The sequence below is a fragment of the Leifsonia sp. 21MFCrub1.1 genome, assembly GCF_900107895.1.
GTDB lineage: Bacteria > Actinomycetota > Actinomycetes > Actinomycetales > Microbacteriaceae > Leifsonia > Leifsonia soli.
The window spans coordinates 904,554-958,810 of sequence record NZ_LT629867.1 but is presented as its reverse complement, the minus strand read 5'-3'; the positions used below and the strand labels follow the sequence as shown (position 1 = coordinate 958,810).

Genomic DNA, 54,257 nt, shown 5'->3' with positions numbered 1-54,257 from the left:
CGGCCGGCGGCGTCTCGAGCGGGCGAGCGCGGCCGTACGGTCCGTCGAGCTCCGCATGCTGTCCGGTCTCACGGAGCCGGACCAGGCCGCCGCTCGCCGCATCCTGCGGAGCATGATCGGCTCGCTCCGGGGCGATGTCCCCACCGAGAGCGCTGGCGAGGTCAGCTGACGCGGGTCGCCAGCAGCCGCTGCACCGCGGAGAGCGGGATCGGGATCCACGACGGGCGGTGCCGGGCCTCGTACGCGATCTCGTAGACCGCCTTGTCGAGCTCGAACGCGTCCAGCAGCAGCCGGAAGTCATCGACCTCGGAGCCCGCGACGGACGCGTAGCCCTCGAGGTACGCCTGCCGCGCGTTCGCGGCCCATGCCGTCGCATCCACCGGCGTCTCCCGGCGCGCGAGGGAACCCGCGACGTAGTCGAACGAGCGCAGCATCCCGGCGACATCGCGCATGGTCGCGTCGGGCAGTGCGCGCTCGGCGAGCGGCCGCAGCGGCTCCCCTTCGAAGTCGATGAACTGCCAGCCGCGGTCGGGTGCGTAGAGCACCTGGCCCAGGTGGAGGTCGCCGTGGATGCGCTGCAGCAGCGGAAGAGGCGCCGCGGCGGCGTCCTCGTAGACGGCCGCGATCCCGGCCCGCAGCTCCTCGACCTCGGGGACCTCGGTCGTGGTGACCGTGAGGCGCCGGAACATCCCGTCGAGGGCGAGCGCGACATCCTCCTTCGCCGCGCGCTTCGTCGGCAGCGAGCGCGCCAGGAGCGTGTGCAGCTCGGCGGTGCCCGCCCCCAGCCGGTACGCGCGATCGGTGAAGTCCTCGCCGCGCTCCGCGGCGCTGACCGCCAGCTCCCAGCCGTCCTCGGCTCCCGGGACGAAGTCCTGCATGAGGGCGAGCTCGCCGGATGCGGTCCCGCCGACCGGGGTGGGCCAGCGGCCGGTGAGCCAGCCGAGCAGCGCGGGCGTCCGCCGCGACCCGGCCGCGGTGAGCGCGGCCAGGGTGGAGACGTCGGGGTTCTCGCCGTCCTGGACGACGCGGAACACCTTGATGAGGGCGAGGCGGTCGTCCTCCAGCTCCCCGACGATCGACGTATTGGACTGCTCGCCGGTCAGTCGCCGCGACGACCGCACGGCGAGGCGGCCGCCGAGCGTGTGGCCCTGCGCGTGCGCGTCACGGCCCTCGGCATGCTCCTGACCGGTCATCAGCTGGACGAGGGACGCGACGTACGCCTCCTCCGTGGGACCGTCGTACAGGTACCGTCCGCCCGCCTCGCCGATCAGCGCGGCCTCGTCGCCGTCGCGGCCGGCCCGCGCGACGACGGGCACCTGGTACACGCGGGGCGTGCGCGGTGCGTCATCGCAGAAGAAGTGGGTGACGACGCGGACGTCGGCGTCCGCGGGTTCGGCGTCGAACGACGCGAGAAGCCGCAGGCGCGGCTCGACGTTCTTCGTCGAATACCAGCGCTGGCGTCGCATCCACGTGCCGACCAGCTCCGTGAGTTCGGTCATGCCAGAACCGTACGCCCGCTCCGCCGTTTGTGGGCGGGGTCCAGCGAATCCTGAGGATCAGTGCCGGCCGAGCACGACACCGCGGGCGGCCAGGAAGGGCTGCGGGTCGATCTGCAGACCGTTCACCCGCACCTCGAAGTGCAGGTGGCAGCCCGTCGACAGCCCGGTCGAGCCCACCTGCGCGATCGGCTGGCCCGCGGCGACCTGCTGGCCGACGGTCACGCCGATGCCTCCGTCGCGGATGTGGCCGTAGGCCGTCTGCACGCCGCCTCCGTGATCGATGAGGACGAAGTTGCCGTAGCCGCTGAACGGCCCGGCGCGCACCACCGTCCCGGCTGCCGCCGCGAAGATCGTCGTCCCGCAGGCCGCACCGAGGTCGTCACCCGGGTGGAAGGGGTCCGTGCCGAGGGGACGCGACGGCCGCGGTCCGAAGACATCGGTCAGCGAGCCCTGCACCGGGAGCGCCCACCCGCTCGCGACGAGTGTCGGATCGGAGGTGAGCACCTGCCAGCTGGAACCGGCCTGGATCACCGTCGGCGCCGCAGCGAGGGCGGCCGACGCCGCATCGACCTGCGCCTGCGCGGTCGCGACCGCCTGCCGGCTGCTTTCGACGTCGACCGCCGAGACGGCATCCGCCGCCTTCTGCGCCTTCTCGGCCCAGCCCTCCGCAGCCTTCTTCTGGGTGGAGGCTTCGCGGATGGCGGCGTCGCGGTCCTTCGAGAGGACGGCGAGCCGGTCGGCGGCGCCGAGCTGCTCGAGCAGGTCGCCCGAGCCCTCCAGGGCCGCGCTGAGCGGGTCCTGGGTCAGGAAGCGGGCGCCGGACGAGCGGAGCAGCGCGGTCGCCAAGGCGGCGCTCTTGCGGGCCTGCTCGGCGGCGGCGTCCGCCTGCTTGCGCACGGCGTCGGCCGCGGCCTGCGCTTGATCGTGCTCGCGCTGGGCCGTCTCCGACTCCTGGGTCGCCGTCGCGAGCTGCTCCTGCGCCGAGGCGAGATCGCTGGCCAGCTGGACGGCGCGCTCGAGGTCGGCGGGGTCGACCGTGGGGAACTGCGGGAGGTCCGGCACGCTGAGAGTGATCTCATCCGTGGGCGGCGGCCCCGGTTCGGACGCGGGCGGGCTCACCGGCGGCGTCGACGGGTCGGGGGTCGGGGTCGGCGTCGGGGTCGGAGTGGGGTCGGGCGTCGGTGTCGGGTCGGGAGTGGGAGTCGGGTCCGGCGTCGGAGTCGGGTCCGGCGTCGGAGTCGGGGACGGGTCCTCGGACGGCGTCGGATCCGAGGTCGCCGACCCGTCGCCACCGGTCTTGTCCGCCATGTGGCCGCTCGATCCATCCGTTCCGGCCGGCGCGCACGCGGTGGTGCACTCCTCGGCAGAGGCGGGCGAGGAGATGCCCAGCAGACTTCCGGCGACCAAAGCGAGCACCGCCCAGGTGGAAGTCAGGCGCGGCCCCCCGAGTCGCGTCGCTCTCCTGTGTCGTCCGAGCGAACTGTGCATGATCAGAACGGCCCGGCGGCTGACGCCGTTAGGCCGATAGTGAGATGCTCTCACCGCTCGGGGTCGCGAACAAGACACCCATTCGAGGTCGGATGCGGCTCACAGCATCGGCACGTTACGGTGAGAGATTGTGACCGACAGTACTGCCACCGCGCGCCCGCGACGTTCCGCCCGGCGCACGTCCAGCTGGAAGACGTTGCTGCGCGATGTGGTGATCATCTTCGTGGTCGCGGTGCTGGTGTCGTTCCTGATCAAGACGTTCGTCGCCCGCTCCTTCTACATCCCGTCGGGGTCGATGGAGAACACGCTCCAGATCAACGACCGCATCATCGTCAACGAGCTCCAGCCCAAGGTGTTCGGGCTGCAGCGCGGCGATGTGGTCGTATTCAAGGATCCGGGCGGATGGCTGCCGCCGGCGCCGCCGAAGACCGGCAACGCGTTCCAGCAGGGCGTCGGCGCTGTCCTCGACTTCGTCGGCCTGGGAGCGTCGGACTCCGACCAGCACCTGGTCAAGCGCCTCATCGGCCTGCCGGGCGACCACATCAGCTGCTGCAACGCCCTCGGTCAGATGAGCGTCAACGGCGTCCCGCTCAAGGAGCCGTACGTGCTCCTCCCCGCGGGCGTGCAGGCGGTCTCCGAGAAGTCGTTCGACGTGACGGTGCCGGAGGGCTCGGTCTGGGTGATGGGCGACAACCGCTACAACTCCGCCGACTCCCGCTACCACATGGACGATCCGGGCAAGGGCTTCGTGCCGCTCTCCGACGTCGTCGGCAAGGCTTTCGTCATCAGCTGGCCGGTCAGCCACTGGTCCTGGCTCGACGACTACCCGGACACCTTCCGCGGCGTCGAACGCGAGGACAAGTAAGCGGTCACTCCACACCGTCGAGTCCGCAAAAACTGCACGCCTGAGCGGCGTGTCGCGTGCAGTTTGTGCGGACTCGACGGGCGGCGGGTCAGTTCTCGGAGCGGCCGAGGCGCCAGTAGCCCATGAAGGCCACGCGCGAACGGTCGATGCCGTGGTCGCGCACGAGCAGGCGGCGCAGCGTCTTGACCGCCGCCGACTCGCCCGCGATCCAGGCGTAGAAGCCGGGATGCGTCCCCTCGGGCGTCTCCCAGAGGATGTCGCGGTCCACATCCACTTCGTCGAGCTGCTGGGACGCGGTGGCCGACGCCGAAGCGACCACGTGCGGGTTCTCGGCGAGCCAGCGCCGGACGGCGGGCAGGAGTGCCGTACCGGTCACCGACTCTCCGCGCGGCAGCCAGGTGACCGACGCGTTGGCGGGAAGGCGGAGTTCGAGCTCGTCATCGGCCGAGGGCACCTCGACGAACGCCCGCGCCCGGCAGCCGCCCGGCAGGGACTCCAGGATGGAGGCGATCGCGGGTGCGGCGGTCTCGTCGCCGACGAGGAGGAGCTCGCGCGCCTCACCGGGGCGCCAGTCGATCCCGACGCCGCGGTGCTCGCTGCGCGCGTCCGGTCCGATCACGACGATACGGTCGCCGGGCGCCGCACCGAGCAGCCAGCGGGCGGCCGGGCCGCCGTCGCCGTGCATCACGAAGTCGACATCGAGCCGGCAGCCGTCCGTGTCGATCGCCCGAACGGTGTAGGTGCGGAAGGGGTTGCGGCGGTGCTCGGGCAGCGCGCGCCAGCGCTCGTACCAGTCCCCCGCGGCGAGCGCCTCCTCGTCGCCGATGCCGAGGTCGGAGAAGGAACCGTCCGCCAGCGGGAACAGCAGCTTGATCCGCTGATCCAGACACTCCGTCCCGAAATGCGTGAAGTCGTCGCACCGGAAGCTCACGCGGGTGAAGTGCGGGCTGAGGCGCTCGATCCGATCGACGGCTGCCCGGTAGGGCCGGTACGCGGGCCGGGGGCGCTCGGTGCGGGTGGGGGCGAGAACGGTCACGGCGGCCTTCCGAAGCAGGGGGACGGGACTTAGGTAAGGCTACACTAACCTCGCCTCCGGCCGCCTGGCGATCCGCGGAGCCTTCTGCTCCCGGCGCCTTCGCGAACGGCATCTCCCGGGCCAGAATGTCGAGCAGGGGCCGTCTCGTTCGACGTCCGGAATGAAAGCGTTCGCGATCGAGAGGAAGAACGATGAAGTACATGATGTTCGTGGTCACCGACTCACAGCGGGACACCGTGTCGGACGAGTCCGACGTCGACGTCTGGGTGGACGAGCTGGACGCCAACGGCAAGCGCCTGATCGGCGAAGTGCTGCAGGCTCCGTCCGAATCGCGCGTCGTCCGCGTCCGCGACGGCAAGCGCTACGTGACCGACGGGCCCTTCGCCGAGACCAAGGAGTGGATCTGCGGCTTCGACATCCTCGAGGTGGAGGACCTGGATGAGGCGATCGAGATCGCGTCCCGGCACCCGATGGCGCGCAACGGCCAACTCGAGCTGCGTCCCTTCATGCAGTGGGAGGAGACCGCCGGGGCGTGAACGGTCGGCCGGTCGTCGTCACGTCCGCGGGCGCTGTCCGCGGACGCGACGACGGCCGCGTGTCCACCTGGCGCGGCATCCGCTACGGGGAGCCGCCGACCGGCCGCCTCCGCTGGCGTGCGCCCGTCCCCGCCGCACCCTGGAGCGGCGTCGCCGACGCGGTCGCCTTCGGACCAGCAGCCCCGCAGAGACCGAACCCGGCCGTGCCGCTCGGACCTCCGGGCGAGACCCGGATGGACGAGGACTGCCTGTTCCTCTCCGTCACGCGGCCGTCCGGGGAGCCGGCGTCCGACGGTCTGCGCCCGGTGATGTTCTGGCTGCAGGGCGGCGCGTACGCGATGGGCGCATCCAGCCAGCTCCTCTACCGCGGCGACCGTCTCGTCACGGGAGGCGACGTCGTCCTCGTCACGCTGAATCACCGGCTCGGCGCGCTCGGCTTCCTCGACGTCCGCAGCGTCGGGGTGGACGACGCCGAGACGAACGTCGCCCTGCGGGATGTGCTGCTCGCCCTGCGCTGGGTGCGCGAGAACATCCACGCGTTCGGCGGCGACCCGGATGCGGTCACGGTCTTCGGCCAGAGTGCCGGCGCCGGACTGGTCACCGCTCTGCTCGCCTCCCCCGCCGCGACGGGGCTGTTCCACCGCGCCATCGCCCAGAGCCCTCCGGCCGGTTCGATGTACGGACCGGAGCGCGCGGGCACAGTCGCCCGGGCGTTCGTCGAGCGACTGGGGGCGGGTGCGGCCGGCGACCTGCGCCGCGTCCCGGTCGAGACGATCGTGGATGCGGGTGCGGCCGTCTACACCGCGATCCCGCGCGAGCACCCCGGGATGCTCGCCTTCGCCCCGCTCGTCGGCGACGACCTGCTCCCCGAGGCGCCGATCCGCGTGCTGAGCGACGGGCGCGGGATGCCGATCCCGCTGATCGTCGGAAGCACGCACGACGAGGCGACGCTGTTCCGCCTCATGCGGTCGCCGCTGCTCCCGATCCGGCGGACCGCCCTTCGCCGAATGCTGGACGCCATGCGCTCCGAGCAGCAGCGCGCCGGAGTGACCTTCCCGGAGCGCGAGCAGGTGCTGTCGGCTTACGGCCGCCGCCGGCCGGCACGCGGCGTCCGCGTCGCCACCGACATCGCCTTCCGGATGCCCGCGCTCTGGGTCGCCGCCGGTCACAGCGCCGTCGCGCCCACCCACCTCTACCGGTTCGACTTCGCCCCTCCGCTGCTCCGGCTCACCGGGGTCGGTGCGGCGCATGCCACGGACCTCCCGTATGTCTGGGGCGAGTTCGACGCCCTCCCGCGCGACCCGTCGTTCCTGCTCGGGGGTCGCGGGGTCGCCGAGCGGGTGTCCGAGCGGATGCGCGGCCGCTGGACGGAGTTCGCGCACGGCCGGGGGCCCGGCGCGGACTGGCCGGCGTACGAGTCGCGGCGCCGGGCGACGCTCGTCATCGGTGCGGACGACCGAGTGGTGCCCGACCTCGATGCGGGCCTGCGGGCCGGGTGGGGCGAGCAGGTCCTGACGTTCGGGTGACGGCTCCCTCTAGACTCGGCGCCATGCTCGTCATCCCGCTGCTCGTCATGACGCTGTTCGTGTTCGCTCTGGTGGACATCATCCTGCGACCGAGCGACCAGGTGCGGCACCTGCCCAAGCTGGCGTGGGTGTTCATCGTCATCCTGCTTCCGCTGATCGGCAGCGTCCTGTGGTTCGCGATCGGCCGCGAGTACGGACCGTCCTCCGCGCGGCCGCGCACCCTGCGGATGCCGGCCGTTCGCACGGAGCCTGCCGCTGCATCCACCAGGGACGACAGCGCTCCGAGCAGCACGGAGGCGCAGCTCGCAGCCCTCGAACGCGAGATCGCGGAGGCCGAGCGCGACCAGCGCATCAAGCGGCTCGAGGAGGAGCTGCGGCGGCGCACCGACGCGGGTGGGACGGCCTGACACTCCCCCCGGCCGCCGCGGCATGCTGAGCGGGTTCTGAGGGCCGCGTCATGCGCGCGCGCCACACCTCGTCCCTTATGGGTAAGGACGGCAACGTCGAGACGCCCACGGACGGGGGAAACAGAATGGCCGACAACACCACAGCGGACCACGCGTCCGGTCGCATCGCGCGGCGCGAGGCGGCGAGGATCCAGCTCCGCGGAGCCATCGCGGAGGAGTACGCGGCCAAGCTTCCCGATCTGTTGACGGTGGCCGAGTTCGCCCGGTTCGCGGGCATGACCATCGCGCAGGTCCGGCACGCGACGACGATCGGCGAACTCGTGATGTCGATCCGCGACGGCCGGCGTGGCATCGCGCCCGCCGACAACGTCGCGTTCCTGCTGCGGGAGCGTCTTCTCCGGCTGCCGGTGCACCAGCCGTCGTGGGAGCGCAGGGACCCGCGGTCGCTCGCCGTCAGCGAGGCGGTCTACGAGCGCGTCTGGGATGTGGCGGTCCGCTACGACACCACGCCGACCGACGCGCTCGACCGGCTGCTTCTGGCGGCCACGCACGCGGTGCGCTCTCCGCGCCCGAGCGTGTCGGTGAGGCCCGGACGCCCCGGAGCACATGACGCGACGGAGCCGGCTGCGGGACTCGAACCCGCGACCGCTCGCTTACAAGGCGAGTGCTCTACCAACTGAGCTAAGCCGGCGGCGGCGGTCACCCGCCGAGCCCATCCTAGGGCAGCGGGCGCTGGCACCGGATCAGGGGGACGGGGTGGGCGTCGGAGTGCCGGTCGACGAGTACTCGTCGCCCTGCGCCTGCAGCACGAACGCCTTGAAGTCCTCCGCGCTCGTCAGCGACCCGGTGTACGGCTTCCCGTTCACGAGCACCAGGAGGGCGTTCGTCATCTTCTTGACGTCCGAGTTCGGGATGGGCCCGCTCAGAGCACGGTCGCTAGCCGATGTCACCCACGTCTTGAAGCGTCCTTCGTCGATGCAGGAGTCGATCTCGCTCGTCCGGGTCGCACCGGCCGCATCCACCCGCTTCTTGAGCACATCGTCGCTCAGTCCGGGGCCGCCCTCCGCGGGCTGCTTCTCGAAGAGCGCCGCGTTGAACTTCCAGAACGCATTGGGGTCGTAGTTGGCGACGCAGGCGGCCGCATTGGCCGCACGCAGGGAGTACTTGGTGCCCGCGGAGTGGCTGGTGTAGATCGCGACGGGATGCATCTCGACCGTCACCGCGCCGTTCTTCACGAGCGGCTCCAGCTGCTTCAGGTTGGTGCGCTGGAAGTCGCCGCACAGCTTGCACAGGTAGTCGGCGTAGATGCGGATGTCGACCGTGCTGCCCGCCGGGTCCGGCGAACTGGCGACCGGCTTCGCATCCGCGGCCAGTGCGGTGGTCGTCTTGACCTTCAGGCCCGATCCGACGACGACGCCGTCACTGGCCATGTTCTTCGGACCGGGGACGGTGGGGCGGATGGCGCTCACGATCACGACGGCGACGATGGCCACGACGGCGAGCACTCCCACGACGATTCCGCCGGACAGCAGCAGTCGGTTCCTGCGGTCCTTGCGCTGCTGCGTCGTGCGGAGCTGTCGTGCCTTCTCGCGCGCAGCCGCGCGGACATCGCTGTTGCGACTGTCGTCGGGATCGGTCATAGGGCTCATATCTTCCGGATACTGCTCTCGGGTCGAACGGGCCGCGCGGGGGGACGCAGCGGATGGTGCACCGCCGGCGCACACAACCGGGAAAGCGTAAACCGCCAGTCTGGGAATCGACCAGACGGGGGCTGGACGCGCGGGTACAGCGGAAGCGCGCGGCTCCGGGCGCTCCCGGCGGGTATCCGCACGTCCGGGTGGGGCTCCGGTCGTGAGCATGTCCGCCGATGCCATATTATGGCCACGTGGCACCGACGCCCATCGGACGTCGACGCCACGTTCATCCATTCACAACGGATCGTCCGGCACGTACCTGCCGGTGAAGGAGACACAGAAGAAAATGGCGACAGTCACCTACGACAAGGCGACCCGGCTCTACCCGGGATCGACCCGCCCCGCCGTGGACGCACTGGACCTGGAGATCGCAGACGGGGAATTCCTCGTTCTCGTCGGTCCCTCCGGTTGCGGCAAGTCCACGTCCCTCCGCATGCTCGCGGGCCTCGAAGAGGTCAACGACGGCAACATCTTCATCGGCGAGCGCAACGTCACCGACGTGCCGCCGAAGGACCGCGACATCGCGATGGTGTTCCAGAACTACGCGCTGTACCCGCACATGACCGTCGCCGAGAACATGGGCTTCGCGCTCAAGATCGCCGGTGTCGGCAAGGAGGAGCGCGCCCAGCGCGTCCTCGAGGCCGCCAAGCTGCTCGACCTGGAGCCGTACCTCGGCCGCAAGCCGAAGGCCCTCTCCGGTGGTCAGCGTCAGCGCGTCGCCATGGGCCGCGCGATCGTGCGTTCGCCCCAGGTGTTCCTCATGGACGAGCCGCTGTCGAACCTCGACGCGAAGCTCCGTGTGCAGACCCGTACGCAGATCGCGTCGCTGACCCGCCGTCTCGGCGTCACCACCGTCTACGTCACGCACGACCAGACCGAGGCTCTGACCATGGGCGACCGCATCGCGGTGCTCAAGGACGGCGTCCTGCAGCAGGTCGGCACCCCGCGCGACCTGTACGCGCAGCCGAACAACGTCTTCGTCGCCGGCTTCATCGGCAGCCCGGCCATGAACCTGTTCACGGCAGACGTCACCGACGGCGGCGTGAAGTTCGGTTCGGCCGTCGTGCCGGTCGAGCGCGACACCCTCGCCGGCGCCGGCCAGTCGGTCACCATCGGTGTCCGCCCGGAGGACGTCGTCGTGTCGAACACCGAGGGCAGCGGCCTGAAGGTCACGGTCGACCTCGTCGAGGAGCTCGGCGCGGACGGCTACCTGTACGGCCACTCCGAGGTCGACGGCAAGCGCACCGACATCGTCGGCCGCGTCGACGGCCGTGTCCACCCGAACGCGGGCGACACGGTGTTCATCACCCCGAAGCCGGGCCACGTCCACGTGTTCAACGCGGAGTCGGGCGAGCGCCTCGGCGGAGCTGTCGTCGACTAAGGTCCAAGAAGCGATTCCTCACTCTGCCGCAGTCCGGATCGGGCTGCGGCAGAGTGCTTTGCGCCAGAGAACACCGCCCCACCACCGACCGGAGGACCACCGTGGCCGGATCCGTCAACATCACCGCAGCGACCGTCGACCCGGCGCTTCTCGACCTCCCGTGGAACGTGCCGCTCGATGAGTGGTCGAACGAGCACATCGCGGTGCTTCCGAAGGGCATCAGCCGTCACCTGGTGCGGTTCGCGAACCTCTCCGGCTACGTCATCGCCATCAAGGAGACGACGGCGGAGATGGCGCAGCGCGAGTACGACATGCTGCGGACGCTGCAGCGCCTCGACGTGCCCTGCGTCGATCCCGTCGCGGTGATCAAGAACCGGACCGACGACAACGGGACTCCTCTGAACGCGGCCCTGGTCACCCGGCATCTGAAGTTCTCGCTCCCCTACCGGGCACTGTTCTCGCAGACGCTGCGGCCGGACACCGCGACCCGCCTGGTCGACGCCCTGGCCGTCCTGCTGGTGCGCCTGCACATCGTCGGCTTCTTCTGGGGTGACGTGTCGCTCTCGAACACCCTGTTCCGTCGCGACGCGGGCGCTTTCGCCGCCTACCTGGTGGATGCGGAGACCGGTCAGCTCTACGAGGGCGGTCTCTCGAACGGCCAGCGCGAGAACGACCTCGAGATCGCGCGCGTCAACATCGCCGGCGAGCTGATGGACCTGGAGGCCGGCGGCCGGGTGGATGAGGAGCTCGACCCGATCAGCCTCTCCGACGGGATCGTGGCGGCCTACCGCAAGCTCTGGAAGGAGCTGACGGGCAGCGAGTCGTTCTCGTCGTCGGAGCGGTGGCGCATCAGCGAGCGTGTCGAGCGCCTGAACGAGCTGGGCTTCGACATCGAGGAGCTGGCGATCAAGACCTCGGAGGAGGGCACGAAGGTGCGCATCCAGCCGAAGGTCGTGGATGCCGGTCACCACCAGCGCCGCCTGCTGCGCCTCACCGGCCTCGACACCGGCGAGAACCAGGCTCGTCGCCTGCTGAACGACCTGGACTCGTACGCGGCGACCCTCGGCAAGGAGGGGCTGGACGAGGAGGCGATGGCCCACGAGTGGCTCATGCGCGTGTTCGAGCCCGTCGTCCGCTCGATCCCCGCCGACCTCAAGGGCAAGCTGGAGCCGGCGGAGGTCTTCCACCAGTTGCTCGAGCACCGCTGGTTCATGTCGCAGAAGGAGGGACGCGATGTTCCTCTGGCGGAGGCGCTGACCTCTTACATCAACGACATCCTGCGCCATCGACGGGACGAGGCGACCGTGATCGCCCCGCCGACGGAGACCATCAGCATCCCGGTGCTGGGCAACGGGGCCGCGGCGGACGACGAGGACGAAGACGACTGGCGCTCGAAGGTCTGACGCTGAGCCCTCTCCCCGGCTACTTCGCTGCGCGCGCCTCGGCTCGCAGCTTGGCGATCTCGTAGAGTGTGACGCTCGCCGCGATGCCCGCGTTGAGCGACTCGGTCGCCGCGCTGATGGGGATCGAGACGACCGCGTCGCAGGTCTCGGTCACCAGGCGCGACAGTCCCTTGCCCTCGCTGCCGACGACGATCACCACCGGCCGGTCGGCGAACGACAGCCCGGGAAGGCTGACGTCGCCGCCGCCGTCGAGGCCGAGCACGAAGACGCCGGCCTTCTTGAAGTCTTTGAGGGTCTGCGTCAGGTTGGGCGCCATCGCGACGGGCGTACGCGCCGCCGCGCCCGCCGACGTCTTCCACGCCGCCGCCGTCATGCCGACCGACCGGCGCTGCGGCACGATCACGCCCTGGCCGCCGAATGCCGCCGCCGACCGGATGATCGCACCGAGATTGCGCGGGTCGGTGATGCCGTCGAGCGCGACGAACAGCGGCGTCTCGGATGAGCGCAGAGTCCGGTCGAGCAGCTCGCCCGGGTGGGCGTACTCGTAGGGCGGTACCTTCAGGGCGACGCCCTGGTGCACCGCGTCACGCCCGGCGAGCCGATCGAGCTCCGGCCGCATCACCTCGAGGATCGGGATGCCCCGGCCGGTCGCGATCGACAGGATCTCTTTCATGCGGTCGTCGAACTCCACCCGGGCCGCGACGTACAGGGTCGAGGCCGGGATGTCGGCGCGCAGGGCCTCGAGCACCGAGTTGCGGCCGGTGACGATCTCGCTCTCGTCTCCGCTCTTGGCCCGCCGCGACGCGCCGGAGGCGCCACGCGGCGCGGTGTCGCGCCCGCTCCGTGCGGCCTTCGCCGCCGCGCGCTCGCGCAGCGCCTTGGCCTTGCCGGCGGGGTGATAGTCGCGGTCCTCCGCCTTCGGCGTCGGGCCGCGGCCCTCCAGCGCCTTGCGGCCGTGGCCGCCGGTGCCTACCTGGGCGCCCTTCTTGCTCTTGCGCACCGCCCCGGCGCGGGGCTTTCCACCCGAGTTCTTCATGATCCGATGCTCCAATGCGACCCCGTCGGGGTGTCTTCGATGGTGATTCCTGCCGCCGCCAGCTCGTCGCGGATGCGATCGGCTGCGGCGAAGTCGCGTGCGGCCCGTGCCGCCTGCCGGTCGGCGAGAAGCCGCCCGATGAGCTCGCCGAGCGCCGACTCGGCGACCGACGAGCCGCCGGTGCGCCACTGCGGCGACAGCGGGTTGATGCCGAGCACCTCCGTCATCGCGAGGACATGCCCGCGCGCGGTGGCCGCCGCCTCCAAGTCTTCCGCATCGAGCGCCGCGTTGCCTGAACGCACGGTGTCGTGCAGCACGGCGAGCGCTTGCGGCACCGCGAGGTCGTCGTCCATCGCCTCCGCGAAGGCCTCCGGAACGATCTCGACGCCGTGCCCGGCGAACCGCGTGCCGGACAGCCGCCGCTCGACCCGCTCGAAGAAGCCGGCGATGCGGTCGAGCGCCGCCTCGGCCTCGCTCAGCGAGCCGTCGTGATAGTCGATCGTCGATCGGTAGTGCGCCGACCCGAGGTAGTAGCGCACCACCAGCGGGCGGGCGGCGCCCAGCAGATCGGCCGCGTAGACCGAGTTGCCGAGCGACTTGCTCATCTTCTGACCGTTGACGTTCACGAGGCCGTTGTGCACCCAGTAGTTCGCGAACGCGTCCCCCGCTGCCGTGGACTGCGCGAGCTCGTTCTCGTGGTGCGGGAAGCGCAGGTCGAGGCCGCCGCCGTGGATGTCGAACTGCGGCCCCAGATAGCGGCGCGACATGGCCGAGCACTCGATGTGCCAGCCGGGACGGCCGTCGCCCCACGGCGACGGGAAGGCCGCCGACGGCGGCTCGTCTTCTTTGCGGCCCTTCCAGAGGGCGAAGTCGCGGGGGTCGCGCTTCGCTCGCGGGTCGGCGTCCGCCGCCGCCTCCATGTTGTCGATGCTCTGCCGGGTGAGCTCGCCGTACGACGGCCAGCTCTTCACGTCGAAGTACACGTCGCCCGAGCCGTCGGCCGCCGCATAGGCGTGGCCGGCGTCGATCAGGCGCTGGATGAGCTCCTGCATCTGCGGGATGCTGGCGGTCGCCCGCGGCTCGTACGTGGGCGGCTGGACGCCGATCGCGCGGTAGGAGTCCGTGAACTCCAGCTCGAAGCGGTAGGCGAGCGCCCACCACTCCTCGCTGCCGCCCTCGGCCTGCCCGGCCGCGGCGTTGACCAGGATCTTGTCGTCGATGTCGGTGACGTTGCGCACCAGGGTGACGTCGAGCCCGCGGTAGGTGAGCCACCGCCGGAGCTGGTCGTAGACGAGGGCCGATCGCAGGTGCCCGATGTGCGGCGACGACTGCACGGTGGGCCCGCACACGTACATACCGACCTCGCCGTCCCGCAACGGGACGAAGTCGCGCAGAGCGCCCGCCTTGGTGTCGTAGAGCCGAAGAGTCACGGCATAAGCCTACGGGCCGCACCGCGGCCGCCGCTCCGCCGTGACCGAGTTGGGGAAAACAGCGCCTCACCGCGGACTGTGGACGGATTCAGCCCAGCAGCAGCGCCGTCGCCTGCGCGGTGACGCCCTCGCCGCGTCCGGCGAAGCCGAGGCCGTCGGTCGTGGTGGCCCCGACCGACACCGGCGCCCCGAGGATCGCGGACAGCCGGTCCTGCGCCTCCTGCCGCCGCGGAGCGAACTTCGGCCGGTTGCCGACCAGCTGCACCGCCACATTGCCGATCCGGAAGCCGGCTCCCTCCACCAGCCGCCGTGCCTCCGCGAGGAACACGTCGCCGTGGGCACCGGAGAACCGCGGATCGCCCGTCCCGAACACCCCGCCGATGTCGCCGAGACCGGCGGCCGACAGCAGCGCATCGACGATCGCGTGAGCGACAGCGTCGCCGTCGCTATGACCCGCGAGCCCCGGCTCCCCCGGCCAGTGCAGCCCGGCGAGCCACAGCTCCGCCGTCGGGTCGAAGGCGTGCGTGTCGCTCCCCGTTCCGATCCTCGGGGTCGCCGAGCCCGCGAGCAGTTCCTCGGCCCGCCGGAGGTCCCACGGCGTCGTCACCTTGAAGGCGTGCGCGTCGCCCGGCACCACATCCACCCGGAAGCCCGCGGCGGCCACGAGACCGGCGTCGTCCGTCTCGTCGCTCTCCGCGAGCGCGTACGCCGTCAGCAGCTGCTCGCGTGGGAAGCCCTGCGGCGTCTGCACCGCCGACAGCGCCGAGCGGTCGACGGTCTCGTGGACCTGACCGTCGCCGCCGATGCGCTTCACGGTGTCGCTCACCGGCAGACCGGGGACGACCCCGTATCCGCGCTCGACCACCGCGTCCACCACCGCGTCGAACAGCGCGGAGGGAGCGAGTGCCCGCGCCGCGTCGTGCACGAGGACGATGTCGGCGTCCGCATCCACCACGACCAGCCCTTCGGCGACCGACGCCTGCCGGGTCGCACCGCCAGCGACCACGGCGACCGTGCGGCCCATCACCGCCGCCGCAAGGACTCCGGCCTCCTCCACCCGGTCCGCCGGAGCGACCACAATCGGGTCGGCGACGTGCCGCATGCCGCGGACGGCATGGAGCGACCGCTCCAGCAGGGTGAGCCCACGCAACGGCACGAAGGCCTTGGGGAGTTCCGCGCCCAGGCGCGTGCCCGATCCTGCTGCGACGACGACGACCGCGACGCGCGGTCCGGGGATGCTGTCCACCCGTCGAGCGTACCCGGCGGCCCGCCCTCCGGACACGACGAAGGCCCCGCCGCACGGAGCGACGGGGCCTTCGAATTCGTCAGGAGCGCCTAGGAGGCCAGCACCTCGTCGAGCAGGGTGGACGCCTTCTCGTCGTCGGTCTTCTCGGCGAGCGCGAGCTCGGAGATCAGGATCTGGCGGGCCTTGGCGAGCATGCGCTTCTCGCCGGCGGAGAGGCCGCGGTCCTGATCGCGACGCCACAGGTCGCGGACGACCTCGGAGACCTTGATGACATCGCCGGAGGCGAGCTTCTCCAGGTTGGCCTTGTAGCGGCGGGACCAGTTGGTCGGCTCCTCGGTGAACGGAGCGCGCAGCACCTCGAAGACGCGGTCGAGACCCTCGCGGCCGATGACGTCGCGCACACCGACCAGATCGACGTTCTCGGCGGGGACCTCGATGGTGAGGTCGCCCTGCGTCACGTTGAGCTTGAGGTACAGCTTCTCTTCACCCTTGATGATTCTCTTCTTGACTTCGGTGATCGTTGCGGCACCGTGGTGCGGATAGACGACGGTCTCGCCAACCTCGAAAAGCATAGATTTGTTGTCCCTTCAGCAATGAATAGGATACCACACGAGGCACATGCTAAGGTTCGCCCTCACGCCTCCCGACGGCCGGGAAGACCCCTCCTCATGGGATAGAGTTGCAGGGGAAAATCACCGGGAGGGTCATTCAGTGAAAGCTCGAGTCGCGGCGTCCGTCGCCCTCGCCCTGGCCGTCGCGTTCGGCACCGCGGGATGCGGTTTCATCGCCCCACAGGCCACCACCAAGCACTACGACGCGAGCGACGGCGTGAGCGGGAATGTCGGCTCGATCGACGTCCGCAACGCGATCATCGTCACCGACGCGAAGAACGGCACGGTCGGCAACCTCGTGGTGACCCTCGTGAACACGGACACCAAGAGTCACCGCGTCGCCATCAGCGCAGGAGACCAGAGCTCCAGCGCGGCGTACGTCACCGTCCAGCCCGGCCAGGTCAAGCAGCTCGGCCAGGACCCGGAGAACGGCGGCCCGAGCAACGTGCTGATCCCCGAGTTCACGACGAAGCCCGGCGCGCTCTTCCCCGTCTACTTCCAGTACGGCGACGAGACCGGCGTCAACCTCAAGGTGCCGGTGCTCGACGGCCAGCTGCCCGAGTACTCCAGCCTCGTGCCGCCGACGATTCTTCCGGCCGCGCGGTAACCACCGCCCGGCACCCCGGACAGCAGAAGCCGCCCCGCGCATCGCGCAGGGCGGCTTCTCTCGTCGGTGGCCCTCAGGCGTTGAAGCGGTACCCCAGCCCGCGCACGGTCACCAGCATGCGCGGCTCCGAGGGGCTCTCCTCGATGCGCGACCGGATGCGCTTGATGTGCACGTCGAGCGTCTTGGTGTCGCCGAAGTAGTCGCTCCCCCACACCCGGTCGATCAGCTGGCCGCGCGTGAGCACGCGTCCCGCGTTCCGGAGCAGCAGCTCCAGCAGCTCGAACTCCTTCAGCGGCATGGAGATCTCGGCGCCGTTGACGGCGACCGTGTGGCGGTCGACATCCATGCGGACAGTGCCGGCCTCCAGCACGCCGTCGTCCTGCTGCTCCTCCTCGTCGACCCGGCGGCGGAGCACAGCACGGATGCGCGCGAGCAGCTCGCGCGACGAGTACGGCTTCGTGACGTAGTCGTCGGCGCCCAGCTCCAGCCCGACCACGATGTCCACCTCGGAGTCCTTGGCGGTCAGCATGATGATCGGGACATTGGACCGGGTGCGGATCTCGCGGCACACCTCGGTGCCCGGGATGCCGGGGAGCATGAGGTCGAGCAGGATGAGGTCGGCGCCGTCGCGGTCGAACGCGGCCAGCGCTGACGGGCCGTCCTCCGCGATCTCCACCTCGTAGCCCTCCCGCTTCAGCAGGTACGCGAGCGGCTCGCTGAGCGAGGCCTCGTCCTCGACGAGCAGGATGGATGTCACTGGTTGTCTCCTATCGGGGGTCGGACACTGGATGCCTCGGGCAACCGGATCGTGAACGTGGAGCCGCGGCCCGGCTGCGACCAGACGCGCACTTCGCCGCCGTGATTCTGGACGGCGTGCTTGACGATCGAGAGGCCGAGGCCGGTGCCGCCGGTGTTGCGCGACCGCGCCTGGTCGACGCGGAAGAAGCGCTCGAAGACACGGTCGAGGTCCTCCTCGGGGATGCCCTCGCCCTGGTCGGTCACCGCGATCTCGACCACCCCTCCCGTGCTGCGCACGCCGATCCCGATGCGGGAGTCGTCCGGCGAGTACTGGATCGCGTTCGAGATCAGGTTGTGGACGGCCGTGACGAGCAGGTTCTCGTTGCCGATGACCTGCGCCTCCTTGTCGCCGCGCATGGCGATCTCGATGTTGCGGGTCTCGGCGGCCACGCGGTTCTGGTCGATGGCGGCTTTGACGACCTTGCTGGCGGACAGCTCGGTCGCGTCGCCGAGCGCGTCCGTCGCCTGCAGCCGGCTCAGCTCGATGATGTCCTGGGTGATGCGGGCGAGCCGCTGCGCCTCCTCCGAGAGCCGCATGGCGAACCGGCGAACCTGCTCCGGGTCGTCGGACGCCCCGTCGAGCGCCTCGGCGAGCAGGCTGACGGCTCCGATGGGCGTCTTGAGCTCGTGGCTGATGTTGGCCACGAAGTCCCGGCGCACCGCATCCAGCCGGTACGACTCCGTGCGGTCCTCGGCGAGGAGCAGGATGTAGCGCGAGCCGAGGCGGGCGACCCGGACGCTCAGGTGGATGCCGGCGTCGCCGAACGGTCCGCGCGAGAGTTCGCACTCCTCGGTGAGCGACTCGCCGCTCCGTCTGACCCGGTCGACGAGGTCGACGAGGTGCGGATGCACGAGCGCGCCGTTCCAGACCAGGCCGATGGCGTGCGCGCCGGGCGACGCCTTGATGACGTTGTTGGACGGGTCGAGCACGACTCCGGCCGACTCGAGCGCGTCCAGCACCTGGTCGACGCCGTCGGGCACCGCCGGGTTCACCACCTCGGCGGCGTGGTGACCGCGTCGGGCCGCGATGTGCAGGATCCACACGAAACCGGCGCCGACGGCGAGCCCCAGGCCCAGCGACAGCAGCACCAACCAGGTGGAGTCCATGGCCCCAAGCGTAGGTGATGCCGATGCACGCGCATGGACGGATACCGCCACCGGCCGCGTGTTTTCGCGGGTACGTTAGACAGTGTTCAGCCGCGCGGCACCGTTTGTTAACCTGCCGCGGCGAACATGCAATACGGGGTCAGAAGGCCCCGACATCCCGCGTGCCCGCGCACGCCAGGAAGGACCACACCCCATGCGCGAAGTCTTCCAGCAGGAGCTGGCGGAAGTTCAGGACCGCCTCGTCGAGATCGCCGAGCTGGTCGTCCGCTCCATCCAGAATGCGACGGCTGCGTTCAACGAATCCGATGTGACGCTCGCCGAGGACGTCATCGCGAACGACCACCGCATCGACGAGCTGACGGTTCTGCTCGACGAGCTCTCCATCCAGATCCTCGCCCGGCAGCAGCCGGTCGCGCGCGACCTCCGCATCGTCGTGAGCGCGCTGCGGATCAGCGCCTCGCTCGAGCGGATGGGCGACATGGCCGAGCACATCGCGCAGCTCGCGCGGTACCGGTTCCCGGACAAGGTGGTTCCGAAGAGCCTGCGCTCGACGTTCGCCGAGATGGGCCGCCTCGACGTGCAGATCGCGCAGAAGCTGGCCGAGCTGCTCCGCTCGCAGGACATCCGGCTCGCCGACGAGATCCGCAACGACGACGACGACATCGACGAGCTGCACATCAGCGTGTTCGACAAGGTGCTCGGTGAGACGTGGAAGGGACAGGCGGTCGACACGGTCGACGCGACCCTCGCCTCCCGCTACCACGAGCGCTTCGCGGACCACGCGGTCTCGATCGCGAAGAAGGTGCAGTACCTCGCCACCGGCGACTGGGCTCCCGAGCTCGCCTCCTGACCTCACCACCTCGGCGACCCCCGTCGAGTACGCAAAAACTGCACGTCGACACGGCTTGTCGCGTGCAGTTTTTGCGTACTCGACGGAGGGTGTGTGGGACTACTTCTTGCCCTGCGCGGCGACCGCGGCGGCACCGGCGGCGGCGGCCTCCGGGTCGAGGTAGTACGACGGCTCGAGCGGAGTGAAGTCCTCGCCGAGCTTGTAGACCAGCGGGATGCCGGTCGGGATGTTCAGGCCGGCGATGTCCTCGTCGGAGATGCCGTCGAGGTGCTTCACCAGGGCGCGCAGCGAGTTGCCGTGGGCGGTGACGAGCACCGTCTTGCCGTCGGCGAGATCACGCGTGATGTCGGACTCCCAGTACGGCAGCATCCGGGCGATGACGTCCTTCAGGCATTCCGTCCGCGGGAGGTCGTCGCCGAGGCCGGCATAGCGCGGGTCGCCGACCTGCGAGAACTCGCTGTCGTCCGGCAGGGGCGGAGGCGGAACGTCGAACGAGCGGCGCCACAGCTGGAACTGCTCGGGGCCGTACTTCTCCAGCGTCTCCGCCTTGTCGAGGCCCTGCAGCGCGCCGTAGTGGCGCTCGTTGAGGCGCCAGGAGCGCTGAACCGGGATCCAGAGGCGGTCGGCGACATCCAGCGCGTAGTTGGCGGTCTGGATCGCCCGCGTCAGCACCGACGTGTGCAGCACGTCCGGCGTGAGCCCGGAGTCGCGGAGCAGTTCGCCCGCCCGCTTCGCCTCGGCGACGCCGGTCTCGCTGAGACGCACGTCGACCCAGCCGGTGAACAGGTTCTTCTCGTTCCACTCGCTGCTGCCGTGGCGCAGGAGGATCAGGGTGTAGGGAGCGGCCATGCCACCAATCTATCGCGTCGCGGATGGCCGCGAGCGCCGCGGATACCGGCCCGCTGGCAGGATGGAGGCATGGCTTCCGGTGCGGTCGGCACGGTCACCCGTGGCACGACCAACACGAACCGGCTGCGCCGGGTCGACCGCTGGATCGCCGCGCAGCCGGCGCTGCGCCGCACCGCGGACCCGGTGGTCGTCGACCTCGGCTACGGTGCGAGCGGGGTCACCGCCCTGGAGCTGCAGCAGCGGCTGGCCCGGGTGCGCCAGGACGTCGAGGTGGTCGGGCTGGAGATCGAGCCGGGCCGGGTGCGGACGGCGAACGAGCAGCTGGCGGCGGTGCGCGACGGCCGCACGGGCTTCGCGACCGACGCGCGCATCCGGTTCGCCCTCGGCGGGTTCGAGGTTCCGCTGCCCGCCGGGCGGAAGGCCGCCGTGATCCGGGCGTTCAATGTGCTGCGGCAGTACCGCGAGGCGGATGTCGCCGGGGCCTGGGATCGGATGCGCGAGCGCCTGCAGCCGGCCGGCATCCTGGTCGAGGGCACGTGCGACGAGATCGGACGCATCTCGAGCTGGGTGGAGCTCGGCCCGGAGGGCGCCCGCACGCTGACCGTGTCGCTGCGGCTGCGCGATCTCGACGCCCCGTCGATCGTCGCAGAGCGGCTCCCGAAGGCGCTCATCCACCGCAATGTGCCGGGCGAGCGCGTGCACGACTACCTGGCGGAGCTCGACCGGCTGTGGCGCATCCACTCGCCGCTCGCCGCCTACGGCCCGAGTCAGCGCTGGATCGCGGTCGCCCAGGGGATGCGCGACGCCGGCTGGCCGGTGACCGGCGGCCGCTCGCGCTGGCGGCTGGGCGAGCTGACCGTGGCGTGGGATGCGGTGGCGCCGAACCCCTGAGCCCGCACCGGCCGCGACCGGCGGCATCGGCCGGCACCTCCCCGCACGGGCTCGCTCATGCCTCGGCCCGCGACCTCCACAGCAGCCACAGGAAGTACGGCGCGCCGATCACGGCCGTGACGAGCCCGACCGGGATCTGGGCGGGGGCGATCAGCGTCCGCCCGACCGTGTCGGCCACGCTGACGAGGATCGCTCCGAGCAGCGCGGCGACGGGGAGCACGCGGGTGTGCCGCTGCCCCACCAGCGACCGGGCCGCATGCGGCGCGACCAGGCCGACGAAGGCGATGACGCCGACGGCCGCCACCGCCGCGGCGGTCAGCGCGACCGCGATGGCGAGCAGAGCGAGCCGTGCCCGGCCGAGCCGCACGCCGAGCACCCGCGGAGTGTCCGGGTCGAGGCCGACGATGTCGAGTTCGCGGGTGGCCGCGGCGAGCAGGGGAACCGCGACGAGGAGCACCACCAGCACCGGGAGGACCTGCGGGAACGTACGCCCGTAGGTCGAGCCGGAGAGCCAGACCAGCGCCTTCGCGCCGTTGAACGGATCGGTCAGCACGATGAACAGGCTGGTCAGGGCCGTCGCCCCGGAGGAGACCCCGATGCCGATCAGGATGAGGCGGTTCTGCTCCAGCCCCCGGCGCGCGGCGAGGCCGAACACCAGCAGGGCCGCCGCGGCAGCACCGGCGAAGGCGGCCCCGCCGACGAGCCAGAAGCTCGCCAGCGGCACAGCCGTGATGACGGCGATCGCCCCGACCCCCGCTCCCCCGACCACGCCGAGGATGGCCGGCTCGGCGAGCGGGTTGCGCGAGACGGCCTGCACGATCGTCCCGGCGAGCGCCAGCGCGGCTCCGGCCAGCAGGGCGGCGGCGACCCGTGGGAGGCGCGTGTCGAGCACGAACGACACCACCCGTCCGGCGCGGCCGGTGATGCCGTTCCACACGTCTCCGAGCAGGAGGCGCGCATCCCCCAGCAGGACGGCGGCGATCACGGCAGCGACGAGGGCCAGGCAGCAGACGACGAGCGTGATGACGAAGGCACGTCTGCTGCGCAGCCGCACGGCGGCGTTCGTGGCGGTGTTCGAGGACGAATCCCGCGATCGGTAGGCGAGGAAGACGAGCACTCCCGCTCCGAAGACGGTGGTCACGATCCCGGTGGGCACCGCGACCCCGGCCTGCCCGCCGAACACCGCGCGGAGCAGCACGTCGGCGATGAGGACGACGAGCATCCCCGCCACCGCCGAGGCCGGAAGGAACGCCCGATGGCGCGCCAGCCCGGGCACGCGGGGGGCGAGCAGCCGCACGATCGCGGGCGCGCACAGCCCGACGAACGCGACAGGGCCCGCGATGGTCACCGCCACCGCCGAGAGCAGGACGGCCAGGACGACGACGGCGGCCCGGGTGGTGCGCGGGTTCACCCCGACCGAGACCGCGCCGTCGTCCCCGAGCGCGAGGATGTCGAGCCGGCGCCCGAGCACCAGCAGCCCGGCGAAGGCGACGACGGCGAGCGGAAGGAGTTGCACCACGCCGTCCATCCCGGTCTGGACGAGCGACCCGTTGCCCCAGGCGAAGAGGCCGGTCGTCTCCTGCGCGTAGAAGAGCAGCAGCATCCCGCTGACGCCGCTCAGGGCGAGCGTCAGCGCGGAGCCGGCCAGCACCAGCCGCACGGGCCCGGCCCCTCCGCGCGACAGCCCGAGGACGACGACAGCCGCGATCAGACCACCGCAGAAGGCGACCGCCCCGGCCGGCAGCACGGGCAGGGAGACGCCGAACGCGGCGACGGCCACGACGGCCAGGTAGGCGCCGGCGTTCACCGCCAGGGTGTCCGGCGCGGCCAGCGGATTCCGCGAGACCGACTGCAGGGCGGCTCCCGCCGCGCCCAGGACGGCGCCGACGACGAGGCCGGCGACCAGCCGCGGCATCCGCGAGGCGGCGAGCACCGCGTCGGCCTGCCCGGAGCCCGCACCCGTCAGGACGCGCCACAGGACGTCGGGCCCGAGCACGGCCGTGCCTTGCGAGAGGTGGATGAGCGAGAGCGCCACCACCGCGACCGCGGCCGCGCCGGCGAGCAGCGCGAGCCGTCCGCCGGCCCGGCGGCGGACGGCGACGGCCCCGCTCACGTCGTGAGGGCGTCGACCAGGGCCGCGACGTACTGCGTCATCGACGCGGGGCCTCCGAACATCCAGATGCCGTCGGGCAGCCGGTGCACCTGCCCTGACTTCACGAACGGGAGCGACGTCCACACGGCGTTGTCCTTGAGGGCGCCCAGGAACGGGTCGCTGCCGTCGGCGTCGTTCGCGATGTAGGTGAACTGCACGTCGCCGAGCGAGGTCAGGCCTTCGACGTCGGTCGCGGCGAGGCCGTACGCCTCGTCGCCCTTGAGAGTCCACGGATTGGTCAGGCCGAGCTTCTCGTTGACGTCGGAGATCAGCGAGCCGGCCGTGTACGGCCGGACCGAGACACTGTTGCCCTGGACCCATCCATCGGCGAAGGCGACCTTCGCGCCGGCGAGCCCGGCGTCGGCGAGCTTCCGCTTGCCGTCGGCGAGGGCGGTGTCGAACGACGCCAGCTCCGTCTTCGCGCGAGCCTCCGTCCCGGTCGCCTTGGCGATCAGGTTGACGTTGTCGGTCAGCTGCTCCAGCTGCCGGGAGGCGTCCGCGGAGCGGACGACCAGGACCGGTGCCACACGCTCCAGCTGGTCGATGGCCGAGTCGGAGAGGTCGGTGGTCGCCACCACCAGGTCCGGCTTCAGCGCGGCGACCGTGTCGACGCTCGGCTCGCCGCGCGTCCCGATGTCCTTCACGCCCTTCGGCAGTTTCTCCGCGGTGTCCCAGGCGCTGTAGCCCTTCACATCCGCGGCCCCCACCGGCTCGACGCCGAGCGTGAGCAGCATCTCCACCACGTTCCACTCGGTGCCGATGACCTTCTTGGCGGGCCCGTCGAGGCGGACCTTCTCGCCGCGGGCGTCGGTGATCGTCAGGGCGGCGCCGCTGTTCGTCTCGCCGCTGGCGGCTTCGGTCGTGCCGCAGCCGCTCAGCGCGATCACAGCGGCGACCGCCAGGGCGGCCACGGGCAGGTGACGTCGGATGTTCATCGGGTCCTTTCGGTTCGGAGGTGGTGGGCGCCGACGGCCCGCGTGCGCGGGGCGCCGGAGATCGGATCGGTCTCGACCTCGATACGGATGCCGTAGACGTCGGTGAGGAGAGCGGGGTCGTACACCTCGCCGGCGGTGCCCGCGGCGACGACGCGGCCGTCGCGGAGGAGCACGACGCGGTCGGAGACGGCCGCCGCCTGGTCGAGATCGTGCAGCACGAGACCGACCGTGACGCCGTGGAGGTCGGCCAGCTCGCGGACCAGGTCGAGGATCTCCACCTGGTAGCGCAGGTCGAGGTACGTCGTCGGCTCGTCCAGCAGCAGAACATCCGTCTCCTGGGCGAGGCAGCAGGCGAGCCACACGCGCTGCAGCTGGCCGCCGGAGAGCGACTCGACGCCGCGGTCGGCGAACGGCGCGACGCCGGTGAGCTCGAGCGCCCGATCCACGGCGGCGCGGCCGTCGGGGTCGGTGGAGCGGAAGCGCCGGCGGTACGGGTGACGTCCGAATCCGACGACCTCGCGGACGCTGAGGCCGGCAGGCGTCGGACGGCTCTGGGCGAGCAGGGTGACGCGGCGGGCGAACTCCGGGCGGGAGAGGGCGATGGCGTCGATCATGGCGTCCGCCTCGTCGGTGTCGCCGGTGTCGGCGGTGTCGGCCTGGGCCGGCAGCAGCACCGATCCGCTGCGCGCATCCTTCAACCGGGCGATGGCGCGCAGCAGCGTCGACTTGCCGCTGCCGTTCGGTCCGATGAGGGCGGTCACGCGTCCCCGCGGGAGCAGGAGGTCGGCGCCGTGGACGACGTCGACACCGTCGTAGGCGATGGTCACGTCGGAGGCGAGGAGGCCGGCGGTCGCAGTCACGAAGGTTAGGTTAGCTTAACCTAACTCGGTCGCCAAGCGACCGCGGAGGACAGCGCTCTCCAGCGGCCCAGCGGCCCAGCGAGACGGCGGGACGGCGAGACGACGGGACGAAAGCGTCAGGGACGCTGGGCTCTAGGAGCGCGGCGTCCGCGTGACGGCGCCCAGGCGCGGGATGCGCGGCACCTGCGCTGCGGAGCCGGCCTCCGGCGGCACCACGATCTCCTGTCCGGCCGCGACCTGCACGCCGTCCGCCGCAACGGTCAGCGTCGCGTCGGGGTCGGTCGAACGCTTCACCACGGCGAGGGCGATCGGCCCGAGCTCGTAGTGCACCGCCGACGACGTCACGGCGCCGACCTCGCGGTCGCCTGCGGAGACGACGGCTCCGGATGCGGGGAGCACTCCCTCCGATCCGTCCAGGTGCAGCATGACCAGCCGGCGCGGCGGGTGGCCGAGGTTGTGCACCTTCGCCACGGTCTCCTGGCCGCGATAGCAGCCCTTGCTCAGGTGCACGGCCGTGCGCAGCCAGTCCAGCTCGTGCGGGATGGTGCGCTCGTCGACCTCCGTCGAGAACCGCGGGCGCCAGGCGGCGATCCGCAGGGCGTCGGCCGCCAGCGTTCCGGCGGCGGAGAGCTCGCCCGAGCGGACCCGGGCGACGATGGAGGGCAGCGCGTCGCGCGGGACGAGACGCTCGCTCCACGACCATCCCGCTCCGGGATGCTCGCCGTGGGCGTACTGGTGGCCGCCCGGGGTCACCGCGCGCCAGGGATCGTGCCACACCAGGGGGACGCCGTTCGGCGCGGCGAGCGGCAGCGGCGGGTCGCCGAGGGTGCCGATCGTGGCGAGCTCCGCGGTGCGGTCGGCGAGCTCGACGCGCAGCATGAACCGCATCGAGTCGAGCCAGCCGAGAAGGCCCTCCGCCTCCGGACGGTCGACGAGCAGCCAGAGCGTCTTGCCGTCGTCGACCAGGCGGACGGCGTGCTCGACGCGACCCGTCACATCCAGCAGCAGGGTCTCCGACGACTCCCCCGGCCGCAGCCCGGTGAGCGCCTGGCTCGTGAGGGAGTTCAGCCAGCTGAGCCGGTCGGGGCCCTGGATGGTCAGCACCGCGCGGTCGGACAGGTCGACGATCGCGCCACGTTCGGCCAGCGCACGCTGCTCGGAGAGCGGGCTGCCGTAGTGCGCGGGGACGCCCGTGCCGTCGGTGTCGACCGCGCCGGGCAGGTCGAGGAAGGGCGAGCGCTGTTCGGGCTCCGGGTGGTCGGACATCGGCGGCGCCTCTCAGTCGACCTTGGCGAGCCGGGCGGAGGCGTGCGTGCGCAGCTCCTGGCCCAGGGCGGCGATGTCCCACGCCCACAGCAGGTGGCCGTCCACCAGACCGTAGAGGCGGGTGGCCGCCGTGTACTCCTTCGCCCCGGCCGTGCGCAGCACTGCGTCGGTCGCCAGGTCGATGCGCGGGCCGGCCACCTGCCCGACGTAGAGCTCGCTCACGCCGTCGGGATGGATGATCGACACGTCGATGTCGAAGGCGCCGTGCGAGTTGCGCAGCGCTTCGACGGACTGCGCGGTGCTGAACGGACGGGCGCCGACGCCGGGCAGCATCGCCGGACCGGCGTCGCCCTCGATGAGCTTGCGGCGCAGCCGCCAGTAGCCGGTCTCGGCCGCGAGCGGCGTGTTCTCCTCGTCGAGCACCCACGAGGTCGCCGAGTAGTTGAGGTAGCCCAGCCCGTCGTGGCTGAAGCTGACGCGCTGGCCGAACTCCAGCTGCGTGTGCTCCTCGCCGGCGGCGTAGTCGAGCACGCCCGTGCCCTCCCAGACGCCGATCAGCCAGGAGAGGGGGACCAGCTCGGCGGGGAGATCAGTGGGGATCTCGATCATGACGTCGGCCTCAGGGCTCAGCGCTGACCGCGGAACAGGTTGTAGACCACCAGGCCCGAGACGCCGAGGATGGCGAGAGTGGCCAGGCCCAGAAGGCCGATGAAGAAGAGTTCGAGAGCGACCAGCATGGTGCCAGTCTACCCAGCACCCGCCGACACCAGGGCCAGGATGCCGCCGAAGAGTCCGAGGATCGCGAAGCTGCCGGCGAAGGTCACCGCGAGGCGGTCGATGAAGCCGTCCTTCTGCTGCGTCGCCAGCTGCGCGACGAACCCCAACAGCACCGAGACGCCCAGCGCGAGCGACAGCCACGAGGCGTACTCCGACGCATGCGCGACCGTGCCGATGAGGATGCCGAGCACCAGGGAGACCACCCAGACCGACCCGATGCTCGTCAGCGTCGCCCACCGCGGCAGCGGCGGCTGCACGGGGCCGGCCGCGGCAGCCGGACCCATCGCGTGCATCGGAGGGGTGTCCGGGGTCTCGTCGCTCACGCTCCCATTCTGCCCCGGCGCGGGGCCCCAGCGGCTGCCGGACAGGGCGGGCGGCTGTTTCCGGTAGCATTACGGCACGGTTTCCCGGCGGGTGAGGAGGAATGTGTGGCGCAGCTTCTGATCCTGACCTCTGCGCCGAGCACCACCGCGCCCCGCACTCCAGGGGCGACCTCCTCGGTCGGCGACGCCGCCGGTCCGGGTGCCGAGGTGCTGCCATCGCTCGCGCTGCTCAGCCACCGGGTGCGCCAGATCCCGGCAGAACCCGCCTCGCTCGTCAACGCCCCGAGCTGCGACCTCATCTTCGTGGATGCGCGGCGCGACCTGGCGAGCGCGAAGTCGCTCTGCAAGATCCTGACGACGACCGGGGTCACCGTCCCGCTGGTCCTCGTGCTCACCGAGGGCGGCCTCACGGCGGTCAGCGCCGACTGGGGCGTCAGCGACGTCGTTCTCGACTCCGCGGGCCCGGCCGAGCTGGATGCGCGCATCCGTCTCGCGATCGGCCGTCAGACGCAGGAGCACTCGCAGTCGAAGATCCAGGCCTCCGGCATCACGATCGACGAGGCCAGCTACTCGGCGAAGGCCCACGGCCGCCAGCTCGACCTCACCTTCAAGGAGTTCGAGCTGCTCCGCTTCTTCGCGACGCACCCGTCGCGCGTCTTCACGCGCGAGCAGCTGCTCAGCGAGGTGTGGGGGTACGACTACTTCGGCGGCACCAGGACGGTCGACGTCCACGTGCGACGCCTGCGGGCCAAGCTGGGCGACCTGGAGTCGCTGATCGGCACCGTGCGCAACGTCGGGTACCGGTTCAACGTGTACGAGGAGGAGAACGACCGCCTCCCCACCTCCGTCCGCCCCTGACCTCCGCGACCCCGCGCAGCCCTTCTCTCCACAGCCAGCGTTTATCCACCGTTTACGCAGGCCCGTCACGAGGGCTCCCTCACGGTGCCATGATGGGGGGATGGACGAGCGGACGACTCTGGAGAACGGCCTTCTCGACACGGGGCTGGGCGGGAGCCTGGGCAGCGACTTCGACGACGACTTCGCCCCCTTCATCTACGAGCCCGACCCGACCCTGCCGGACGACCGCTACCTCGACCGCGAGCTGAGCTGGCTCGCGTTCAACCAGCGCGTGCTGGAGCTGGCGGAGGACCCGCTGCTCCCCGTGCTCGAGCGCGCCAACTTCCTCGCCATCTTCGCGAGCAACCTCGACGAGTTCTTCATGGTCCGCGTCGCCGGCCTGAAGCGCCGCATCGCCACCGGCCTCGCGGTGCCCACCAACGTCGGGCGCGCGCCGCAGGACGTGCTCGCCGACATCTCCGAGAAGGCGCACGAGCTGCAGCTCCGTCATGCTCGGGCCTACCACGACCTGGTCCTCCCGGCGCTGCGCGATGCGGGCATCACCGTCGTCACCTACGACCAGCTCGACGACGCCGACAAGGTGCAGCTCCGCGAGATCTTCTCGCAGCAGATCTTCCCTGTGCTGATGCCGCTGGCCGTGGACCCGGCGCATCCGTTCCCCTACATCTCCGGGCTCTCGCTCAACCTCGCCGTGCGGGTGCGCAACTCGCGTACGGGCAAGGAGCAGTTCGCCCGCCTCAAGGTGCCGCAGATGCTGCCGCGCTTCGTCCGCATCGACCAGCGCGAGACCGTCGGCCAGGTGCGCTTCATCACCCTCGAGGAGCTCATCGCCAACCACCTCGGCGACCTCTTCCCCGGCATGGAGATCCTCGACCACCACGTCTTCCGCGTCACCCGCAACGAAGACGTCGAGATCGACGAGGACGAGACGGAGAACCTCATCCAGGCCCTGGAGCGCGAGCTGCTGCGTCGCCGTTTCGGTCCGCCGATCCGCCTCGAGGTCACCGACGACGTCGACCCGGTCACCCTCGGCCTGCTGGTGCGCGAGCTCGACGTGACCGATCAGGAGGTCTACCGCCTCCCGGCCCCGCTCGACCTCGGCGGCCTCTTCGACCTCGCGAAGATCGACCGGCCCGACCTGCACTACCCGAACCACGTCCCGACCACGCCTGCGCAACTCATGCCGAGCGAGCCGAACGCCAAGCCCGACATCTTCGCGGCGATCACCCGGCAGGACGTCCTCGTCCACCACCCGTACGAGTCGTTCGCGACCAGCGTGCAGGCTTTCCTGGAGCAGGCGGCGGCCGACCCGCATGTCCTGGCCATCAAGCAGACGCTGTACCGCACGTCCGGCGACAGCCCCATCGTCGAGGCCCTGATCGACGCGGCGGAAGCCGGCAAGCAGGTGCTCGCCCTCGTCGAGATCAAGGCCCGCTTCGACGAGCAGAACAACATCTCCTGGGCGCGGAAGCTCGAGAAGGCCGGCGTCCACGTGGTCTACGGCCTGGTCGGGCTCAAGACGCACTGCAAGCTCGCCCTCGTCATCCGCGAGGAGAAGGGCGTGCTCAAGAGCTACAGCCACATCGGGACGGGCAACTACAACCCGAAGACCTCCCGCATCTACGAAGACCTGGGGCTCTTCACCGACGACGACCAGGTCGGCAAGGACCTGACGCGCCTGTTCAACGAGCTCTCCGGCTACGCGATCGAGAAGAAGTTCAAGCGGCTCCTCGTCGCGCCGCTGCACCTGCGCAAAGGCCTGCTGAAGCGGATCGACACCGAACGGGCCAACGCCGAGGCCGGGCGGCCGTCCGGCATCCGCATCAAGCTCAACTCGATCGTCGACGAGGCCATCATCGACGCGCTCTACCGCGCCAGCCAGGCCGGCGTCCCTGTCGACCTCTGGGTGCGCGGCATCTGCGGGGTCGTTCCGGGGCGCGAGGGGCTGTCGGAGAACATCCGGGTGCGCTCGGTGCTCGGCCGGTACCTGGAGCACTCGCGCATCTTCTCGTTCGTCAACGGCGGCGACCCGCAGGTGTACATCGGCAGCGCCGACATGATGCACCGCAACCTCGACCGCCGGGTCGAGGCGCTCGTGCGCCTCACCGAACCGGAGCACCTGCGGGAGCTCGGCGACCTCTTCGACCTCGCGTTCGACGAGCGGACCGCCACCTGGAAGCTCGACGAGGACGGCGTGTGGACGCGCCACCACCTCGATGAGAACGGCAAGCCGCTGGTCGACCTGCAGAACAAGCTCATCCAGCAGTACAGCCACCGCCCGCGCAGCACCCGTACGGGAACGAGGCGGTGAGCCCGGCCATCTACGCCGCGGGCGCCCTCTGCTGGCGCGTCGTGGACGATCGGATCGTCGTGCTCGTCGTGCACCGCACCAAGTACGGCGATGTCACCATCCCCAAGGGCAAGGTCGACCCCGGCGAGACGCTTCCGCAGACGGCGGTCCGCGAGATCGAGGAGGAGACGGGCCTGAAGATCGGCCTCGGCGTCCCGCTCGGCGTCTCGACCTATCCCCTCAGCAGCGGCCGCGAGAAGATCGTGCACTATTGGGCGGCCGAGGTCGGCGAGAAGGCGATCCTGCGCTCCACTTTCGTTCCGAACAGCGAGATCGCGGCCATCGAGTGGGTCACGATCAAGAAGGCGCGCGGCTACCTGACCTACGAGCGCGATGTCGAGATCCTCGACGCGTTCGACGCGCTCGTCCACCAGGGCATCACCTCCACGTTCGCGCTGATCGCCCTGCGCCACGGCAAAGCGGCGCCCCGCGACCGCTGGGACGGCTCTGACGCATCGCGCCCGCTCACCGAGCGCGGCGTCAAGCAGGCCGCTGCCGACGTGGCGACCCTCCAGACCTGGCGCCCGAAGCGGATCGTCACGAGCGACGCGGTCCGGTGCGTGACCACCGTCGCCCCGCTCGCGGCCGCGACCGGCATCAAACCGCAGCGCGACCACGGCATCAGCCAGGAGGCCTACGAAGAGGGCCGCGGGGAGGTGCGGGGCGTCGTCGGAAAGCGCGTCCGCTCCCGCAAGACGGCCGTGCTGTGCAGCCACGGGCCCGTGCTGCCCGAGATCATGCGCGAGATCGCGCTGGCGACCGGCACGATGCCCGGCGCCTATCTCGACGACGCGGCCGATCTCGACACCGGCGGCTTCTCGATCGTGCACCTGTCGGCGACGAACCCCGCGTCGGGCATCGTGTCGATCGAGACCTACGCACCGGTCGAGACCGCACCGTGACACGGAGCGGGTGCGCCGGGTTCACCGGCTGACCCGCGGATTCACAGGAGCACGAGGACAAGAGGACGCCCGGCGTTAACCTCCCGTTTACCACCGCGGGGGACTCTGGACAGACACCGGGAATAGCGTCTCACGCGGGTCGCACCGACCCCGTCCTGTTGTTACTGATCCCCGAAGGGACAACTGTGAAACTCAAGCGCATCGGCGCTCCCGTGGCACTTCTCGCCGCAGCCGCCATCTCTCTCACCGCGTGTGCGGCGAACGAGGGCAGCACGCCGTCGACCACGACGGCCAAGGCCTCGAACCTGTCCGGCACGCTGAACGGCATCGGCTCGTCCGCCCAGGGCGCGGCGCAGACGGTGTGGGCCGCCGGCTTCCAGGAGGCCAACCCCAAGGCCACCGTCAACTACGACCCGCAGGGCTCCGGCGCCGGCCGCAAGAGCTTCATCTCGGGTGCCGCCGACTTCGCCGGCTCCGACGCCGCCCTGAAGACCGAGGAGCTCGCCTCCACGTTCGCCGGCTGCGCCGCGAACAGCAAGGGCATCGACCTCCCCGTCTACATCTCCCCGATCGCCATCGCGTACAACGTCGACGGCGTGAAGGACCTCAAGCTCGACGCCGCGACCATCGCCGGCATCTTCTCGGGCAAGATCACCACGTGGGACGACGCCAAGATCAAGGGCCAGAACTCGGGCGCTTCGCTCCCGTCGGCCCCGATCACGGTCGTGCACCGCTCCGACGACTCGGGCACCACGCAGAACTTCACCGAGTACCTCGCCGCGAACGCCCCCGACGTCTGGACGGCCCCGGCCTCCCAGACCTTCCCGTTCCAGGTCGGTGACGCAGCCAAGGGCACCTCGGGTGTCGCGGACGCCACCAAGAACGCGAAGAACTCCATCACGTACATCGACGAGTCGGGCTCGGCGGGCCTCAGCATCGCCCAGCTCAAGGTCGGCAGCAACTACGAGAAGATCAGCGCCGACGGTGCTGCCGCCGTGGTCGCCGCCTCCCCCATCGCCGACGGCCGCGAGGCCAACGACCTGGCCATCCAGATCGACCGCAAGGACACCTCGAAGGGCGCCTGGCCGCTCGTCCTGGTCTCCTACGTGATCGCGTGCCAGGAGTACAAGGACGCCGCCAAGGCCGATCTGGTCAAGGGCTACGTCGACTACATCATCTCGAGCGACGCCCAGAAGGCCGCTGCGGAGCAGGCCGGTTCGGCCCCGCTCTCGAGCGACCTGGCCGACAAGGTCTCCAAGGCCGTCGCCAGCATCAAGTGACACAACGCCGCTCGGCCTGGGCTGCCACGCAGCCCGGGCCGAGCGGTGCTCCCGTCCTCAGCCGCCCCCCACGGCACACCCGATGAGAGAAAGCAACGAATGACCGCCGGAACCGTAGGAGCCATCAGGCCGAAGGCGAAGGTCCGCCTCGGCGACCGGGTCTTCTCGACCAGCACCATCGTGGCCGGATCGCTGATCCTCGCCACCCTCGCCGCCGTTGCGATCTTCCTGGTCGTGCAGAGCATCCCTGCTCTGTTCGCCCACGCCGGCGAGCTGCCCAACAACGCGACGAACTTCTGGTCGTGGGTCTGGCCGCTCGTCTTCGGCACCATCTGGGCGGCCCTGATCGCGCTGCTGATCGCGACCCCGCTGTCCATCGGCATCGCGCTGTTCATCTCGCACTACGCCCCGCGCCGCGTCGCGTCCGTGCTCGGCTACATCATCGACCTCCTCGCCGCTGTCCCCTCCGTCGTCTTCGGCCTCTGGGGCATCGCGACGCTGTCGTCGTTCGTCCAGCCCTTCTACGTCTGGCTCGGCGACAACCTCGGCTGGATCCCGTTCTTCGCGCCGCCGGTCTCCGGCACCGGCCGCACCATCCTCACCGCCGGCCTCGTGCTCGCCGTGATGGTGATCCCGATCATGACCGCGATCTGCCGCGAGATCTTCCTGCAGACCCCGCGCCTCCACGAGGAGGCCGCCCTGGCCCTCGGTGCGACGCGCTGGGAGATGGTCAGGATGGCCGTCCTCCCCTTCGCCCGCAGCGGCATCATCTCCGCCATCATGCTCGGCCTCGGCCGCGCGCTCGGCGAGACGCTGGCCATCGCGATGGTGCTCTCCCCCGCCCTGATCGTGAAGTTCGCGGTGCTGCAGGCGCAGAGCCCGAACACGATCGCCGCGAACATCGCCCTGCAGTTCCCCGAGGCGACCGGGCTCGGCGTGAACGCGCTCATCGCCTCCGGCCTCGTGCTGTTCGTGGTGACCCTGCTCATCAACATGCTCGCCCGCTACATCGTCAGCCGCCGCAAGGCCTTCTCTGGAGCGAACTGATGGCCACCACCACCGCCACCGCCCCACGTCCGCTCGTGAACTCGTACACCGCGGGCAAGCTGCCGCGCTGGGCGCCGTGGACGATGCTCGTCGTCTCCTGGGTCGTCTTCGGGGCGATCTTCGCCATGCTGGCCGCGAGCGGCGCGACCAAGGACTTCAACATCGTCGGCGCGATCTTCTTCGGGACCGTGCTGTTCGACGTGGCGATCTACACGACCTCGCTGCTGGTCGAGGGCTCCCGCAAGGCCATGGACCGGCTGGTCACCTCGCTGGTCGCCACCGCGTTCATCATCGCCCTCCTCCCGCTGATCTCCCTCGGCTGGACGGTCGTCTCGCAGGGCCTCGCCCGCTTCGACATCGCCTTCTTCTCGGAGTCGATGCGCAACGTCATCGGCGACGGGGGCGGCGCGCTGCACGCGATCGTCGGAACACTCGAGATCACCCTCATGGCGGCGGTCATCTCCGTGCCGATCGGCCTCCTCACCTCCATCTATCTGGTCGAGTACGGCCGTGGAGCTCTCGCGCGCGGCATCACCTTCTTCGTGGACGTGATGACCGGCATCCCCTCCATCGTCGCCGGCCTGTTCGCGTACGCCCTGTTCGCGCTCTTCTTCGGCCCCGGCATCCGCAACGGCTTCATGGGAGCCGTCGCGCTGTCCGTGCTGATGATCCCGGTGGTCGTCCGCTCCAGCGAGGAGATTCTCCGGATCGTGCCCAACGAGCTGCGTGAGGCGTCGCTCGCTCTCGGCGTCCCCAAGTGGCTGACCGTGCTCAAGGTGGTGCTGCCCACCTCGCTCGCCGGCCTCGTCACCGGCGTCATGCTCGCCATCGCCCGCGTCATCGGCGAGACGGCGCCGCTGCTCATCGTCGCCGGCTTCACCACGAGCATGAACTACGACCTCTTCAGCGACCGGATGATGACCGTCCCGGTCTTCGTGTACACCCAGTACACACAGGCCGCGGGCCTCCACGCGCAGGCGCAGATCGACCGCGCCTGGACGGGCGCCCTCGCGCTCATCATCATCGTGATGCTGCTCAACCTGGCCGGCCGCATCATCGCGAAGGCCTTCGCCCCCAAGTACGGCCGCTGAACCCGCACCCCTCCACCCGACAGCCAAGGAATCAAGTGTCCAAGCGCATCGAAGTCAACGACCTCAACGTCTACTACGGCAAGTTCCGCGCCGTCGAGGGCGTCTCGCTCACCATCGAGCCCCGCTCCGTGACGGCCTTCATCGGCCCGTCGGGATGCGGCAAGTCGACGTTCCTCCGCACCTTGAACCGCATGCACGAGGTGATCCCCGGCGCGTACGTCGAGGGCGAGGTGCTCATCGACGGCAACAACCTGTACGGCCCGGGCGTCGACCCCGTTCTCGTGCGCCGCCAGGTGGGCATGGTGTTCCAGCGCCCGAACCCGTTCCCGACCATGAGCATCCGCGACAACGTTCTCGCCGGAGTGAAGCTCAACAACCGCCGGATGTCGAAGAGTGAGGCCGACGACCTGGTGGAGAGCTCGCTGCAGGGCGCCAACCTGTGGAACGAGGTCAAGGACCGCCTGAACCTCCCCGGGTCCGGCCTCTCCGGCGGCCAGCAGCAGCGTCTCTGCATCGCCCGCGCGATCGCCGTCTCCCCCGACGTGCTGCTGATGGACGAGCCGTGCTCGGCCCTCGACCCGATCTCGACGCTCGCGATCGAGGACCTCATCGAGGAGCTGAAGAACGACTACACGATCGTCATCGTGACCCACAACATGCAGCAGGCCTCGCGCGTCTCCGACCGCACCGCGTTCTTCAACATCGCAGGCACCGGCAAGCCGGGCAAGCTCATCGAGTACAACGACACGAACCAGATCTTCTCCAACCCGACCGTGCAGGCCACCGAGGACTACGTCTCCGGCCGCTTCGGGTGATCCGGGAGCGACCGGATGGTCGCAGCACCGACGAGAAACGCCGCCGATCCGTGCGATCGGCGGCGTTCTTCGTCTCGTGGCCCGAGCCTGTCGGGGACGGGTCAGGACGCGATCGCGACGATGGGCGGCGTGGTCGGCTTGTCCGACCCGCCGCTCGGTTCGACCGTGACGCCGACCGCGTCGCCCGCCGCCATCTCGCCGGTGAGCACCCGCCAGGTCGATCCGGACTCGGCCGGGGTCATCGTCCCGGCCGGGATGGCCTTGCCGTCGCGCAGGTACCAGAGCTCATAGGTCTTGTCACCTGGAAGGGCCGGGAGGCCGTTGGCGACGAGCGCGGAACGCCCCAGCTCGCCCGACCACACCAGGGTCGCCGTGCCGCCGCCCTCGACCCGCGCGGTCGCCCGCTGGACGTCGGGGGCCGCGTTGATCTCGGCCAGAGCGGACGCCTGCTGCGACTGGTAGGAGTTGCCGCCCGAGAGCGTCGAGCCGACGACGGCACCGCCGACGAACAGCACGATCGCCGCGGCCGCGGCGCCGAGGAGCAGGCCGGGGCGCTGGAACCAGCGGCGCTGCGCAGCGCGCTCGGCACGGCCCTGCGCCGGCTCGGGTGCAGCGGTGGGCGCGGGTGCAGCGGTGGATGCGGAGGTCGCGTCGGATGTAGTAGTCGCGTCGGCGGCCGGAGCAGCGGCCGGCTGGGCGGCATCCTGAGCCGGCAGCTGCGGCGTGCTCTGCAGCTGCGCGAACAGCGCCGCCTTGAGCTCGGGGCGCGGCTGCACCGGCTCTGCGGAGAGCGCGAGCTCGGCGGCGACCTCCTCGAAGGCACGGGCCTCCTGCTCGTCGTCCGCCCCCAGGCGGTAGCCGAGGCGCCCGGTGTCGGGGTCGTCCTCGCGGGTCATGTCGTCACCCCCAGTTCCTCTCGCAGCCGTATCATCGCATCGCGCAGCCGAGTCTTCGCTGTGCCGAGCGGGATTCCGAGTTCGGCTGCGACCTCGGACTGGCTGAGTCCTCCGTAATAGGCGAGGGTGACGGCGCGCCGCTGCGGCTCGCTGAGTTTCGCCATGGCCACCTCCACCCTCTCGTGCTCGACCCGGACCTCCACCGTCTCGGCCACCTGGTCGTAAGCGGTCGGGAGGTCGCGGATGCCCACGGCCGTGTCCCGGTCGCGCGATGCCTGCGATGCCCGGATCCGGTCGACTGCGCGCCGGTGGGCCATGGTCATGATCCACGTCTGCGCTCGACCCTTATTCGGATCGAACCGCGGAGCGGATTGCCAGGCCTCGAGGAAGACCTCCTGGGCGACCTCCTCCGACTGCGCAGCGTCGATGAGGAGGCGGCGGATCAGCCCGAGGACGCGCGCGGCGGTCAGGTCGTAGAAGCGCGAGAACGCCTCCTGGTCGCCGGTCGCGGTGCGGACGAGGAGGTCGTCGAGGTCGACCGCAGGGGCGTCGTCCACGTCGTCTCCGCTCTCATCCGGTCCGCCGGGGTTCGACCCGCCGATGTTCGAGCGGGCCTCCCCCGACAGGAGAGTGCCGGGCCGCAGAACGCCTCTCGGCGCGAGGCCGCTCGAAGCGGCTAGTTTTGGAGCCCGGGGTTACTGCGGCCCGGCGACATCCAGTGTACAGGAGCGTCCGCGCGCCCTCTCGGCGTGGCGTTCGCAGCGGGAGAACGCGGATGCCGGATCGGGGGTTGACCGCGTCGCCGCCGTGGCTTCAGTCGAGCGAGTCCGACCGCCAGAGCCGCGCACATGCCGTCAGCTCCTCAGCGGTGCGGGTGAATCGCAGCGCGCGGGTCGTCAGCTCGCTCGCCCGCTCGGGGTCGAGCACGTCGCGGTCGTCGGCGACGGAGGCGGCGCCGGCCGCCGCGACCCGGCAGAACGCCGCTGCCCGGTCGAGCGCGACGGCGAAGTCGCCCTCGAACAGGCCGCGGAGGATGCGGTCGGCGAGCTCGGTGATCTCGGCCGGTCCCGTCGGGTCCGGCGCGCCCGCGACGACGGCGTCGATGGACCCGAGCACCTCGGTGCCGCGCTGGAACAGGTACGCGGTGCCCTCCGCATCCTGCCGGATGAGCAGCCGGATCAGGTAGATGCGCCACAGGGCGCCCGGCAGGCTCTTGGCGTTCGACCGCGACCACAGCTCGGCGAGCGCGTCGATGCCGTGCGCGTCGGTGAACGCGACCAGCCGGTCGACGACTTCCGGATCGGGGTTCTCGCGCACGCGGGCGAGGAGCGCACGCGCGGTCTCGTGGGCGACCCTGCTGATCTGCGCGGGGTCCTCCCCGCCCATGAAGGCCTCGAACATCCCACTCGTGAACAGCGCGGGCTTGTGGAACCGGTCAGACATCCCCCTATTCTGCCCCCGCCACGGGACGGGGTGAATCCACGCTAGATTGGACGTGAGGGCCTGTAGCTCAGTTGGCAGAGCATCGGACTTTTAATCCGCGGGTCGTGGGTTCGAGCCCCACCGGGCCCACTGTTTAGCCAAGATTGCGACGTCAGCACCTCGTCATCCATCACAAACCCATCACTTTGGGCAAGGGCCCTCCATCCGGGGGACGGCGAGGAAGTTGTCCACAGCTCTTGTGCCCCGTTTAGGGGGGCGCCGGGGGTGTCCATCTACAGGTTTGAGCTCTACCATGGGGACATGCCCACCCTCATCCGCACGAACGTTCGCCGCACCCAAGAGGCGCGCAAGCCCGTCGAGGCGCAGGTGGCTAAGATTCGTGATCTTCCCATCGAGCAGCTTCGGGAACGCATCGCCGCGTCGCGAGCGCTTTCCGCCGAAGAACTGGCCCAGAAGCAGGCGACTGATATTCGCGCGCGCGCCGAGCAGGCCGCTGGGCGTATCCGCGACATCTAAACCGTGGAGTCCCCGCGTCTCCGCGCCACCGAGCGCTGCGTTGTCGACGACCTGGGGCTCAACGCTAATCACCACGTACGGGACGCGCGCCACTATTGCGCTGAGCACGAGGCTCTTCGCGCATTCGTAGTGAAGCGCGCTGGCATGCCTGGAGGCGGCGAACCGATCAAGGACGTGGGCAGACATGGACTCGTCAAGAGTCTTCACGTTGGTCGAGCTCGCGGTGCCACGCTCTGGGACGCAGAAAACGACGTCTGTTGGCTACTTGCCTACGGGGCGACACACGCGACGCATGAGAAGCGCGACGTATACAAGCACTTCATGGCTCTACACGATCGCCAGGAGCTGTTGCCGACGGCGTCGGACTACGAGGCGCTGTTTAGGACATTCGCCGTCAATCTGCTCGATGGCATTGCGGCGACCGCGGAGGACATTTACGGCGAAGCTCGTGCGCACCCTCGGGCGGCCGTGCATCGCTCGTATGGGGACGGGGAAGTTCGGATGCTCGTGGACTTGTTGGTCATCGACGACGCCGAGTGCGAGGAAGGTTGGCTATGTCTGACCTTCCCGTGGGAGGCGATGCCTCTCGAAACGGAGATCATCGACCTAGTGGGACGTCTGCTTCCCGACGCGGTCGACCTTGACACCCTGCAGCTGATCTCAGAGTTCGACCATCAGCAGCTTGACCCGAACCAGATCGGCTTCACCTGGTCAGTTCTGCCGGAGGGCTGAGCGGGAGGCCGCATGACCGACAGGGGAGGTACGAGTACCAACTCCTAGGAGCGGCTTCGAGCGGCGCGGACCGTCTCGCTGCAGCGGTCGGCGCCGCTGTCCCGACCCTAACCCGACCATGGCCGGTGGCGAAAGATACTCAATGGTCGCTCTCTCGCCGCGGCTGCCTCACACGGCGCCGCGAAGATTTATTGACCTCGGTCTCGCGAACGCCCGCAACATGGTTGCGCGTCTCGACGACGAGAATGGCAATCAGTCATGCTCGCTCGGTCGGTAGCGACTCAATCCAGCTGTGTAGGTCCTCTGCGAGGATGATCACCTTGGAGTTGGCGTAGTGGACGACCAGGTCGTTGTGATTCACGAACTCGCGGAGGAAGGACGGAGATACTCCGCACTCCTCCGCTGCTGCACTCAGTGTGTAAGCGACTCGCCTCGGTGCCGACATTGCCGAGGGCGCCTCGCGGATGACGTAAGCATCGCTGACCCCACCGTCTCGCTTGCGGCGCTCCCAAGGGCGATTTGGTGGCCCTACTGGCTCTCCGCGCTGCAGCGCGGTCAGGCGAGCGCCGAGCCAGTGTCTCATCTCGAGGTAGGCGTCGCGCTGATCCCACAGGCACCAGAAGTTCACTCTGAGGTCATCGATTGGCGGGGCGCTATCGGGTAGATCGGTGCGTTGCGCGCGGACCCTGATGCGCCCGGATGTGTCGGTGATCCTGGCCGGCACTAGAGAGCCGTGCTTCTTCGAATGCCAGGCCCAGACCTGGTCGACTTCCATCTGGGGACGTCGGGAGACGTCAACGTCGCTCATGGCGGAAGGGTACGCAATGTTGCGCATCCTTGGCCAGCGTTCGTTGGATCATTCAGCCGCCTCTCGCGCGCGAGCCTCGTCTCGAGTGGGGAGGCGCCTCAGATGAGCGATTCGGTCGGGCGTATCGATGATCCAGCGGCGGCCGGAGCCATCGATCCAGGTGAGGATCGGGTACATGCGTCCAGGAGTGGTCTCCGGGTCCTCCATCGATCGCGCTGCCCAGATGTCGAACCACATGCCGTAGAACGAGTGCGCCTCACGGCCGAGGATGGCCGGGGTGACGTAGTCGTGCTGGATCTGCCAAATCATCGGGGCCCCATCTGGGGAAGTACCGTGCCCGGCATAGATTCTGACCTCCATGATTGGCCCATCGCCGGCGTTGACGACATACCAGCTGCTGCCATTCACGGTCCACTGATGATCCACGACGACCTTCTGTGCCTCAAGCAGTGCGCGCTGCTCGTCCACCCGTGCATCACGGGCAGCCACCGCCTCCGCATCGCGCTTACGGAGGTGATTGTCGCGGATTGCCGATCCGACGGCGATGCCAACGGCAGCAGCCGTGGCCAGGAATGACGCGATTATCGGCAACCACGTCTCCCACCAGGGCTGATCGACGATGACGTGGATGGGCACCGGAGTCATGCGGTCAAGCTATCGTCTCCAAATCGGCCCGGGAAGATCGCCACGACGACGGAACGGCTACTCGCTGTGGCGACCCCACAACCCCATCTCGGTTAGGTGCTGCACGCGATCACGACTGAGGTGCGGTGGGCGTTCGATCCCCAGTGCTCGAAGTGCGTTCAGGTCCACGAAGCCCTTGCTACGGGGCATGACGAGCCCGTTGACGCGGGCCCAGGCCTGCACAGCCTCCCAGTACCTGTTGGACGGTGACACTTCATCCCAGTTCGCTTGGTAGTGAGACGGCACGGTGTCGCCGAAGCCGTGGGCTTTCAGCCAGTTGGTCGAGTGGTGTCCAGCTGACCAAGTTGCATCGTCGACGTCGAGCAGCTCTGCTGGCACGCAGGTGCGGTCGATTCCTGCGTCGGAGATCCTGCGTGGCATACGTTCTACCTTTCCTGCGCTTCCCAGCGCCTCTGAGCGGCCCACTCCGCCGACCGGACGCGGTCGGGTTTGATGAGTACCGGCCGGGGCCCATTCTTCCCGGCACCGGGGACAGCATCCGGGACCTTGAACGTCGCGATTCGGTTGCCGAACGCCGCCTGCTGTAAGCGAAACTCGCTCGCCGAGCGCCGTCACGTCTCTGACGCCACAATGGTTCTTCTCGTCTCACTCCAAGAACTGGGAAGATGCAAACATGGCCGCCCCTACAGTTTTCGTGAGCTCGACCTTCTATGACCTCCGGTACGCGCGAGAATCGCTCAAACGATTCATCGAACAGTTTGGCTATATCCCCGTGCTGAGCGAAGAGGGTGCGGTCTATTTCGATCCGGCCACCACAGCCGCGGAAGCATGCCTGAAGGAGGTATCAAACGCCGACCTGATGGTGCTGTTGATCGGTGGCCGTTACGGGATGGCGCTTCCCGGATCGGACGAGTCCGTCACGAACGCGGAGTATCAGCGCGCAGTAAAAGACAAGATTCCGGTCTTTGCGATGGTAGAACAGTCGACGTTCAACGATTACGCCGTCTATCAAGCTAACGTAGGTTCGCCTGAGGCGTTGGCACAGATGAAGTTTCCCAATGCCGACAACGTGAAGATATTTGAGTTCATTGATTCGGTTCGGAAGCAGGCAGAAAACAACGCGCTAGTGCCCTTCCGCACGATCTCGGACATTGAGACATACCTCCGCGCGCAGTGGGCAGGAATGATGCACGATCACCTTTCCAGCACTTCCAGAGAAGCCCAAGTCGTGGACACGTTAGAAGTCCTGACTAGCGTCAACACTCGAGTCGAACTCATCGCATCGCAGATTCTTCGATCAGTGGGAACACCCATGGACAGGGTGTACGTCAATCTGCTCCAAGCCATGGTCGGCGAACCTATCGTCGGCGACTTTCGCTATTTCGGCGGAAGCCCTAAGCCGGGCGACATTCTGAAATGGACAACCCTTGAAGAGTGCGCAGTAGCACTAGGCAAGGAGTTGCGACCGTACCGGGGGCCGGAAGACACAGATGAAGTGAACATCATTTCGAGCTCCGGCGCGGTGACCAACGCTCGCCGCCGCGAAATGGTGCGCAACTATGAGGAACTTCGCGAAAAGCTCTCTGCAATCCTCGGAGCCTCAGGCTTCACCTTGGAAGACGTAGTGGAGTACGAGCAGTCCGGTTCTGCCGGGAACGACCCGGTTCGCAACGCGCCCGTGGCCCGACCCGCCGCCCGCTAACCAGGGCGGGTTTGCGAGAGTACTTGGACAGCGCCCAGACCCGACCCTGAGCAGCCCTGGTGCAATGAGCCGACTGCGGCACCCGCCGCTACCTTGACGCATCCGGCTGAGTGGGCCTGATCCGCCTCTTCGGATCTCCGCTGATCACCACGGGAGGACTTAGAGGCCGATTGCCGTCGACCAGCCATGTCCAGATGGTACGATATCTTGTACCACTTGGAGGAATCATGGCCATCACGGCAAGCGAGGCTCGCAGCGACCTGTTCGGGCTCATCGAGCGCGTCAACCTCGACCAGACCGAAGTCGAGATCACGTCCAAGCGCGGTTCGGCCGTACTGATGTCGAAGGACGAGTACGACTCCCTGCTCGAGACGACCTACCTCCTGCGCTCCCCCAAGAACGCACGCCGCCTCATCGATGCCATCGAGAGCGCCCGCTCGGGAGACACCACCGAGCACGACCTGACCAGTGAGTGAGCGCAAGCTCGCGTGGACGGCCGGCGGGTGGGAGGACTACCTCTACTGGCAGGGCCAGGACCGGCGAACGCTCAAGCGGATCAACCTCCTGGTCGAGGACATCCTGCGCGACGACCCATTCGAGGGCGTCGGCAAGCCGGAACCGCTGAAGCACGCGCTGGCCGGGGCGTGGTCGCGTCGCATCGATGAAGCCAACCGTCTCGTGTACGTGGTGGACGACGCCTACGTCATCATCCTGCAAGCGCGTTACCACTACTGACCTGGTGTCAGTGGTGCCGTTGGCAGAGCATCGGACCTTTGATCCGCGGGTCGTGGGCTTCGAGCCCCACCGGGCCCACCCTCGTCGGGACGCGGCTAACCCGCGACCCGGTGCCCGAGCGATCCGACGTGACAGTATGAACGCGTGACGTCGCGCGCGAAGATCCGCTCAAAACTGAAGGCCGGCGTCGGTCGCGAAAAGATCATGAAGATCCGTCGGCGATCGCGTCCCGGCTACACGATCGACGGGTTCCTCCTCGCTATCGGACGAAGGTGGGTACTGCTGTCACAGACCTCCGACGGCGGGCACATGAACGGCTTCGCGGCAATTCGGATCAGCGATGTGCAGAGCATCAGACCAGACCGGTCGTTTCGGTCCGAGTTCGCCAAGACGAGGCCCGACTGGCCTCCGACGCTGCCTCCCGTGAGCACGGAACTCGACCTCGACAGCACTAAAGGGATGCTGCGATCGCTCCTCGTCCCGGGTCACCTGCTCGGCATCGAGCGGGACCGTCGACCTGACGCGTTGTGGATAGGCGTACCGGACGGCTTGACGAAGAAGTTCCTCTATCTCTGGGAGGTCACTCCCCGCGCGACCTGGGACGAAGGGGCCCTGGGTTACAGACTCAAGACCATCACAACTGTGGTTTTCGGCGATCAGTATCAGGCCGCACTCGCGGCGATGGCGGGGGAACCACCTGCCCAAGCGGCGAGCGACTGGCTGCATGATCTCGTAAAGATCGGCTGAGGGATCGAATCGTGGCCCCAGCTCACAGCGCAGTGATCGACGAGTTGCGGGCCCTCCCCCAGCGGTCGTGGGGTCAGACCGCTCTCCTGAGCTGTCTCGAACGTCTCGGTTCGGGCGGCCCGACTTCCGCGGAGGAGGTCACCATCGTCGACGCGTGGGCGTTCGACGACGGCTTCTGCGTCGTGTACGGATCACCGTGGGGTCCCACCGTGGGGCTGCGTGTCACGGCAGACGGCGAGCAGTACGACGGTGCTTACACCGACGATCCGACAGCGGAGGAGTTCGGGGCGGACATCGCCGACTTCAGCATCGGCGAGCCGCTAGGGCGCTTCGCCGACCGACTCGTCTTCGACGCCGGCGGTGTGGGCTGGTGGGGCGATCCGCCCTTTCCGCGGGAACAACGCTGAACTCCATGCCTCTCAGTACCACGTGCCGCCCTCCTCTTCGGCGAGTTCAGCCCGGTAGTCGAAGAGTGTCCACATCTCGTCGTTGAACCTGCGCCCAGCGCGTAGCGGCAGGTGTGTCGTCCACCAGCTTTCGCCGCGCGCGACCGGCATCGGAGTGAGCAGCCGCCGGAATTGCTCATCCAAGTCATCGACCTGGCGCGCGAACTTAATCCCCCCGAGACACTGGTCGCCCCGGCGGCCAAGCCACACCCTAGCCGCCCGGCGAATTCCTAATCAATTCTCATGGAACTGTATGGACCATCGTGGGACGCCCCCAGTGGGGGCCTTGACCGGAGGGGGACGTTATCCCGCCGTGGAGAAGTCCCTACAGACAACGCGTTCACCCGCGGGGCGTCGCTCGCGGAGCTCGCACTAACATCACAGTGAGGACAACGGTCACCAGAACGCTGTAGAGCCAGCTTCCGACGACCGCGAGCAGCACGAGCCAGCGCTGGGGCGACGGCGTCACCGCGACGGCCCAGATGGCGGCGCCGAGGAAGGCGGACATGACCAAGGTTGCCGACCACCGCGCGGTCAGCCGCCAGGCCATCCCCCACGTGCTCACCGGCCGCGCGGGCATCGTGACACCCACCAGCCATCCGCCAGGCTGCACGAGGCCCGGTGCTCGGCTCTCTTTCACGGGCTGACCGCCAGGCGCCGTCCCGTCAGTAGGCGCGCGACCGTGCGGTCCCATCGTTGCCGCCGGGCCGGGTAGCTCACACGCCACAATCTACACCGGAGCACGCGGCGACCGCTCAGCGGGTGGGCCAGTGCCAGGTGGGACGGTCGAGGAGGCCCTCCTGGCCGCGCACGAGCGTCTCCCCGAGCTGCTTCTGCAGCTCGATATGACGCAGGTCGTCGGCGACAGCGCGGTCGGCCGCCGAGTGCTGGATCGCATCCTGCAGCTCGTGCGAATGCGTCACGACCACGAGCTGCGCGTTGGCCGACGCGGCGACGATCAGGGAGCCGAGCGCGGGGAGCAGGTCGGGGTGCAGGCTCGTCTCGGGCTCGTTGACGACGAGCAGCTGCGGCGGACGCGGCGACAATAGCGCGGCCGCCCAGAGCAGGAAGCGCAGCGTGCCGTCCGACAGCTCTGCACCCGCGAGCGAACGGAGCAGGCCGGGCTGCCGGACGGCCACCGAGAACTGGGCGCCGTCAACCACGATCTCGACCCGGCTGCCGGGGAAGGCCGCATCCACCGCCGCATCGAAGGGGTCGCCCCCGCCCGACTCCCGGATGGTCTGGATGGCCGCGGCCACGTCCGTCCCGTCGGCGGCGAGCACCGGCGTGCGGGTTCCGAGTTGCGGAAGCCGAGCGGGAGCGGCGGTGTCGGTGCGGAAGTGGTCGTAGAAGCGCCACGCGCGCAGGTTCTCGCGCACTCTCAGCACCTCGGGGGCGCGAACAGGATCCACGACCTCGGTGAGGATGCTCTCGAACGTGCGCAGGGACTTGCCCAGCTCCGTCCAGTCGCCCTCGTCACCGCGGACGCGGACATGGCCGCCGCGTCGCTCGGCCGCCAGACTCGACGGTCGAGGAGCCGGGCCCGTCCACACGGTCTCCAGCTTCAGCTCGGGATCGCGGCCGAACGCGGTGTCCGTGCTCGGCTGCGGTAGCCCGAGGTCGAGAGCGTAGCCGAGTCCCATGCCGCCGTCGTCGAGCTGAACGCCCAGCCGCAGCGCGACCGGATCACGACGGACCGTTCCCTGAACGGGCGCGTCGCCCTGGAGCATCGCCCGCCCGAGCCGCTCCGGACCGGCCCACAGGGTGGAGTCGAGTCCGCCCTCGCGCGCGACCGCGACGACCACCGCATCCCGCCCGCAGGCCGCCAGCAGCCGCAGCGCCCGGTAGAGCGACGACTTGCCCGCCCCGTTCGCACCGGTCACCACGGTCAGGCGCCCGAGCAGGATGACGAGGTCGCGCAGCGAGCGGTAGCCGGAGACGGCGACGGTGGAGATCACTCCCGGATCGTATCGGGGGCCGCCGACGCGCCACACGCACCTGCGCTGAGGGCGTCACGCGACCCCAGTGACCCGCGTCCGCTCCAGCACGTAGCCGACGGCGACCGCCCCGGCGATGCACAGCATCACCGGGACGAGGAGGTCGGGACCCTGGCCGGTGAACTCCATCGTCAGCAACAGGCCGGTCACCGGGGCGCGCATCGTGACGGCGAGGAAGGCGGCGGCGGCGATCAGCGCGAAGGCCGGCAGCTCGGCGCCCGGCCAGAGGAGGTTCCACGCGGCGCCGCCCGCCAGCCCCAGTCCGGCGCCGATGGCCAGAGACGGGGTCAGCGTGCCGCCCGCCGCCCCCGCCCCGATGGTGCCGACGGTCGCCGCCGCCTTGACGACGGTGGTGAGCAGGATGAGCAGCACCGGCAGCGCCGCCGCGAACGCGAGCTGGCCGAGCGCACGCCCGTTGCCGAGGATCGCGGGCAGCCAGAGCGCCGCCACCCCGACCGCGACGAACGTCAGCGGCATCACGATGAGGATGCCCCACGAGCGCGGGCGGTGAGCCTGCGCGAAGCGCGCGGCACGCACGAAACCGACCGCCGCGCATCCGATCAGCGGCCCGGCGAGCACGGACCAGACCACGATCGTCGGGCTCAGGTGCAGCTCGGGAAGGACGTACAGCGGGTTCGCCGGCACCCAGATGCGCGCGACGAGCGCGGCGATCGCCGAGGCCGCGAAGGCGGGCAGCACGGTGGCGAAGCTGATCTCGGCCAACAGGATCTCGACGGCGAAGACCGCGCCGCCGAAAGGGACGTTGTAGACGGCCGCGAGCCCCGCCCCGGCACCGCACGCGACAAGGATGCGCCGCTCGCGCGCCGAGAGTCCCGCCCGCTCGGCGAGCCATCCCGCCCAGAGCGCTCCGACCTCCCGCGGCGCGACCTCCCGGCCGATGGAGGCGCCGAGGCCGACGATGATCACCTGCAGCCCCGCGTTCAGGAGCGTCACGACCGGCGGCATCATGCGGCCGTTCACCGACTGCTCCACGGAGACCACGGCGTGGGCCGGCGACCGCTGCCCCCAGCGGCGGAGGGCCCACCAGCCGACGGCGCCCACGACTCCGGCGACGGCGAGCGCCACGACGCGGTTGACCGGGGGCGCGTTCAGCAGCCCCTCGAAGAAGTCGCCCTCGGAGTAGCCGAAGACGAGATGCTGGAGGGCGTGCAGGCCCAGGGAGACGAGACCGCCGCCGATGCCCGCCCCGACGCCGACCAGCGCCGTGACGACGACGAGCCGGACGATCCAGCGCGGCGTCGCGGAACCGGTCGCGGATCGGGCGGGAGGCACGGCACCCAGCGTATCCGGACCGCTTCGCAGGCAGCGACCCGCGGGAATCGTGCAACGAACTGTTCACCCGGCGGCTCTAGCGTTACGAATGTGACCCTCTCGCGCCAGAGCGGACCCGACGTCGAGGCGGACGTGGACGCGGCCGTCCTCCCCGCCCCGCGCCCCGCGCAGCCCCGGCTGCTGGCACGGGCCGCTCGACTCTGGCCGGGAGCGGCCGCTCTCACGCTGGGGTGCGTCGCGGCCGTCGCGATGCTCGCCATCGCGGCGGGTTCCGAGTTCCCCCTCTTCTCCGAGGCGTCCGCCGAGCGCGGCCGCGACTGCACGGCCGTCCGGAGCGCGCGGCACGCCCTCGACGCCGCGCTGGATGCGCACGTCGCGGCGCTCGGCGCGCATCCTGTGGAAGCCGGCACGGCCATCCAGGAGGCGGTGACGTCGTTCCGCGCGGCCACCAGCGACATCGCGACGGATGCGGTGGCGCGTGCCCTCGCCCCGGTGGACCGCAGCCTGGACGGCCTGCAGGGCGCCGTCGACGGGGAGGCCTTCGCCGACGACCCGCGGGGGGCGCTCGCCGACGCGAATGCGGCGGTGGCGGAGCTGCGATCGGGCTGGTCCGGGCCGCTCGCGCGCGTCTGCCAGTGAACGCGACCGCCGGCGAGAACCCCGACAGCCCCCGAGAACCCCGAGGGCCGGCGGGTCAGCCGGCGACCAGCGCCCCCACGGTGAGCAGCGTCACGGAGTCCTTCGTGCACGCGGTCACGTTCGCATCCTTCACGAACAGCGACTCGGTCGAGCCCGGCGGGTACACGCGGAAGCCGTCCGCCTGCTTCGGCTGGCAGTCGGCCTCGGGGTAGTTCAGCGCCTGAGTGATGCGCAGCGGCGCCTGAGCGGTCCCGCCCGGCTGCAGCACCACGGTGGGATGCGGCGTGCTGCGGTCGAACTCGGCCGCGGCTCCGAGCTGCGTACCGTTCCCATCCCCGACGAACGACACGCCCGGCCAGCCCTGCAGCGAGCATTCGCCGGAGCCGTTGTTGGTGAGCACGAGCGTCACCTCCACGCTTCCCGCCGCCCCTCCGCCGCCCCGCCCGATGGTCCCCGACAGGTCGCCGGTGTCGCACTGGCCGTCGATGGGCGTCGCGGTCGTGGTCGCGGTGGAGGTCGGACGCGGTGTCGTCGTCGTGGAGGCGGAGGGCGATCCGGTCGGCGACGGGCTCGGCGTGGCGCATCCCGCCAAGGCGAGAGCGAAGGTGACGGCGACGGCGCTCGCGGAGGCGGCGCGGAGGGTCCTGTTCCCGGTCATGAGCCCATCCAAGCGGTGCGCAGCGCGAGAACCGGCGGGACCCGCCGATAGCCGCCGACGGAATGCACCCGACGGCTTCGGAGGGGCGTGCTGGCAGGATGGACGCATGAAAGCGATCGGCTCCTGGCTCGCACGATGGTGGACGATCGGGGTGCCGGCGATCGGCGTCGTGGTCCTCGTGGCGTTCTGGGCGGTGGAGCTGAACGGTGTCGCCGTCGCGATCATCGCCGTCGTCCTGGCCGGGACGGTGCTGGCCGCCGTGCAGCACGCGGAGGTGGTGGCTCACAGGGTCGGGGAGCCGTTCGGATCGCTGGTGCTCGCCGTCGCCGTGACGATCATCGAGGTGGCGCTGATCGTGACGCTGATGACCACCGGCAAGGACTCGCCGGAGCTCGCCCGCGACACGGTCTTCTCCGCCGTGATGATCACCATGAACGGCATCGTCGGGCTGTCCCTGCTGCTGAGCGCGTCCCGTCGCGAATCCACGGCGTTCAACGCGCAGGGCAGCGGAGCCGCGCTGGCGACCGTGACCGCTCTCGCCACCCTGACGCTGGTGCTGCCGAGCTTCACGTCGACGCCCGGTCCGGTGTTCTCCGGGCCGCAGCTGGTGTTCGCGGCGATCGCCTCTCTCGCCCTCTACGGGATGTTCGTCTTCACCCAGACGGTGGCGCACCGCGACTTCTTCCTTCCGGTCGGCAGCAAGGGCCAGCCGTTGACCGAGGACGACCACGCCGAGGCGCCCTCGAAGCGCACGGCGCTGATCAGCCTGGGGCTGCTGCTGGTTTCCCTGGTCGCCGTCGTGGGGCTGGCCAAGCTGGAGTCGACGCCGATCGAGCGGGCGGTGACCGCGATCGGGCTGCCCCAGTCGTTCGTCGGTGTCGTCATCGCGCTGCTCGTGCTGCTGCCGGAGGGCATCGCGGCGGCCAAGGCGGCCTCCCTCAACCGCACGCAGACCAGCCTCAACCTCGCGCTCGGGTCGGCCATGGCGAGCATCGGGCTCACGATCCCGGCGATCGCGGTCGCGTCGATCTGGCTGCCCGGCGCCCTGCACCTCGGGCTCGGGTCGAGTCAGATCGTGCTGCTGGTGCTGACGGTGCTCGTCAGCATCCTCACCATCGTGCAGGGACGCGCGGTGCGACTGCAGGGCGGCATCCACCTGGTGCTGTTCGCGGCGTTCATCTTCCTGTCGATCGCGCCGTAGCGCGGCGGCCCACATTCGTGCCGAATGTGCGGGGAGTCAGGCGGCGGTCGCGGCGTCGAAGAGCTGGGCGGCGGCGAGGCGCGCGGCGTCGGGCGTTCCGCCGCGCATGGCGGCGCTCGCGGACGCCCCGTCGAACAGCAGGGTCAGCTGGATGGCGAGGGTGCGGGGGTCAGCGGCTCCGGCCTCCGCGGCCTGACGCTCGAAGTAGGCGGTCAGCCTGTCCTTGAACCCGCGGGCGACGACCGCGGCGGGATGCTCGCGGTCGCGCAGCTCGGTCGCCACGTTGACGAAGGGGCAGCCGTAGAAGTCGCTCGCCTGCGCAGCCGCCTGGAGGGCGTCGAAGACGTGCAGCACCCGATCCCGCTGGTCCCCCTCCGCATCGGACTCGAAGTACCCCGCGACGACGCTCGGCCCGTACTCCTCGAGCATCGTGGCGACGATCGCATCCTTGCCGTCGAAGTGCTGGTAGATCGAGCGCTTGGAGACCTGGGCCTCCTGCGCGAGCCGGTCCACGCCGACCGCGTTGACGCCCTCGCGCACGAACAGGCGCGCAGCGGCGGCCAGCACGCGTTCCCGCGGCTTGGGCCGGGGGGAAACGGTGGCTGTGGACATGCCTCGATCCTAATCGGGCGCTTGCAGAATGTAAACCGATCTGTGTACATTGCAGGTACACAGATCGGTTTACTTTCGGAAGGACCCTCTCATGACCGACATCACCGGCCGCGTCGCCCTCGTCACCGGCGCCAATCGCGGACTCGGCGCCGCCTTCGTCGCGGCGCTCCTGGAGCGCGGCGCGACGAAGGTCTACGCCGCCGCACGCCGACCCGAGACCATCTCCGCCGACGACCCGCGCGTCGTCCCCCTCGCCCTCGACGTGACGGACGCTGACAGCATCCGGCGGGCGGCCGAGATCGCGACGGACGTCACGATCCTCGTCAACAACGCGGGCATCGCCGTCAACGAGTCGCTCGTCACCGGAGACCTCGCCGAGATCCACCGCGAGTTCGACACCAACTTCTGGGGACCGGTGCTCGTCACGCGGGCGTTCGCCCCCATCCTCGAGGCGAACGGCGGAGGCGCCATCGTGAACATGCATTCGGCGCTCAGCTGGCTCGCCTTCGGCTCCTACAGCGCCACGAAGGCGGCGCTCTGGTCGGCCAGCAACTCGGCACGCGTGGAGCTCGCTCCCGCGGGTATCCAGGTCGTCGGCGTCCACGTCGGATACGTCGACACCGACATGGCGGCGGACGCGGAGGGAGTGAAGGTCCCGCCGCGGCAGGTCGTCGACGAAGCGCTCGACACGGTGCAGGAGGGCGGCGCGGAGGCGATCGTCGGCGAGGTGGCGCAGCAGGTCAAGGCGCACCTCCACGAGGATGTGCGCGTGCTCTACCCCCAGCTGGCCAGGTAGGCCTCTCCGCCGAACCCCTCCGGACGGACGCCCCAGCTCACCGACCAGGTCTCGCCCGGCTCCAGCCAGCGCAGCCCCCGGCCCGAGTTGAGGGCGTTCGCCGGGGCGGTCATCGGCTCGATCGCGAGCGCCACTCCCCCGGGCTTGGTCGCGAACGACCGGTGCGTGAACACCTGCACATAGCGGAACGCTTCATCGGCCCAGAGCACGACACGGCGGCCGTCGTCGGCGGCGAGGACGTGCTCCACCGGCCCGTCCGGCAGGTCGGCGAAGCCGGTGTCGAGTTCCAGCTCGCTGACGCGGCGTCCGGCCGACAGGTCGAACGCCGTTCCGGCGACCGGCGCCTCGCCCGTGACGTTGCTGCGGTCGTCCGTCTCGAACCGCGTGCGCGCCGCCACGGTGACGGTCAGCTGCTCCGCCGGGACGTCCGCGATGCGGAGGTAGGGATGCGCGCCGACGGCCACCGGCGCGGCGCTCTCCCCCGCATTGCTGATCGTGTGCGTGACCTGCAGCCCCTCGGTGTGCAGCTCGTGCGTCACCGTGGTGTCGAGGAGGAACGGATACCCCGGCTCGGGGTAGACGGTCGCGGCCTGCGTGACCATCGAGTCGGAGCGATCGACCAGCTCGTACGGACGACGCCGCAGCAGGCCGTGGATGGCGTTCCGCTTCGCCGGTTCGGTCAGGTCGAGCTGCCGCGCCTCCCCGCCGAGCTCCCACCGGCCGTCGGCGACGCGGTTGGGCCAGGGCACCAGGACGATCCCGCACGCGGAGGGCGGCTGCTCCCCGACCGGATACGGCTCGGTGAGGTCGGATTCCGCGAAGCGGAGCGAGCGGATGCCCGCTCCCACCTGCACGATGGTGGCGCTCAGGTCGCCGAAGTCGAGTTCGTACTGTTCACCGGTGGCGGGTCGCATGGCACAAGATTAGGCCTCAGGCGACGATCACCGGGAGCCCCGCATCCCGCAGGGCCGCCACCTCGGGCAGGGGCGCGGACTCCCCCGTGATCAGCTCGGCGACCTCGTCCACCGCGGCGATCCGGCCGAGGTGCGTGCGGCCCAGCTTGCTGCCGTCGGCGACCACGACGGCGCGCTCGGCCGATCCGACCATGACGCGCTTGAGGTCGGCCTCCGGCAGGTTGACGTTGGTGACGCCTCCGACGGGGTGGACGCCGGTGCAGCCGATGAAGGCGATGTCGGCATGGATGCGACCCAGCAGCGCGGCGGCCAGGGGCTCCACGAGCGAGTGCTGCAGCGGCCGCAGCGTTCCTCCGGTGACGACGACCTCGAACCGTGGGATCGCCCGCTCCAGCTCGAGGGCGATCGTGAGCCCGTTGGTGATCACGGTCACGTTCTCGAGGTCGTCGCGCTCGACCAGGGCGCGGGCGATCGCGGCGGTCGTCGTGCCGACATCGAGCAGCACGCTGGTGCCGGAGGCGACCATCGCGGCCGCGGCCTGAGCGATCCGGCGCTTCTCGTCGGCCGACGACTCCAGGGCCTCCTCGAAGCTCGGCTCCCGCATCCCCGCCGTCCGCAGCACGGCACCGCCGTGGACCCGCCGGATGCTCTGCTCGCGGTCGAGCGCGTCGAGGTCGCTCCGGACGGTGACGTCGGAGACCTGGAACGCCTCGCTCAGATCCGACACCCGGGCGAAGCCGGCACGCCCGATCAGCTCGAGCATCCGTTCGCGCCGGAGCGCCGCGGGGAGGGCTTCGCTCATACGCCCATGCTGGAACGCTTGCGATTGCTTGTCAATACGAAAGAAGAGACGGTATTCTCGCTTTCGCAATCGAAAGGATGGCATGGCCTCGATCACGAAGCGTCCCACCCGTCTCTCCGACGGCCGGGACCTCATCTACTACGACGACGCCGACACGACGCTCGGCGCGGAGCGCAAGCCCGACCTGCGCGAGCCGGCACCCCGTCCGGCCACCGCGACGATGCGCCAGGACCCGCTCACCGGCGAGTGGGTGTCCATCGCGGCCGCACGCCAGAACCGGGTGATGCTCCCTCCGGCCGAGCTCGACCCGCTCGCCCCGGCCACTCCGTCCAACCCGTCCGAGATCCCGGACCTCTACGACGTCGCCGTCTTCGAGAACAAGTCGCCGTCGTTCGGTCCGCTCCTCGTCGACGACAACGCCCCCGAGGGGCTCGACGACCTCGCGCGGGTGGGGCTCGGCCGCACCCGCACCTCCGTCGGCCGCTGCGAAGTCGTCTGCTTCAGCCCGGCGACCGCCGGCTCCTTCGGAAGCCTCAGCCCGTCGCGTGCGCGGACCGTCATCGAGGCCTGGGCGGACCGCACCACCGAGCTCTCCGCGCTGCCCGGTGTGCGCCAGGTGTTCCCGTTCGAGAACCGCGGAGAGGCGATCGGCGTCACGCTGCACCACCCACACGGGCAGATCTACGCCTACCCCTACATCACGCCGCGGACGACCGCCCTGATCCGCTCGCTCGACGCCTACGGGCCGACGCTGTTCCC

Annotated in this window: 59 protein-coding genes and 2 tRNA genes (2 of these 61 cut by a window edge); 29 read left to right on the top strand and 32 right to left on the bottom strand. The window is 70.0% G+C overall.

What is annotated here, in order from left to right; all coding sequences use genetic code 11:
- Positions 1-169 carry the 3' end of a MarR family winged helix-turn-helix transcriptional regulator gene (locus BLW09_RS04490; RefSeq protein WP_089908987.1) on the top strand. 308 nt of this gene lie to the left of the window's left edge, so only the last 169 of its 477 coding nucleotides appear in the window; the start codon falls outside the window, past its left edge; it ends in the stop codon at positions 167-169.
- Here the strand turns inward: BLW09_RS04490 and BLW09_RS04485 are convergent.
- Together BLW09_RS04485 and BLW09_RS04480 are read right to left on the bottom strand one after the other, a co-directional pair.
- Complete coding sequence (locus BLW09_RS04485; protein WP_089908984.1) at positions 162-1,499, bottom strand: maltokinase N-terminal cap-like domain-containing protein; 1,338 nt, start codon at positions 1,497-1,499, stop codon at positions 162-164. The genes BLW09_RS04490 and BLW09_RS04485 overlap by 8 nt on opposite strands.
- Positions 1,500-1,556: 57 nt before the next feature.
- Positions 1,557-2,807: a M23 family metallopeptidase gene (locus tag BLW09_RS04480; RefSeq protein ID WP_231947059.1), complete on the bottom strand. Its 1,251-nt coding sequence runs from the start codon at positions 2,805-2,807 to the stop codon at positions 1,557-1,559.
- Between the two features lie 310 nt (positions 2,808-3,117).
- Between BLW09_RS04480 and lepB the strand changes: the two genes are divergently transcribed.
- On the top strand, positions 3,118-3,852 hold the full coding sequence (lepB, locus tag BLW09_RS04475; RefSeq protein WP_231947057.1) for a signal peptidase I: 735 nt from the start codon (positions 3,118-3,120) through the stop codon (positions 3,850-3,852).
- A gap of 88 nt (positions 3,853-3,940) precedes the next feature.
- On the opposite strand, the gene BLW09_RS04470 is transcribed toward lepB, so the two are convergent.
- Positions 3,941-4,888 (bottom strand): siderophore-interacting protein, encoded by a 948-nt coding sequence (locus BLW09_RS04470; protein ID WP_089908976.1) that lies wholly within the window; start codon positions 4,886-4,888, stop codon positions 3,941-3,943.
- Between the two features lie 191 nt (positions 4,889-5,079).
- Between BLW09_RS04470 and BLW09_RS04465 the strand changes: the two genes are divergently transcribed.
- From BLW09_RS04465 to BLW09_RS04455, 3 genes are read left to right on the top strand one after another with little or no spacing between them, the layout of a single operon-like run.
- Positions 5,080-5,424: a YciI family protein gene (locus BLW09_RS04465; protein WP_089908973.1), complete on the top strand. Its 345-nt coding sequence runs from the start codon at positions 5,080-5,082 to the stop codon at positions 5,422-5,424.
- Positions 5,421-6,950 (top strand): carboxylesterase/lipase family protein, encoded by a 1,530-nt coding sequence (locus BLW09_RS04460; RefSeq protein ID WP_089908970.1) that lies wholly within the window; start codon positions 5,421-5,423, stop codon positions 6,948-6,950. The genes BLW09_RS04465 and BLW09_RS04460 overlap by 4 nt, the downstream gene beginning before the upstream one ends.
- A gap of 23 nt (positions 6,951-6,973) precedes the next feature.
- Positions 6,974-7,357: a PLD nuclease N-terminal domain-containing protein gene (locus tag BLW09_RS04455; protein WP_089908967.1), complete on the top strand. Its 384-nt coding sequence runs from the start codon at positions 6,974-6,976 to the stop codon at positions 7,355-7,357.
- 618 nt (positions 7,358-7,975) lie between these two features.
- On the opposite strand, the gene BLW09_RS04445 is transcribed toward BLW09_RS04455, so the two are convergent.
- Both BLW09_RS04445 and BLW09_RS04440 read right to left on the bottom strand, forming a co-directional pair.
- Positions 7,976-8,048: transfer RNA gene (locus tag BLW09_RS04445), tRNA-Thr, on the bottom strand.
- 52 nt (positions 8,049-8,100) lie between these two features.
- Positions 8,101-8,997: a DsbA family protein gene (locus BLW09_RS04440; RefSeq protein ID WP_089908966.1), complete on the bottom strand. Its 897-nt coding sequence runs from the start codon at positions 8,995-8,997 to the stop codon at positions 8,101-8,103.
- A gap of 340 nt (positions 8,998-9,337) precedes the next feature.
- On the opposite strand from BLW09_RS04440, the gene BLW09_RS04435 reads away from it, so the two are divergent.
- Positions 9,338-10,432, top strand: coding sequence for an ABC transporter ATP-binding protein (locus tag BLW09_RS04435; RefSeq protein WP_089908963.1), 1,095 nt, complete (start codon positions 9,338-9,340; stop codon positions 10,430-10,432).
- 101 nt (positions 10,433-10,533) lie between these two features.
- Positions 10,534-11,835, top strand: coding sequence for a DUF4032 domain-containing protein (locus BLW09_RS04430; RefSeq protein WP_089908960.1), 1,302 nt, complete (start codon positions 10,534-10,536; stop codon positions 11,833-11,835).
- A gap of 19 nt (positions 11,836-11,854) precedes the next feature.
- Here BLW09_RS04430 and rlmB read toward each other — a convergent pair whose 3' ends face one another.
- The 4 genes from rlmB to BLW09_RS04410 all read right to left on the bottom strand — a co-directional run bounded on the left by rlmB (position 11,855) and on the right by BLW09_RS04410 (position 16,119).
- Positions 11,855-12,871 carry a 23S rRNA (guanosine(2251)-2'-O)-methyltransferase RlmB gene (rlmB, locus tag BLW09_RS04425; protein ID WP_089908957.1) on the bottom strand — a complete coding sequence of 339 codons (1,017 nt, stop codon included), beginning with the start codon at positions 12,869-12,871 and terminating at the stop codon, positions 11,855-11,857.
- Positions 12,868-14,301, bottom strand: a complete 1,434-nt coding sequence (cysS, locus tag BLW09_RS04420) for a cysteine--tRNA ligase (RefSeq protein ID WP_089908954.1) — start codon at positions 14,299-14,301, stop codon at positions 12,868-12,870. Before cysS ends, rlmB begins: the two co-directional genes overlap by 4 nt.
- 88 nt (positions 14,302-14,389) lie before the next feature.
- A complete protein-coding gene (gene ispD, locus BLW09_RS04415; RefSeq protein WP_089908951.1) occupies positions 14,390-15,547 on the bottom strand; it encodes a 2-C-methyl-D-erythritol 4-phosphate cytidylyltransferase in 1,158 nt (385 codons plus the stop codon).
- Between the two features lie 89 nt (positions 15,548-15,636).
- Positions 15,637-16,119: a CarD family transcriptional regulator gene (locus BLW09_RS04410; RefSeq protein WP_089908948.1), complete on the bottom strand. Its 483-nt coding sequence runs from the start codon at positions 16,117-16,119 to the stop codon at positions 15,637-15,639.
- Between the two features lie 139 nt (positions 16,120-16,258).
- Between BLW09_RS04410 and BLW09_RS04405 the strand changes: the two genes are divergently transcribed.
- Positions 16,259-16,765: a hypothetical protein gene (locus tag BLW09_RS04405; protein ID WP_089908946.1), complete on the top strand. Its 507-nt coding sequence runs from the start codon at positions 16,259-16,261 to the stop codon at positions 16,763-16,765.
- A 73-nt stretch (positions 16,766-16,838) separates the two neighbouring features.
- Here the strand turns inward: BLW09_RS04405 and BLW09_RS04400 are convergent, their stop codons facing one another.
- Positions 16,839-17,522 carry a response regulator transcription factor gene (locus BLW09_RS04400; RefSeq protein ID WP_089908943.1) on the bottom strand — a complete coding sequence of 228 codons (684 nt, stop codon included), beginning with the start codon at positions 17,520-17,522 and terminating at the stop codon, positions 16,839-16,841.
- Positions 17,519-18,670 (bottom strand): sensor histidine kinase, encoded by a 1,152-nt coding sequence (locus BLW09_RS04395; protein ID WP_089908940.1) that lies wholly within the window; start codon positions 18,668-18,670, stop codon positions 17,519-17,521. The genes BLW09_RS04400 and BLW09_RS04395 overlap by 4 nt, the downstream gene beginning before the upstream one ends.
- Before the next feature lie 193 nt (positions 18,671-18,863).
- On the opposite strand from BLW09_RS04395, the gene phoU reads away from it, so the two are divergent.
- A complete protein-coding gene (phoU, locus tag BLW09_RS04390; RefSeq protein WP_089908937.1) occupies positions 18,864-19,520 on the top strand; it encodes a phosphate signaling complex protein PhoU in 657 nt (218 codons plus the stop codon).
- 99 nt (positions 19,521-19,619) lie between these two features.
- Here the strand turns inward: phoU and BLW09_RS04385 are convergent, their stop codons facing one another.
- Positions 19,620-20,369: a phosphoglyceromutase gene (locus BLW09_RS04385; RefSeq protein ID WP_089908934.1), complete on the bottom strand. Its 750-nt coding sequence runs from the start codon at positions 20,367-20,369 to the stop codon at positions 19,620-19,622.
- A 69-nt stretch (positions 20,370-20,438) separates the two neighbouring features.
- Here BLW09_RS04385 and BLW09_RS04380 point away from each other — a divergent pair, with 69 nt between their 5' ends.
- Positions 20,439-21,260: a class I SAM-dependent methyltransferase gene (locus tag BLW09_RS04380; protein ID WP_089908931.1), complete on the top strand. Its 822-nt coding sequence runs from the start codon at positions 20,439-20,441 to the stop codon at positions 21,258-21,260.
- Positions 21,261-21,315: 55 nt separating this feature from the next.
- On the opposite strand, the gene BLW09_RS04375 is transcribed toward BLW09_RS04380, so the two are convergent.
- The 6 genes from BLW09_RS04375 to BLW09_RS04350 all read right to left on the bottom strand — a co-directional run bounded on the left by BLW09_RS04375 (position 21,316) and on the right by BLW09_RS04350 (position 27,573).
- The gene (locus BLW09_RS04375) at positions 21,316-23,373 is read right to left on the bottom strand and encodes an iron ABC transporter permease (protein WP_089908928.1); all 2,058 of its coding nucleotides are present in this window, start codon (positions 23,371-23,373) and stop codon (positions 21,316-21,318) included.
- A complete protein-coding gene (locus BLW09_RS04370) occupies positions 23,370-24,347 on the bottom strand; it encodes an ABC transporter substrate-binding protein (protein ID WP_089908926.1) in 978 nt (325 codons plus the stop codon). The genes BLW09_RS04375 and BLW09_RS04370 overlap by 4 nt, the downstream gene beginning before the upstream one ends.
- Positions 24,344-25,207, bottom strand: coding sequence for an ABC transporter ATP-binding protein (locus BLW09_RS04365; RefSeq protein ID WP_089908923.1), 864 nt, complete (start codon positions 25,205-25,207; stop codon positions 24,344-24,346). The genes BLW09_RS04370 and BLW09_RS04365 overlap by 4 nt, the downstream gene beginning before the upstream one ends.
- 132 nt (positions 25,208-25,339) lie before the next feature.
- A complete protein-coding gene (gene ygfZ, locus BLW09_RS04360) occupies positions 25,340-26,473 on the bottom strand; it encodes a CAF17-like 4Fe-4S cluster assembly/insertion protein YgfZ (protein WP_089908920.1) in 1,134 nt (377 codons plus the stop codon).
- A gap of 12 nt (positions 26,474-26,485) precedes the next feature.
- A complete protein-coding gene (locus BLW09_RS04355; protein ID WP_089908917.1) occupies positions 26,486-27,082 on the bottom strand; it encodes an FABP family protein in 597 nt (198 codons plus the stop codon).
- A 137-nt stretch (positions 27,083-27,219) separates the two neighbouring features.
- Positions 27,220-27,573 carry a hypothetical protein gene (locus BLW09_RS04350; RefSeq protein ID WP_089908914.1) on the bottom strand — a complete coding sequence of 118 codons (354 nt, stop codon included), beginning with the start codon at positions 27,571-27,573 and terminating at the stop codon, positions 27,220-27,222.
- 105 nt (positions 27,574-27,678) lie between these two features.
- Here BLW09_RS04350 and BLW09_RS04345 point away from each other — a divergent pair, with 105 nt between their 5' ends.
- The 7 genes from BLW09_RS04345 (at position 27,679) to pstB (ending at position 35,916) form a co-directional block, all read left to right on the top strand.
- Positions 27,679-28,431 carry a response regulator transcription factor gene (locus BLW09_RS04345; RefSeq protein ID WP_089908911.1) on the top strand — a complete coding sequence of 251 codons (753 nt, stop codon included), beginning with the start codon at positions 27,679-27,681 and terminating at the stop codon, positions 28,429-28,431.
- A 100-nt stretch (positions 28,432-28,531) separates the two neighbouring features.
- Positions 28,532-30,742 carry an RNA degradosome polyphosphate kinase gene (locus BLW09_RS04340; protein WP_089908908.1) on the top strand — a complete coding sequence of 737 codons (2,211 nt, stop codon included), beginning with the start codon at positions 28,532-28,534 and terminating at the stop codon, positions 30,740-30,742.
- Entirely contained in the window at positions 30,739-31,683 is a 945-nt protein-coding gene (locus tag BLW09_RS04335) for an NUDIX hydrolase (RefSeq protein ID WP_089908905.1), read from the top strand. Before BLW09_RS04340 ends, BLW09_RS04335 begins: the two co-directional genes overlap by 4 nt.
- 185 nt (positions 31,684-31,868) lie before the next feature.
- The gene (gene pstS, locus BLW09_RS04330; RefSeq protein ID WP_089908902.1) at positions 31,869-32,963 is read left to right on the top strand and encodes a phosphate ABC transporter substrate-binding protein PstS; all 1,095 of its coding nucleotides are present in this window, start codon (positions 31,869-31,871) and stop codon (positions 32,961-32,963) included.
- Positions 32,964-33,062: 99 nt separating this feature from the next.
- Positions 33,063-34,010 (top strand): phosphate ABC transporter permease subunit PstC, encoded by a 948-nt coding sequence (gene pstC, locus BLW09_RS04325; RefSeq protein ID WP_089908899.1) that lies wholly within the window; start codon positions 33,063-33,065, stop codon positions 34,008-34,010.
- The gene (gene pstA, locus BLW09_RS04320) at positions 34,010-35,101 is read left to right on the top strand and encodes a phosphate ABC transporter permease PstA (protein WP_089908896.1); all 1,092 of its coding nucleotides are present in this window, start codon (positions 34,010-34,012) and stop codon (positions 35,099-35,101) included. Before pstC ends, pstA begins: the two co-directional genes overlap by 1 nt.
- Before the next feature lie 35 nt (positions 35,102-35,136).
- On the top strand, positions 35,137-35,916 hold the full coding sequence (pstB, locus tag BLW09_RS04315; protein ID WP_018191823.1) for a phosphate ABC transporter ATP-binding protein PstB: 780 nt from the start codon (positions 35,137-35,139) through the stop codon (positions 35,914-35,916).
- 101 nt (positions 35,917-36,017) lie between these two features.
- Here the strand turns inward: pstB and BLW09_RS04310 are convergent, their stop codons facing one another.
- The 3 genes from BLW09_RS04310 to BLW09_RS04300 all read right to left on the bottom strand — a co-directional run bounded on the left by BLW09_RS04310 (position 36,018) and on the right by BLW09_RS04300 (position 38,255).
- Positions 36,018-36,812: an anti-sigma factor gene (locus BLW09_RS04310; RefSeq protein WP_089908893.1), complete on the bottom strand. Its 795-nt coding sequence runs from the start codon at positions 36,810-36,812 to the stop codon at positions 36,018-36,020.
- Positions 36,809-37,369, bottom strand: coding sequence for an ECF RNA polymerase sigma factor SigK (gene sigK / locus BLW09_RS04305; RefSeq protein WP_089908891.1), 561 nt, complete (start codon positions 37,367-37,369; stop codon positions 36,809-36,811). The genes BLW09_RS04310 and sigK overlap by 4 nt, the downstream gene beginning before the upstream one ends.
- A gap of 256 nt (positions 37,370-37,625) precedes the next feature.
- The gene (locus BLW09_RS04300) at positions 37,626-38,255 is read right to left on the bottom strand and encodes a DNA-directed RNA polymerase subunit beta (RefSeq protein ID WP_089908888.1); all 630 of its coding nucleotides are present in this window, start codon (positions 38,253-38,255) and stop codon (positions 37,626-37,628) included.
- Positions 38,256-38,311: 56 nt separating this feature from the next.
- On the opposite strand from BLW09_RS04300, the gene BLW09_RS04295 reads away from it, so the two are divergent.
- The 3 genes from BLW09_RS04295 (at position 38,312) to BLW09_RS04285 (ending at position 39,503) form a co-directional block, all read left to right on the top strand.
- Positions 38,312-38,384 (top strand) — tRNA-Lys (locus BLW09_RS04295).
- A 171-nt stretch (positions 38,385-38,555) separates the two neighbouring features.
- Complete coding sequence (locus BLW09_RS04290) at positions 38,556-38,771, top strand: hypothetical protein (RefSeq protein WP_157696900.1); 216 nt, start codon at positions 38,556-38,558, stop codon at positions 38,769-38,771.
- A gap of 321 nt (positions 38,772-39,092) precedes the next feature.
- Positions 39,093-39,503, top strand: coding sequence for a hypothetical protein (locus BLW09_RS04285; RefSeq protein WP_089908882.1), 411 nt, complete (start codon positions 39,093-39,095; stop codon positions 39,501-39,503).
- A gap of 256 nt (positions 39,504-39,759) precedes the next feature.
- Here BLW09_RS04285 and BLW09_RS04280 read toward each other — a convergent pair whose 3' ends face one another.
- The 3 genes from BLW09_RS04280 to BLW09_RS18865 are packed head-to-tail and all read right to left on the bottom strand — an operon-like array spanning position 39,760 to position 41,376.
- Positions 39,760-40,311, bottom strand: a complete 552-nt coding sequence (locus BLW09_RS04280; RefSeq protein ID WP_089908879.1) for a helix-turn-helix domain-containing protein — start codon at positions 40,309-40,311, stop codon at positions 39,760-39,762.
- Positions 40,312-40,359: 48 nt separating this feature from the next.
- Positions 40,360-40,956, bottom strand: a complete 597-nt coding sequence (locus tag BLW09_RS04275; protein WP_089908875.1) for a hypothetical protein — start codon at positions 40,954-40,956, stop codon at positions 40,360-40,362.
- A gap of 57 nt (positions 40,957-41,013) precedes the next feature.
- A complete protein-coding gene (locus tag BLW09_RS18865; RefSeq protein ID WP_157696899.1) occupies positions 41,014-41,376 on the bottom strand; it encodes a hypothetical protein in 363 nt (120 codons plus the stop codon).
- A 274-nt stretch (positions 41,377-41,650) separates the two neighbouring features.
- Between BLW09_RS18865 and BLW09_RS04270 the strand changes: the two genes are divergently transcribed.
- From BLW09_RS04270 to BLW09_RS04250, 5 genes are all read left to right on the top strand, one after another.
- On the top strand, positions 41,651-42,658 hold the full coding sequence (locus BLW09_RS04270) for a DUF4062 domain-containing protein (protein WP_157696898.1): 1,008 nt from the start codon (positions 41,651-41,653) through the stop codon (positions 42,656-42,658).
- A gap of 227 nt (positions 42,659-42,885) precedes the next feature.
- Entirely contained in the window at positions 42,886-43,134 is a 249-nt protein-coding gene (locus tag BLW09_RS04265; protein WP_089908869.1) for a type II toxin-antitoxin system Phd/YefM family antitoxin, read from the top strand.
- Positions 43,127-43,393, top strand: coding sequence for a Txe/YoeB family addiction module toxin (locus BLW09_RS04260; protein ID WP_089908866.1), 267 nt, complete (start codon positions 43,127-43,129; stop codon positions 43,391-43,393). The genes BLW09_RS04265 and BLW09_RS04260 overlap by 8 nt, the downstream gene beginning before the upstream one ends.
- Before the next feature lie 144 nt (positions 43,394-43,537).
- Positions 43,538-44,140 (top strand): hypothetical protein, encoded by a 603-nt coding sequence (locus BLW09_RS04255; RefSeq protein ID WP_089908863.1) that lies wholly within the window; start codon positions 43,538-43,540, stop codon positions 44,138-44,140.
- 11 nt (positions 44,141-44,151) lie between these two features.
- Positions 44,152-44,547: a hypothetical protein gene (locus BLW09_RS04250; protein ID WP_231947056.1), complete on the top strand. Its 396-nt coding sequence runs from the start codon at positions 44,152-44,154 to the stop codon at positions 44,545-44,547.
- A 12-nt stretch (positions 44,548-44,559) separates the two neighbouring features.
- Here the strand turns inward: BLW09_RS04250 and BLW09_RS04245 are convergent, their stop codons facing one another.
- The 4 genes from BLW09_RS04245 to BLW09_RS04230 form a co-directional block, all read right to left on the bottom strand.
- Positions 44,560-44,730 carry a hypothetical protein gene (locus BLW09_RS04245; protein WP_231947054.1) on the bottom strand — a complete coding sequence of 57 codons (171 nt, stop codon included), beginning with the start codon at positions 44,728-44,730 and terminating at the stop codon, positions 44,560-44,562.
- A 196-nt stretch (positions 44,731-44,926) separates the two neighbouring features.
- A complete protein-coding gene (locus BLW09_RS04240) occupies positions 44,927-45,178 on the bottom strand; it encodes a hypothetical protein (protein ID WP_231947053.1) in 252 nt (83 codons plus the stop codon).
- Between the two features lie 163 nt (positions 45,179-45,341).
- Entirely contained in the window at positions 45,342-46,544 is a 1,203-nt protein-coding gene (locus tag BLW09_RS04235; protein WP_089908858.1) for an AAA family ATPase, read from the bottom strand.
- Between the two features lie 54 nt (positions 46,545-46,598).
- A complete protein-coding gene (locus tag BLW09_RS04230; RefSeq protein ID WP_231947051.1) occupies positions 46,599-47,876 on the bottom strand; it encodes a chloride channel protein in 1,278 nt (425 codons plus the stop codon).
- A gap of 90 nt (positions 47,877-47,966) precedes the next feature.
- Between BLW09_RS04230 and BLW09_RS04225 the strand changes: the two genes are divergently transcribed.
- Positions 47,967-48,515, top strand: coding sequence for a transporter (locus tag BLW09_RS04225; protein WP_231947050.1), 549 nt, complete (start codon positions 47,967-47,969; stop codon positions 48,513-48,515).
- 55 nt (positions 48,516-48,570) lie between these two features.
- On the opposite strand, the gene BLW09_RS04220 is transcribed toward BLW09_RS04225, so the two are convergent.
- The gene (locus BLW09_RS04220) at positions 48,571-49,173 is read right to left on the bottom strand and encodes a DUF4232 domain-containing protein (RefSeq protein ID WP_089908855.1); all 603 of its coding nucleotides are present in this window, start codon (positions 49,171-49,173) and stop codon (positions 48,571-48,573) included.
- A gap of 106 nt (positions 49,174-49,279) precedes the next feature.
- Between BLW09_RS04220 and BLW09_RS04215 the strand changes: the two genes are divergently transcribed.
- Entirely contained in the window at positions 49,280-50,374 is a 1,095-nt protein-coding gene (locus tag BLW09_RS04215) for a calcium:proton antiporter (RefSeq protein WP_089908853.1), read from the top strand.
- A 36-nt stretch (positions 50,375-50,410) separates the two neighbouring features.
- Here BLW09_RS04215 and BLW09_RS04210 read toward each other — a convergent pair whose 3' ends face one another.
- Positions 50,411-50,986 carry a TetR/AcrR family transcriptional regulator gene (locus BLW09_RS04210; protein ID WP_089908850.1) on the bottom strand — a complete coding sequence of 192 codons (576 nt, stop codon included), beginning with the start codon at positions 50,984-50,986 and terminating at the stop codon, positions 50,411-50,413.
- A 91-nt stretch (positions 50,987-51,077) separates the two neighbouring features.
- Here BLW09_RS04210 and BLW09_RS04205 point away from each other — a divergent pair, with 91 nt between their 5' ends.
- Complete coding sequence (locus BLW09_RS04205; protein WP_089908848.1) at positions 51,078-51,782, top strand: SDR family oxidoreductase; 705 nt, start codon at positions 51,078-51,080, stop codon at positions 51,780-51,782.
- On the opposite strand, the gene BLW09_RS04200 is transcribed toward BLW09_RS04205, so the two are convergent.
- Entirely contained in the window at positions 51,761-52,696 is a 936-nt protein-coding gene (locus tag BLW09_RS04200; RefSeq protein ID WP_089908843.1) for an aldose 1-epimerase family protein, read from the bottom strand. The genes BLW09_RS04205 and BLW09_RS04200 overlap by 22 nt on opposite strands.
- 16 nt (positions 52,697-52,712) lie before the next feature.
- Complete coding sequence (locus BLW09_RS04195) at positions 52,713-53,498, bottom strand: DeoR/GlpR family DNA-binding transcription regulator (protein ID WP_089908841.1); 786 nt, start codon at positions 53,496-53,498, stop codon at positions 52,713-52,715.
- Between the two features lie 82 nt (positions 53,499-53,580).
- Here BLW09_RS04195 and galT point away from each other — a divergent pair, with 82 nt between their 5' ends.
- On the top strand, positions 53,581-54,257 hold the 5' portion of the coding sequence (gene galT, locus BLW09_RS04190; protein WP_089908838.1) for a galactose-1-phosphate uridylyltransferase. It continues 538 nt past the right edge of the window; the window shows 677 of its 1,215 coding nt (coding positions 1-677); its start codon is at positions 53,581-53,583; the stop codon falls past the right edge of the window.

What these genes read in the sequence shown, in the direction of transcription:
- BLW09_RS04485 (WP_089908984.1), bottom strand. Translation starts at nt 1,499, where the DNA reads ATGACCGAACTCACGGAGCTGGTCGGCACGTGGATGCGACGCCAGCGC.
- BLW09_RS04480 (WP_231947059.1), bottom strand. Translation starts at nt 2,807, where the DNA reads ATGGCGGACAAGACCGGTGGCGACGGGTCGGCGACCTCGGATCCGACG.
- BLW09_RS04465 (WP_089908973.1), top strand. Translation starts at nt 5,080, where the DNA reads ATGAAGTACATGATGTTCGTGGTCACCGACTCACAGCGGGACACCGTG.
- BLW09_RS04455 (WP_089908967.1), top strand. Translation starts at nt 6,974, where the DNA reads ATGCTCGTCATCCCGCTGCTCGTCATGACGCTGTTCGTGTTCGCTCTG.
- BLW09_RS04440 (WP_089908966.1), bottom strand. Translation starts at nt 8,997, where the DNA reads ATGACCGATCCCGACGACAGTCGCAACAGCGATGTCCGCGCGGCTGCG.
- BLW09_RS04435 (WP_089908963.1), top strand. Translation starts at nt 9,338, where the DNA reads ATGGCGACAGTCACCTACGACAAGGCGACCCGGCTCTACCCGGGATCG.
- rlmB (WP_089908957.1), bottom strand. Translation starts at nt 12,871, where the DNA reads ATGAAGAACTCGGGTGGAAAGCCCCGCGCCGGGGCGGTGCGCAAGAGC.
- BLW09_RS04410 (WP_089908948.1), bottom strand. Translation starts at nt 16,119, where the DNA reads ATGCTTTTCGAGGTTGGCGAGACCGTCGTCTATCCGCACCACGGTGCC.
- BLW09_RS04395 (WP_089908940.1), bottom strand. Translation starts at nt 18,670, where the DNA reads ATGGACTCCACCTGGTTGGTGCTGCTGTCGCTGGGCCTGGGGCTCGCC.
- phoU (WP_089908937.1), top strand. Translation starts at nt 18,864, where the DNA reads ATGCGCGAAGTCTTCCAGCAGGAGCTGGCGGAAGTTCAGGACCGCCTC.
- BLW09_RS04385 (WP_089908934.1), bottom strand. Translation starts at nt 20,369, where the DNA reads ATGGCCGCTCCCTACACCCTGATCCTCCTGCGCCACGGCAGCAGCGAG.
- BLW09_RS04380 (WP_089908931.1), top strand. Translation starts at nt 20,439, where the DNA reads ATGGCTTCCGGTGCGGTCGGCACGGTCACCCGTGGCACGACCAACACG.
- BLW09_RS04370 (WP_089908926.1), bottom strand. Translation starts at nt 24,347, where the DNA reads ATGAACATCCGACGTCACCTGCCCGTGGCCGCCCTGGCGGTCGCCGCT.
- ygfZ (WP_089908920.1), bottom strand. Translation starts at nt 26,473, where the DNA reads ATGTCCGACCACCCGGAGCCCGAACAGCGCTCGCCCTTCCTCGACCTG.
- BLW09_RS04355 (WP_089908917.1), bottom strand. Translation starts at nt 27,082, where the DNA reads ATGATCGAGATCCCCACTGATCTCCCCGCCGAGCTGGTCCCCCTCTCC.
- BLW09_RS04340 (WP_089908908.1), top strand. Translation starts at nt 28,532, where the DNA reads ATGGACGAGCGGACGACTCTGGAGAACGGCCTTCTCGACACGGGGCTG.
- pstC (WP_089908899.1), top strand. Translation starts at nt 33,063, where the DNA reads ATGACCGCCGGAACCGTAGGAGCCATCAGGCCGAAGGCGAAGGTCCGC.
- pstA (WP_089908896.1), top strand. Translation starts at nt 34,010, where the DNA reads ATGGCCACCACCACCGCCACCGCCCCACGTCCGCTCGTGAACTCGTAC.
- BLW09_RS04310 (WP_089908893.1), bottom strand. Translation starts at nt 36,812, where the DNA reads ATGACCCGCGAGGACGACCCCGACACCGGGCGCCTCGGCTACCGCCTG.
- BLW09_RS04300 (WP_089908888.1), bottom strand. Translation starts at nt 38,255, where the DNA reads ATGTCTGACCGGTTCCACAAGCCCGCGCTGTTCACGAGTGGGATGTTC.
- BLW09_RS04290 (WP_157696900.1), top strand. Translation starts at nt 38,556, where the DNA reads ATGCCCACCCTCATCCGCACGAACGTTCGCCGCACCCAAGAGGCGCGC.
- BLW09_RS04285 (WP_089908882.1), top strand. Translation starts at nt 39,093, where the DNA reads ATGGCTCTACACGATCGCCAGGAGCTGTTGCCGACGGCGTCGGACTAC.
- BLW09_RS04280 (WP_089908879.1), bottom strand. Translation starts at nt 40,311, where the DNA reads ATGAGCGACGTTGACGTCTCCCGACGTCCCCAGATGGAAGTCGACCAG.
- BLW09_RS04275 (WP_089908875.1), bottom strand. Translation starts at nt 40,956, where the DNA reads ATGACTCCGGTGCCCATCCACGTCATCGTCGATCAGCCCTGGTGGGAG.
- BLW09_RS18865 (WP_157696899.1), bottom strand. Translation starts at nt 41,376, where the DNA reads ATGCCACGCAGGATCTCCGACGCAGGAATCGACCGCACCTGCGTGCCA.
- BLW09_RS04265 (WP_089908869.1), top strand. Translation starts at nt 42,886, where the DNA reads ATGGCCATCACGGCAAGCGAGGCTCGCAGCGACCTGTTCGGGCTCATC.
- BLW09_RS04220 (WP_089908855.1), bottom strand. Translation starts at nt 49,173, where the DNA reads ATGACCGGGAACAGGACCCTCCGCGCCGCCTCCGCGAGCGCCGTCGCC.
- BLW09_RS04215 (WP_089908853.1), top strand. Translation starts at nt 49,280, where the DNA reads ATGAAAGCGATCGGCTCCTGGCTCGCACGATGGTGGACGATCGGGGTG.
- BLW09_RS04210 (WP_089908850.1), bottom strand. Translation starts at nt 50,986, where the DNA reads ATGTCCACAGCCACCGTTTCCCCCCGGCCCAAGCCGCGGGAACGCGTG.
- BLW09_RS04205 (WP_089908848.1), top strand. Translation starts at nt 51,078, where the DNA reads ATGACCGACATCACCGGCCGCGTCGCCCTCGTCACCGGCGCCAATCGC.
- BLW09_RS04200 (WP_089908843.1), bottom strand. Translation starts at nt 52,696, where the DNA reads ATGCGACCCGCCACCGGTGAACAGTACGAACTCGACTTCGGCGACCTG.
- BLW09_RS04195 (WP_089908841.1), bottom strand. Translation starts at nt 53,498, where the DNA reads ATGAGCGAAGCCCTCCCCGCGGCGCTCCGGCGCGAACGGATGCTCGAG.